Origin of the sequence: Pseudomonas sp. Root71 (genome assembly GCF_001429045.1) — a bacterium.
Lineage (GTDB): Bacteria > Pseudomonadota > Gammaproteobacteria > Pseudomonadales > Pseudomonadaceae > Aquipseudomonas > Aquipseudomonas monachiensis.
Genome location: NZ_LMHY01000001.1, coordinates 112,566 through 169,714 on the forward strand (window position 1 = coordinate 112,566; position 57,149 = coordinate 169,714).

52 protein-coding genes and 2 pseudogenes (2 of these 54 cut by a window edge) are annotated in these 57,149 nt (G+C 59.9%); 33 read left to right on the forward strand and 21 right to left on the reverse strand.

The window, feature by feature from the left end:
• From mnmG to glmS, 16 genes are all read left to right on the forward strand, one after another.
• Positions 1–529 carry the end of a tRNA uridine-5-carboxymethylaminomethyl(34) synthesis enzyme MnmG gene (gene mnmG / locus ASD95_RS00545; RefSeq protein ID WP_056726773.1) on the forward strand. It extends 1,370 nt beyond the left edge of the window, so only the last 529 of its 1,899 coding nucleotides appear in the window; the start codon falls outside the window, past its left edge; the stop codon is at positions 527–529.
• On the forward strand, positions 526–1,170 hold the full coding sequence (gene rsmG / locus ASD95_RS00550; protein WP_007969895.1) for a 16S rRNA (guanine(527)-N(7))-methyltransferase RsmG: 645 nt from the start codon (positions 526–528) through the stop codon (positions 1,168–1,170). The genes mnmG and rsmG overlap by 4 nt, the downstream gene beginning before the upstream one ends.
• A gap of 18 nt (positions 1,171–1,188) precedes the next feature.
• Entirely contained in the window at positions 1,189–1,986 is a 798-nt protein-coding gene (locus tag ASD95_RS00555) for a ParA family protein (protein ID WP_056726774.1), read from the forward strand.
• A gap of 9 nt (positions 1,987–1,995) precedes the next feature.
• Positions 1,996–2,868 (forward strand): ParB/RepB/Spo0J family partition protein, encoded by an 873-nt coding sequence (locus ASD95_RS00560; RefSeq protein WP_056726775.1) that lies wholly within the window; start codon positions 1,996–1,998, stop codon positions 2,866–2,868.
• 148 nt (positions 2,869–3,016) lie between these two features.
• Positions 3,017–3,424, forward strand: coding sequence for a F0F1 ATP synthase subunit I (locus ASD95_RS00565; protein WP_008045685.1), 408 nt, complete (start codon positions 3,017–3,019; stop codon positions 3,422–3,424).
• A 16-nt stretch (positions 3,425–3,440) separates the two neighbouring features.
• Entirely contained in the window at positions 3,441–4,310 is an 870-nt protein-coding gene (atpB, locus tag ASD95_RS00570) for a F0F1 ATP synthase subunit A (protein WP_056726776.1), read from the forward strand.
• A 133-nt stretch (positions 4,311–4,443) separates the two neighbouring features.
• Positions 4,444–4,701 (forward strand): F0F1 ATP synthase subunit C, encoded by a 258-nt coding sequence (gene atpE, locus ASD95_RS00575; RefSeq protein WP_003097235.1) that lies wholly within the window; start codon positions 4,444–4,446, stop codon positions 4,699–4,701.
• A 58-nt stretch (positions 4,702–4,759) separates the two neighbouring features.
• Positions 4,760–5,230 carry a F0F1 ATP synthase subunit B gene (locus tag ASD95_RS00580; RefSeq protein WP_008045681.1) on the forward strand — a complete coding sequence of 157 codons (471 nt, stop codon included), beginning with the start codon at positions 4,760–4,762 and terminating at the stop codon, positions 5,228–5,230.
• Positions 5,231–5,242: 12 nt separating this feature from the next.
• Positions 5,243–5,779 (forward strand): F0F1 ATP synthase subunit delta, encoded by a 537-nt coding sequence (locus ASD95_RS00585; RefSeq protein ID WP_008045680.1) that lies wholly within the window; start codon positions 5,243–5,245, stop codon positions 5,777–5,779.
• A 21-nt stretch (positions 5,780–5,800) separates the two neighbouring features.
• Positions 5,801–7,345, forward strand: a complete 1,545-nt coding sequence (gene atpA, locus ASD95_RS00590) for a F0F1 ATP synthase subunit alpha (RefSeq protein WP_030132553.1) — start codon at positions 5,801–5,803, stop codon at positions 7,343–7,345.
• Between the two features lie 50 nt (positions 7,346–7,395).
• Complete coding sequence (gene atpG / locus ASD95_RS00595; RefSeq protein ID WP_008045673.1) at positions 7,396–8,256, forward strand: F0F1 ATP synthase subunit gamma; 861 nt, start codon at positions 7,396–7,398, stop codon at positions 8,254–8,256.
• Between the two features lie 27 nt (positions 8,257–8,283).
• Positions 8,284–9,663: a F0F1 ATP synthase subunit beta gene (gene atpD, locus ASD95_RS00600; RefSeq protein WP_008045671.1), complete on the forward strand. Its 1,380-nt coding sequence runs from the start codon at positions 8,284–8,286 to the stop codon at positions 9,661–9,663.
• 45 nt (positions 9,664–9,708) lie between these two features.
• Positions 9,709–10,134, forward strand: a complete 426-nt coding sequence (locus ASD95_RS00605; protein WP_007969909.1) for a F0F1 ATP synthase subunit epsilon — start codon at positions 9,709–9,711, stop codon at positions 10,132–10,134.
• A 113-nt stretch (positions 10,135–10,247) separates the two neighbouring features.
• Positions 10,248–11,615, forward strand: coding sequence for a bifunctional UDP-N-acetylglucosamine diphosphorylase/glucosamine-1-phosphate N-acetyltransferase GlmU (gene glmU, locus ASD95_RS00610; RefSeq protein ID WP_056726777.1), 1,368 nt, complete (start codon positions 10,248–10,250; stop codon positions 11,613–11,615).
• Positions 11,616–11,817: 202 nt separating this feature from the next.
• The gene (locus ASD95_RS00615) at positions 11,818–12,594 is read left to right on the forward strand and encodes a DeoR family transcriptional regulator (RefSeq protein ID WP_008018362.1); all 777 of its coding nucleotides are present in this window, start codon (positions 11,818–11,820) and stop codon (positions 12,592–12,594) included.
• Position 12,595: 1 nt separating this feature from the next.
• Positions 12,596–14,428, forward strand: a complete 1,833-nt coding sequence (gene glmS, locus ASD95_RS00620) for a glutamine--fructose-6-phosphate transaminase (isomerizing) (protein WP_056726778.1) — start codon at positions 12,596–12,598, stop codon at positions 14,426–14,428.
• Positions 14,429–14,474: 46 nt separating this feature from the next.
• Here glmS and ASD95_RS00625 read toward each other — a convergent pair whose 3' ends face one another.
• Genes ASD95_RS00625 through ASD95_RS00640 form a run of 4 tightly spaced genes read right to left on the reverse strand, consistent with a single transcriptional unit; the run spans position 14,475 to position 19,284 of the window.
• Positions 14,475–15,500: a DUF2955 domain-containing protein gene (locus ASD95_RS00625; protein ID WP_056726779.1), complete on the reverse strand. Its 1,026-nt coding sequence runs from the start codon at positions 15,498–15,500 to the stop codon at positions 14,475–14,477.
• Positions 15,490–16,608: an HlyD family secretion protein gene (locus ASD95_RS00630; RefSeq protein ID WP_056726780.1), complete on the reverse strand. Its 1,119-nt coding sequence runs from the start codon at positions 16,606–16,608 to the stop codon at positions 15,490–15,492. The genes ASD95_RS00625 and ASD95_RS00630 overlap by 11 nt, the downstream gene beginning before the upstream one ends.
• Entirely contained in the window at positions 16,601–18,112 is a 1,512-nt protein-coding gene (locus ASD95_RS00635) for an efflux transporter outer membrane subunit (RefSeq protein ID WP_056726781.1), read from the reverse strand. Before ASD95_RS00635 ends, ASD95_RS00630 begins: the two co-directional genes overlap by 8 nt.
• A gap of 14 nt (positions 18,113–18,126) precedes the next feature.
• The gene (locus ASD95_RS00640; RefSeq protein WP_056726782.1) at positions 18,127–19,284 is read right to left on the reverse strand and encodes an AI-2E family transporter; all 1,158 of its coding nucleotides are present in this window, start codon (positions 19,282–19,284) and stop codon (positions 18,127–18,129) included.
• A gap of 563 nt (positions 19,285–19,847) precedes the next feature.
• Between ASD95_RS00640 and ASD95_RS00645 the strand changes: the two genes are divergently transcribed.
• The 5 genes from ASD95_RS00645 (at position 19,848) to ASD95_RS00665 (ending at position 26,998) form a co-directional block, all read left to right on the forward strand.
• Positions 19,848–20,750, forward strand: a complete 903-nt coding sequence (locus ASD95_RS00645; protein ID WP_056726783.1) for a LysR family transcriptional regulator — start codon at positions 19,848–19,850, stop codon at positions 20,748–20,750.
• 120 nt (positions 20,751–20,870) lie between these two features.
• Positions 20,871–21,497, forward strand: coding sequence for a glutathione S-transferase family protein (locus tag ASD95_RS00650; RefSeq protein WP_056726784.1), 627 nt, complete (start codon positions 20,871–20,873; stop codon positions 21,495–21,497).
• 63 nt (positions 21,498–21,560) lie between these two features.
• Complete coding sequence (locus ASD95_RS00655) at positions 21,561–23,591, forward strand: 2Fe-2S iron-sulfur cluster-binding protein (RefSeq protein WP_056726785.1); 2,031 nt, start codon at positions 21,561–21,563, stop codon at positions 23,589–23,591.
• Between the two features lie 109 nt (positions 23,592–23,700).
• Entirely contained in the window at positions 23,701–24,897 is a 1,197-nt protein-coding gene (locus ASD95_RS00660) for a DUF3142 domain-containing protein (RefSeq protein WP_056726786.1), read from the forward strand.
• Complete coding sequence (locus ASD95_RS00665; RefSeq protein ID WP_056726787.1) at positions 24,884–26,998, forward strand: hypothetical protein; 2,115 nt, start codon at positions 24,884–24,886, stop codon at positions 26,996–26,998. The genes ASD95_RS00660 and ASD95_RS00665 overlap by 14 nt, the downstream gene beginning before the upstream one ends.
• A gap of 3 nt (positions 26,999–27,001) precedes the next feature.
• On the opposite strand, the gene ASD95_RS00670 is transcribed toward ASD95_RS00665, so the two are convergent.
• Positions 27,002–27,631 carry a LysE family translocator gene (locus tag ASD95_RS00670; RefSeq protein ID WP_056726788.1) on the reverse strand — a complete coding sequence of 210 codons (630 nt, stop codon included), beginning with the start codon at positions 27,629–27,631 and terminating at the stop codon, positions 27,002–27,004.
• A gap of 145 nt (positions 27,632–27,776) precedes the next feature.
• Between ASD95_RS00670 and ASD95_RS00675 the strand changes: the two genes are divergently transcribed.
• Positions 27,777–28,250 (forward strand): Lrp/AsnC family transcriptional regulator, encoded by a 474-nt coding sequence (locus ASD95_RS00675; protein WP_008045644.1) that lies wholly within the window; start codon positions 27,777–27,779, stop codon positions 28,248–28,250.
• A gap of 99 nt (positions 28,251–28,349) precedes the next feature.
• On the opposite strand, the gene lpdA is transcribed toward ASD95_RS00675, so the two are convergent.
• Entirely contained in the window at positions 28,350–29,750 is a 1,401-nt protein-coding gene (gene lpdA / locus ASD95_RS00680; protein ID WP_056726789.1) for a dihydrolipoyl dehydrogenase, read from the reverse strand.
• A 209-nt stretch (positions 29,751–29,959) separates the two neighbouring features.
• Here lpdA and hflK (ASD95_RS00685) point away from each other — a divergent pair, with 209 nt between their 5' ends.
• From hflK (ASD95_RS00685) to cfaB, 5 genes are all read left to right on the forward strand, one after another.
• On the forward strand, positions 29,960–31,918 hold the full coding sequence (gene hflK, locus ASD95_RS00685) for a protease modulator HflK (protein WP_056726790.1): 1,959 nt from the start codon (positions 29,960–29,962) through the stop codon (positions 31,916–31,918).
• Positions 31,915–32,955, forward strand: coding sequence for a protease modulator HflC (hflC, locus tag ASD95_RS00690; protein WP_082563004.1), 1,041 nt, complete (start codon positions 31,915–31,917; stop codon positions 32,953–32,955). Before hflK (ASD95_RS00685) ends, hflC begins: the two co-directional genes overlap by 4 nt.
• Positions 32,952–34,010, forward strand: a complete 1,059-nt coding sequence (gene hflK, locus ASD95_RS00695; protein ID WP_056726792.1) for a protease modulator HflK — start codon at positions 32,952–32,954, stop codon at positions 34,008–34,010. The genes hflC and hflK (ASD95_RS00695) overlap by 4 nt, the downstream gene beginning before the upstream one ends.
• Positions 34,007–35,917: a cation-translocating P-type ATPase gene (locus ASD95_RS00700; protein WP_056726793.1), complete on the forward strand. Its 1,911-nt coding sequence runs from the start codon at positions 34,007–34,009 to the stop codon at positions 35,915–35,917. Before hflK (ASD95_RS00695) ends, ASD95_RS00700 begins: the two co-directional genes overlap by 4 nt.
• A gap of 218 nt (positions 35,918–36,135) precedes the next feature.
• The gene (gene cfaB, locus ASD95_RS00705) at positions 36,136–37,320 is read left to right on the forward strand and encodes a C17 cyclopropane fatty acid synthase CfaB (protein ID WP_056726794.1); all 1,185 of its coding nucleotides are present in this window, start codon (positions 36,136–36,138) and stop codon (positions 37,318–37,320) included.
• Here the strand turns inward: cfaB and cls are convergent.
• Positions 37,317–38,756, reverse strand: coding sequence for a cardiolipin synthase (cls, locus tag ASD95_RS00710; protein WP_056726795.1), 1,440 nt, complete (start codon positions 38,754–38,756; stop codon positions 37,317–37,319). The genes cfaB and cls overlap by 4 nt on opposite strands.
• A gap of 132 nt (positions 38,757–38,888) precedes the next feature.
• Here cls and ASD95_RS00715 point away from each other — a divergent pair, with 132 nt between their 5' ends.
• A complete protein-coding gene (locus ASD95_RS00715) occupies positions 38,889–39,410 on the forward strand; it encodes a DUF3617 domain-containing protein (protein ID WP_056726796.1) in 522 nt (173 codons plus the stop codon).
• Positions 39,411–39,535: 125 nt separating this feature from the next.
• Here the strand turns inward: ASD95_RS00715 and ASD95_RS00720 are convergent, their stop codons facing one another.
• From ASD95_RS00720 to ASD95_RS00750, 7 genes and pseudogenes are all read right to left on the reverse strand, one after another.
• Complete coding sequence (locus tag ASD95_RS00720) at positions 39,536–40,414, reverse strand: His/Gly/Thr/Pro-type tRNA ligase C-terminal domain-containing protein (protein WP_056726797.1); 879 nt, start codon at positions 40,412–40,414, stop codon at positions 39,536–39,538.
• Between the two features lie 120 nt (positions 40,415–40,534).
• Positions 40,535–41,095, reverse strand: a complete 561-nt coding sequence (locus ASD95_RS00725) for a gamma carbonic anhydrase family protein (RefSeq protein WP_056726798.1) — start codon at positions 41,093–41,095, stop codon at positions 40,535–40,537.
• Positions 41,092–41,967 (reverse strand): metal ABC transporter substrate-binding protein, encoded by an 876-nt coding sequence (locus tag ASD95_RS00730; RefSeq protein ID WP_056726799.1) that lies wholly within the window; start codon positions 41,965–41,967, stop codon positions 41,092–41,094. Before ASD95_RS00730 ends, ASD95_RS00725 begins: the two co-directional genes overlap by 4 nt.
• An 11-nt stretch (positions 41,968–41,978) precedes the next feature.
• Entirely contained in the window at positions 41,979–42,845 is an 867-nt protein-coding gene (locus ASD95_RS00735; protein WP_056726800.1) for a metal ABC transporter permease, read from the reverse strand.
• On the reverse strand, positions 42,845–43,513 hold the full coding sequence (locus tag ASD95_RS00740; protein WP_056726801.1) for a metal ABC transporter ATP-binding protein: 669 nt from the start codon (positions 43,511–43,513) through the stop codon (positions 42,845–42,847). Before ASD95_RS00740 ends, ASD95_RS00735 begins: the two co-directional genes overlap by 1 nt.
• Positions 43,510–44,406, reverse strand: coding sequence for a GTP cyclohydrolase FolE2 (gene folE2 / locus ASD95_RS00745; RefSeq protein WP_056727028.1), 897 nt, complete (start codon positions 44,404–44,406; stop codon positions 43,510–43,512). Before folE2 ends, ASD95_RS00740 begins: the two co-directional genes overlap by 4 nt.
• Before the next feature lie 145 nt (positions 44,407–44,551).
• Positions 44,552–44,929, reverse strand: a pseudogene (locus tag ASD95_RS00750) (glutamine synthetase).
• A 142-nt stretch (positions 44,930–45,071) separates the two neighbouring features.
• Here ASD95_RS00750 and zigA point away from each other — a divergent pair.
• Positions 45,072–46,277, forward strand: a complete 1,206-nt coding sequence (gene zigA, locus ASD95_RS00755; protein ID WP_056726802.1) for a zinc metallochaperone GTPase ZigA — start codon at positions 45,072–45,074, stop codon at positions 46,275–46,277.
• A 15-nt stretch (positions 46,278–46,292) separates the two neighbouring features.
• Here zigA and ASD95_RS00760 read toward each other — a convergent pair whose 3' ends face one another.
• Positions 46,293–46,649: a hypothetical protein gene (locus ASD95_RS00760; protein WP_056726803.1), complete on the reverse strand. Its 357-nt coding sequence runs from the start codon at positions 46,647–46,649 to the stop codon at positions 46,293–46,295.
• A 27-nt stretch (positions 46,650–46,676) separates the two neighbouring features.
• Between ASD95_RS00760 and ASD95_RS00765 the strand changes: the two genes are divergently transcribed.
• A complete protein-coding gene (locus tag ASD95_RS00765) occupies positions 46,677–47,648 on the forward strand; it encodes a CobW family GTP-binding protein (protein WP_056726804.1) in 972 nt (323 codons plus the stop codon).
• Positions 47,649–47,652: 4 nt separating this feature from the next.
• On the opposite strand, the gene ASD95_RS00770 is transcribed toward ASD95_RS00765, so the two are convergent.
• A complete protein-coding gene (locus ASD95_RS00770) occupies positions 47,653–48,066 on the reverse strand; it encodes a DUF3301 domain-containing protein (protein ID WP_056726805.1) in 414 nt (137 codons plus the stop codon).
• Between the two features lie 119 nt (positions 48,067–48,185).
• Here ASD95_RS00770 and pdxY point away from each other — a divergent pair, with 119 nt between their 5' ends.
• Entirely contained in the window at positions 48,186–49,058 is an 873-nt protein-coding gene (pdxY, locus tag ASD95_RS00775; protein WP_056726806.1) for a pyridoxal kinase PdxY, read from the forward strand.
• 93 nt (positions 49,059–49,151) lie between these two features.
• Here pdxY and ASD95_RS00780 read toward each other — a convergent pair whose 3' ends face one another.
• The gene (locus ASD95_RS00780) at positions 49,152–49,634 is read right to left on the reverse strand and encodes an acyl-CoA thioesterase (RefSeq protein WP_056726807.1); all 483 of its coding nucleotides are present in this window, start codon (positions 49,632–49,634) and stop codon (positions 49,152–49,154) included.
• 286 nt (positions 49,635–49,920) lie between these two features.
• On the opposite strand from ASD95_RS00780, the gene ASD95_RS00785 reads away from it, so the two are divergent.
• Positions 49,921–51,684, forward strand: coding sequence for a cation:proton antiporter (locus ASD95_RS00785; protein WP_056726808.1), 1,764 nt, complete (start codon positions 49,921–49,923; stop codon positions 51,682–51,684).
• 22 nt (positions 51,685–51,706) lie between these two features.
• Here ASD95_RS00785 and ASD95_RS00790 read toward each other — a convergent pair whose 3' ends face one another.
• The 4 genes and pseudogenes from ASD95_RS00790 to uvrD form a co-directional block, all read right to left on the reverse strand.
• A complete protein-coding gene (locus ASD95_RS00790) occupies positions 51,707–52,114 on the reverse strand; it encodes an SMI1/KNR4 family protein (RefSeq protein ID WP_019694340.1) in 408 nt (135 codons plus the stop codon).
• A gap of 138 nt (positions 52,115–52,252) precedes the next feature.
• Positions 52,253–53,131 (reverse strand): Tim44 domain-containing protein, encoded by an 879-nt coding sequence (locus ASD95_RS00795; RefSeq protein WP_056726809.1) that lies wholly within the window; start codon positions 53,129–53,131, stop codon positions 52,253–52,255.
• 209 nt (positions 53,132–53,340) lie between these two features.
• Positions 53,341–53,478: pseudogene (locus tag ASD95_RS29005) on the reverse strand (EamA family transporter); the annotation flags it as partial.
• A 21-nt stretch (positions 53,479–53,499) separates the two neighbouring features.
• Positions 53,500–55,683 carry a DNA helicase II gene (gene uvrD / locus ASD95_RS00800; protein WP_056726810.1) on the reverse strand — a complete coding sequence of 728 codons (2,184 nt, stop codon included), beginning with the start codon at positions 55,681–55,683 and terminating at the stop codon, positions 53,500–53,502.
• Positions 55,684–55,939: 256 nt separating this feature from the next.
• On the opposite strand from uvrD, the gene ASD95_RS00805 reads away from it, so the two are divergent.
• On the forward strand, positions 55,940–57,149 hold the 5' end (the start) of the coding sequence (locus ASD95_RS00805) for an EAL domain-containing protein (RefSeq protein ID WP_056726811.1). It continues 1,661 nt past the right edge of the window; the window shows 1,210 of its 2,871 coding nt (coding positions 1–1,210); the start codon lies at positions 55,940–55,942; the stop codon falls past the right edge of the window.

Here is a 57,149-nt window from a genome sequence, read left to right on the forward strand (position 1 = left end):
GGGTCTGGTGGATGACTTGCGCTGGGCAGCTTTCTGCAAAAAACGCGAAAGCATCGAACTGGAAGAGCAGCGCCTGAAAAGCACCTGGGTACGCCCCGGCACCGAACAGGGCGATGCCATTGCCGAAAAATTCGGCACGCCACTGACTCACGAATACAACCTGCTCAATCTCTTGAGTCGTCCGGAAATCGACTACGCTGGTCTGATCGCCGTGACCGGTGGCGGCGCAGAAGATCCACAGGTTGCCGAGCAGGTCGAAATCAAGACCAAGTACGCCGGCTACATCGATCGTCAACAGGACGAAATCGCCCGCTTGCGCGCCAGCGAAGACACCAAACTGCCTGTGGATATCGATTACACGAATATTTCCGGTCTCTCCAAGGAGATCCAGAGCAAGCTCGGCGCGACCCGTCCAGAAACCCTGGGCCAGGCCTCGCGTATCCCGGGCGTTACGCCGGCAGCCATTTCGCTGTTGATGATTCATTTGAAAAAACGCGGCGCGGGCCGTCAGTTGGAGCAAAGCGCTTGAGTTCGTTGGTCACTTCGCAACACGCAGAAGAGTTATCCACAGGTGCTCGCCAACTCGGTGTCACGCTGACAGAAACCCAGCACGCACAGTTGCTGGGTTACCTGGCCCTGTTGATCAAGTGGAACAAGGCTTACAACCTCACCGCCGTGCGTGATCCGGACGAAATGGTTTCCCGTCATTTGCTCGATAGCCTGAGCGTGATGTCGTTCATCGAAAACGGTCGCTGGCTCGACGTCGGCAGTGGCGGCGGCATGCCTGGCATTCCGCTGGCGATCCTGTTTCCCGAGTCCCAGGTGACCTGCCTGGACAGCAACGGCAAGAAAACCCGCTTCCTGACCCAGGTCAAACTCGAACTCAAACTGGATAACCTGCAAGTTATCCACAGTCGCGTCGAAGCATTCCAGCCTGCCCAACCGTTCAACGGGATCATTTCCCGGGCGTTCAGCAGCATGGAGAACTTCAGCAACTGGACTCGCCACCTCGGCGATAGCGAAACACGCTGGCTGGCAATGAAGGGCGTTCATCCGGCCGATGAGCTGGTAGCATTGCCGGCAGACTTCCACCTCGATAGCGAACACGCCCTGGCCGTACCTGGTTGCCAAGGCCAACGCCATCTGCTGATACTGCGCCGCACGGCATGATTGGGAACACAAGCAAGAATGGCTAAGGTATTCGCGATTGCGAACCAAAAGGGTGGCGTGGGCAAAACCACCACCTGCATCAACCTCGCAGCATCCCTGGTCGCGACCAAGCGCCGGGTGCTGTTGATCGATCTTGATCCACAGGGCAACGCCACCATGGGTAGCGGTGTGGATAAACATGGCCTGGAAAACTCGGTCTACGACCTGCTGATCGGAGAATGTGACCTGGCCCAGGCCATGCACTTCTCCGAGCATGGTGGTTACCAGCTGTTGCCGGCCAACCGCGACCTCACCGCGGCCGAAGTGGTTCTGCTGGAAATGCAGATGAAGGAAAGCCGTCTGCGCAGCGCGCTGGCGCCGATCCGGGAAAACTACGATTACATTCTGATCGACTGCCCGCCATCGCTGTCGATGCTGACCTTGAACGCACTGGTTGCCGCCGACGGGGTCATTATCCCCATGCAGTGCGAGTACTTCGCACTTGAAGGCTTGAGCGATCTTGTGGATAACATCAAGCGTATCTCTGAACTGCTGAACCCGAACCTCAAGGTCGAAGGCCTGCTGCGTACGATGTACGACCCGCGCCTGAGCCTGATGAACGATGTCTCGGCGCAGCTCAAGGAACACTTCGGCGAGCAGCTCTACGACACCGTCATTCCGCGCAACATCCGTCTGGCTGAAGCGCCAAGCTACGGCATGCCGGCGCTGGCGTACGACAAAACATCGCGAGGCGCCGTTGCCTACCTGGCATTGGCGGGCGAAATGGTTCGTCGTCAACGCAAAAACTCACGCATCGCCGCTGCTCAGGCAACTTAAGGAATCCCCATGGCCGTCAAGAAACGAGGTCTCGGACGTGGACTGGATGCTCTGTTGAGTGGTCCGACTGTCAGCTCGCTGGAAGAACAAGCGGCGCAAGCCGATCTGCGTGAGCTGCAGCACCTTCCCCTTGATCTGCTCCAGCGCGGCAAGTACCAGCCGCGTCGTGACATGGATCCGCAGGCGCTCGAAGAGCTGGCGCAGTCGATCAAGGCCCAGGGCGTCATGCAGCCTATCGTGGTTCGCCCGATCGGCGGCGGCCGCTTCGAGATCATCGCCGGCGAACGTCGCTGGCGCGCCAGCCAGCAGGCCGGGCAGGAAACGATCCCGGCGATGGTTCGCGATGTACCCGATGAAACCGCGATCGCCATCGCGCTGATCGAGAACATCCAGCGCGAAGACCTGAATCCGATTGAAGAAGCGGTGGCCCTGCAGCGTTTGCAGCAGGAGTTCCAGCTGACCCAGCAACAGGTGGCCGAGGCCGTGGGCAAGTCGCGGGTGACCGTGGCCAACCTGTTGCGCCTGATTTCCCTGCCGGAAGTCATCAAGACCATGTTGTCCCACGGCGACCTGGAAATGGGTCATGCCCGTGCTTTGCTCGGTTTACCGGAAATTCAACAGGTTGAAGGGGCGCGACATGTTGTCGCACGCGGGCTGACCGTGCGCCAGACAGAGGCACTGGTTCGCCAGTGGTTGAGTGGTAAACCGGAGCCTGTGGAAGCGGCAAAACCGGACCCGGATATTGCTCGTCTCGAACAGCGCCTGGCCGAGCGCCTAGGCTCTGCGGTGCAGATCCGCCACGGTAAGAAGGGTAAAGGGCAGTTGGTGATTGGCTACAACTCACTGGATGAGCTTCAAGGCGTACTTGCACATATCCGCTGAAACATTTCCTCATGTAGCGCGCAGTCGGAAATCACTACCTGACAGTTGAATAGGGGCAGAACCGCCCCTATACTCTGCGCGCATTTTGTCGGCACAAATTATGCCAAGTTATTGAATTTCGGCAGCCGACCATTGGAGAGTAAAAGTGATGGAAACCCGCACGCCAAACCGCCTGCCCTTCCATCGCCTGGCAGTTTTTCCGGTGTTAATGGCTCAATTTGTCGTATTGCTGATTGCCGCTTTGGCGCTTTGGTACCGATATGGAGTCGTTGCCGGGTACTCGGGACTCTGCGGAGGCCTGATAGCCTTGCTACCCAATGTTTATTTCGCTCACAGGGCATTTCGGTTTTCCGGCGCTCGAGCGGCCCAGTCCATCGTCCGGTCTTTTTATGCCGGCGAGGCAGGCAAACTGATTTTGACGGCAGTGCTGTTTGCACTGGTGTTTGCAGGTGTGAAGCCACTGGCGCCGATTGCAGTATTCGGTGCCTTCGTGCTGACTCAGTCAGTCAGCTGGTTCGCTCCCCTGCTGATGAGAACAAGACTTTCGAGACCTTAGGGCGTTTGAGGCAACCATGGCAGAAACAACCGCTTCGGGCTATATCCAGCACCACTTGCAGAACCTGACCTTCGGTCAGCTCCCAAACGGCGGCTGGGGCTTTGCCCACACCGCAGCAGAAGCCAAGGAAATGGGCTTCTGGGCTTTCCACGTCGATACTCTCGGCTGGTCGGTCGCATTGGGTCTGATCTTCGTTCTTCTTTTCCGCATGGCGGCAAAGAAAGCGACTTCCGGTCAGCCAGGTGCTTTGCAGAACTTCGTTGAAGTATTGGTCGAATTCGTCGATGGCAGCGTGAAAGACAGCTTCCATGGCCGTAGCCCGGTGATTGCACCGCTGGCACTGACCATCTTCGTCTGGGTGTTCCTGATGAACGCCGTCGACCTGGTACCGGTCGACTGGATTCCTCAGCTGGCCATCCTGATCTCCGGTGATGCGCACATCCCGTTCCGCGCCGTGTCGACCACCGACCCGAACGCGACCCTGGGCATGGCTATCTCGGTCTTCGCACTGATCATTTTCTACAGCATCAAGGTCAAGGGCATCGGCGGCTTCATCGGCGAACTGACCCTGCACCCGTTCGGCAGCAAGAACATTTTCGTTCAGGCCCTGCTGATCCCGGTGAACTTCCTGCTGGAATTCGTGACCCTGATCGCCAAGCCGATCTCCCTGGCTCTGCGTCTGTTCGGCAACATGTACGCCGGTGAGCTGGTCTTCATTCTGATTGCTGTGATGTTCGGCAGCGGTCTGCTCTGGCTTAGTGGCCTGGGCGTTGTTCTGCAGTGGGCGTGGGCTGTGTTCCACATCCTGATCATCACCCTGCAGGCGTTCATCTTCATGATGTTGACCATCGTTTACCTGTCGATGGCACACGAAGAAAACCATTAAGACCAGTCTCGACTAGTCTGATGTCCTTCCCGGTAAAACGGGAAGGTGCTCCTTACGGGGCATCTGAAACGATTTGTTTTACCGCTTTAATCTAAAAAACCTAAACCATACGACGTAAAAGTCGGGAGGAAAGATGGAAACTGTAGTTGGTCTAACCGCTATCGCTGTTGCACTGTTGATCGGCCTGGGCGCACTGGGTACCGCAATTGGTTTCGGCCTGCTGGGCGGCAAGTTCCTGGAAGGCGCAGCGCGTCAGCCAGAAATGGTTCCAATGCTGCAAGTTAAAATGTTCATCGTTGCCGGTCTGCTCGACGCCGTAACCATGATCGGTGTTGGTATCGCTCTGTTCTTCACCTTTGCGAACCCGTTCGTTGGTCAAATCGCTGGCTAATTACTCGGATCTTCCGGGTAATTTGGTGTGATGGACAACGTAACTGCGAGGTGTTGGCGTGAACATTAATGCGACCCTGATTGGCCAGTCCGTTGCGTTCCTGATTTTTGTACTGTTCTGCATGAAGTTCGTATGGCCTCCGGTCATTGCGGCTCTGCACGAACGTCAAAAGAAGATCGCTGATGGTCTGGACGCTGCCAGCCGTGCAGCTCGCGACCTGGAGTTGGCCCAAGAGAAAGCGGGTCACCAACTGCGCGAAGCGAAAGCTCAGGCAGCTGAAATCATCGAGCAAGCCAAGAAACGCGGTAACCAGATTGTCGAAGAGGCTGTTGAAAAAGCCCGTGTCGACGCTGACCGTGTGAAGGTTCAGGCTCAAGCCGAGATCGAACAGGAACTGAACAGTGTCAAAGACGCGCTGCGTGCCCAAGTGGGCTTGCTGGCAGTCGGCGGCGCCGAGAAGATCCTGGGTGCCACAATCGATCAAAACGCGCACGCAGAGCTGGTTAACCAACTGGCTGCTGAAATCTAAGCGAGGGCGATCATGGCAGAACTGACCACGTTGGCCCGACCTTACGCTAAGGCGGCCTTCGAGCACGCTCAGGCCCACCAGCAACTGGCCAATTGGTCAGCCATGCTCGGCCTGGCTGCAGCGGTGTCGGAAGACGACACCATGCAGCGCGTGCTCAAGGCCCCGCGACTGACGAGCGCAGAAAAGGCCGCCACGTTCATTGACGTGTGCGGCGACAAGTTTGATGCCAAGGCACAGAACTTCATCCACGTCGTTGCCGAAAACGACCGTCTCCCGCTGTTGCCGGAGATTGCCGCTCTATTCGACCTGTACAAGGCCGAGCAAGAGAAGTCGGTAGACGTTGAAGTGACCAGTGCTTTCGCATTGAACCAAGAACAGCAAGACAAACTCGCCAAGGTTCTCAGTGCACGACTCAACCGGGAAGTGCGCCTGCAAGTTGCGGAGGACGCTGCCCTTATTGGTGGTGTCGTCATCCGCGCCGGCGACCTGGTTATCGATGGCTCGATTCGCGGCAAAATCGCGAAACTTGCCGAAGCATTGAAATCTTGAGTTTGAAGGGGCAGCAGAGCAATGCAGCAACTCAATCCTTCCGAAATAAGTGAAATTATCAAGGGCCGCATCGACAAGCTCGATGTGACCTCCCAAGCCCGTAACGAAGGCACTGTCGTCAGCGTATCTGACGGTATCGTGCGGATTCACGGTCTGGCCGACGTAATGTACGGCGAGATGATCGAGTTTCCGGGCGGCGTCTTCGGTATGGCCCTCAACCTGGAGCAAGACTCCGTAGGTGCCGTTGTATTGGGCGCATACCAGTCTCTGGCTGAAGGCATGAGCGCCAAGTGCACTGGCCGCATCCTGGAAGTTCCGGTTGGTAAGGAACTGCTGGGTCGCGTAGTCGACGCACTGGGTAACCCTGTTGACGGCAAAGGTCCACTGGGCAACACCGAGACCGACGCGGTCGAGAAAGTTGCTCCAGGCGTGATCTGGCGTAAGTCGGTAGACCAGCCTGTACAGACTGGCTACAAGGCTGTCGATGCCATGATCCCTGTCGGCCGTGGCCAGCGTGAGCTGATCATCGGTGACCGTCAGATCGGTAAAACCGCTCTGGCGATCGACGCGATCATCAACCAGAAGAACAGCGGCATTTTCTGCGTCTACGTAGCAATCGGTCAGAAACAATCGACCATCGCCAACGTGGTTCGCAAGCTGGAAGAAAACGGCGCCCTGGCCAACACGATCATCGTGGCTGCCAGTGCTTCGGAATCTCCTGCGCTGCAATTCCTGGCACCGTACTCCGGTTGCACCATGGGTGAATTCTTCCGCGACCGCGGTGAAGACGCGCTGATCGTTTATGACGATCTGTCCAAGCAAGCAGTGGCTTACCGCCAGATTTCCCTGCTGCTGCGCCGTCCACCAGGCCGTGAAGCTTACCCAGGCGACGTGTTCTATCTCCACTCCCGTCTGCTGGAGCGCGCATCCCGCGTTTCGGAAGAATACGTAGAGAAGTTCACCAACGGCGCAGTGACCGGCAAAACCGGTTCCCTGACCGCACTGCCGATCATCGAAACCCAGGCTGGCGACGTTTCCGCGTTCGTTCCGACCAACGTGATTTCCATCACCGACGGTCAGATCTTCCTGGAATCGGCCATGTTCAACTCGGGCATCCGCCCTGCAGTGAACGCCGGTGTTTCGGTATCCCGTGTGGGTGGTGCCGCTCAGACCAAGATCATCAAGAAGCTGTCCGGTGGTATCCGTACCGCTCTGGCTCAGTACCGTGAACTGGCCGCATTCGCCCAGTTCGCTTCTGACCTGGACGAAGCGACCCGTAAGCAACTTGAGCATGGTCAGCGCGTTACCGAGCTGATGAAGCAGAAGCAATACGCACCAATGTCGATCGCTGACATGGCGCTGTCGCTGTATGCCGCTGAGCGTGGGTTCCTGACTGACGTTGAAATCGCCAAGATCGGCAGCTTCGAGCAAGCGCTGATTGCTTTCTTCAACCGCGATCACGCCGATTTGATGGCGAAGATCAACGTGAAAGGTGACTTCAATGACGAAATCGACGCTGGCATGAAAGCCGGTATCGAGAAGTTCAAGGCCACCCAAACCTGGTAAGCCGCAGCGGGAGCCGCAAGGCTCCCGCTTGCTAACCTGATAGGTGTTACATGGCAGGCGCAAAAGAGATTCGCAGTAAGATTGCGAGCATCAAAAGCACGCAAAAGATTACCAGCGCCATGGAAAAAGTGGCGGTCAGCAAAATGCGCAAGGCACAAATGCGCATGGCTGCTAGCCGTCCTTATGCGGAGCGTATCCGCCAGGTAATTGGGCATCTGGCCAACGCCAACCCGGAATACCGCCACCCGTTCATGATCGACCGCGAAATCAAGCGTGTGGGTTATGTCGTAGTGAGCAGTGACCGTGGTCTGTGCGGCGGCTTGAACACCAACCTGTTCAAGGCCCTGGTCAAGGACATGGCGGTAAACCGCGAAAACGGCGTCGAGATCGATCTGTGTGTCGTTGGTAGCAAGGGTGCGGCCTTTTTCCGCAACTTCGGCGGTAACGTCGTTGCAGCTATCAGCCACCTGGGTGAAGAGCCGTCGATCAATGATCTGATCGGCAGCGTCAAGGTGATGCTGGATGCCTACCTGGACGGCCGTATTGACCGCCTGTCCGTGGTGTCCAACAAGTTCATCAACACCATGACGCAACAGCCTACCGTGGAGCAGTTGATTCCACTGGTGGCAACCCCGGATCAAGACCTCAAGCACCACTGGGACTATCTCTACGAACCGGATGCCAAGGAGCTGCTGGACGGCTTGATGGTCCGTTACGTGGAGTCGCAGGTCTACCAGGCGGTGGTCGAGAACAACGCGGCTGAACAAGCTGCGCGGATGATCGCGATGAAGAACGCTACCGACAACGCCGGTGATTTGATCAGCGATTTGCAGCTGGTCTACAACAAGGCGCGTCAGGCTGCGATCACCCAAGAGATCTCGGAAATCGTCGGCGGCGCTGCCGCGGTTTAACGGTTCAAATATTCAGAGGATCCAGCTATGAGTAGCGGACGTATCGTTCAAATCATCGGCGCCGTTATCGACGTGGAATTTCCACGCGACAGCGTACCGAGCATCTACAACGCGCTGACTGTACAAAGCGCGGCCGGGACCACCCTGGAAGTTCAGCAGCAGCTGGGCGACGGCGTGGTTCGTACCATTGCGATGGGTTCCACCGAAGGCTTGAAGCGCGGTCTGGACGTTGTCGACTCTGGCGCAGCCATCTCCGTACCGGTCGGTAAAGCGACTCTGGGCCGGATCATGGACGTTCTGGGCAACCCGATCGACGAAGCTGGTCCAATCGCTACCGAAGAGCGTTGGGGCATTCACCGTCCAGCGCCTTCGTTCGCTGAACAGGCAGGCGGCAACGACCTGCTGGAAACCGGCATCAAGGTTATCGACCTGGTTTGCCCGTTCGCCAAAGGCGGTAAAGTCGGTCTGTTCGGTGGTGCCGGTGTAGGCAAGACCGTAAACATGATGGAACTGATCCGTAACATCGCCATCGAGCACAGCGGTTATTCCGTGTTCGCCGGTGTGGGTGAGCGTACTCGTGAGGGTAACGACTTCTACCACGAGATGAAGGACTCCAACGTTCTGGACAAAGTGGCACTGGTTTACGGTCAGATGAACGAGCCGCCGGGAAACCGTCTGCGCGTAGCACTGACCGGCCTGACCATGGCCGAGAAGTTCCGTGACGAAGGTAACGACGTTCTGCTGTTCGTCGACAACATCTATCGTTACACCCTGGCCGGTACTGAAGTATCCGCACTGCTGGGCCGTATGCCTTCGGCAGTAGGTTACCAGCCGACCCTGGCTGAAGAGATGGGCGTTCTGCAAGAACGTATCACTTCGACCAAGGAAGGTTCGATCACCTCGATCCAAGCGGTATACGTACCTGCGGATGACTTGACCGACCCGTCGCCAGCGACCACCTTCGCCCACTTGGACGCTACCGTCGTTCTGTCCCGTGACATCGCTTCCCTGGGTATCTACCCAGCGGTCGATCCACTCGACTCGACTTCGCGCCAACTGGACCCGAACGTAATCGGCCAGGACCACTACGACACCGCTCGCGGCGTTCAGTATGTTCTGCAGCGTTACAAAGAACTGAAGGACATCATTGCGATCCTGGGTATGGACGAGCTGTCGGAAGCCGACAAGCAGTTGGTAAACCGTGCTCGTAAGATCCAGCGCTTCTTGTCGCAGCCGTTCTTCGTGGCTGAAGTCTTCACCGGTGCATCGGGTAAATACGTTTCCCTGAAAGACACCATTGCTGGCTTCAAAGGCATCCTCAACGGTGACTACGACCACCTGCCAGAACAAGCGTTCTACATGGTTGGCGGCATCGAAGAAGCGATCGAGAAAGCCAAGAAACTGTAATCCCGGCGCCCGGCAACGGGCGCTAATTTAGGTTGAGGCAATCAGATGGCTATGACAGTCCATTGCGATATCGTCAGCGCGGAAGGAGAAATCTTTTCCGGTCTGGTCGAGATGGTGATTGCGCACGGTGCACTGGGTGATCTTGGTATCGCCCTGGGTCACGCGCCGCTGATCACTAATCTGAAGCCAGGTCCGATCCGCCTGGTCAAGCAGGGCGGGGAAGAGGAGGTGTATTACATCTCCGGTGGTTTCCTCGAGGTTCAGCCGAACATGGTCAAGGTTCTTGCCGACACCGTGCAACGTGCTGCCGACCTGGACGAAGCCTCCGCTCAGGAAGCCGTCAAGGCTGCCGAGAAGGCACTGCATGAGCGGGGCGCGGAATTCGATTACGGTTCTGCTGCCGCACGTCTGGCCGAGGCTGCAGCTCAGCTGCGCACCGTCCAGCAGATCCGCAAGAAGTTCGGCCACTAAGGCAGCACTTGTTGTGTGATTGATTAAAAAGGGTAGCCTCGGCTACCCTTTTTTCTTTTCCAACTTTTACAACCTGGTCGCAGCCGCTGACCACCCAGGATTGGTAGCCAGTCATGTCTCTTGAAATCGTTATTCTTGCTGCTGGCCAAGGCACGCGCATGCGTTCCGCTTTGCCGAAAGTCTTGCACCCGATTGCCGGCAACTCCATGCTTGGCCATGTTATCCACAGCGCCCGGCAACTTGATCCACAGCGCATCCACGTCGTGATCGGTCACGGTGCCGATGCCGTGCGCGAACGCCTGGCGGCGGATGACCTGAACTTCGTCCTGCAGGATAAACAACTGGGTACCGGTCACGCCGTTGCCCAAGCCGTGCCGTTCATTCAGGCCGACACCGTGCTGGTGCTCTACGGTGATGTGCCGTTGATCGAAGTCGATACCCTGCAGCGCTTGCTCAAGAAGGTGGGGCCGCAGCAGTTGGGCTTGCTGACCGTCGAACTGGATGACCCGACCGGTTACGGTCGGATTGTTCGTGATGCTGCCGGCAAGGTTGCGGCCATCGTCGAACAGAAAGATGCCAACGAAGCTGAACGCAAGATCACCGAAGGCAATACCGGCATTCTGGCGCTACCTTTTGCCCGTCTTGGCGACTGGATGAGCCGACTTTCCAATAACAACGCCCAGGGCGAGTACTACCTGACCGACATCATTGCGATGGCCGTGAGCGATGGTCTGGTGGTGGACACCGAGCAGCCGCACGATGCCATGGAAGTGCAGGGCGCCAATGACCGCAAGCAGCTTTCCGAACTGGAACGGCATTATCAATTGCGCGCCGGTCGTCGTTTGATGGCTCAAGGTGTAACGCTGCGCGACCCGGCACGATTCGACGTGCGTGGAGACGTGACAGTAGGCCGCGACGTGCTGATCGACATCAACGTGATCCTCGAAGGCAAGGTGGTCATCGAAGACGATGTGGTGATCGGCCCGAACTGTGTGATCAAGGATAGCACCCTGCGCAAAGGCGTGGTCATCAAGGCCAACAGCCATATCGAAGGTGCCATTCTGGGTGAAGGCAGCGATGCCGGCCCATTCGCGCGTCTGCGTCCAGGCACCGTGCTGGAAGCGCGAGCCCATGTGGGTAACTTCGTCGAGTTGAAAAATGCTCACCTGGGCGAAGGCGCCAAGGCCGGTCACCTGACCTATCTGGGCGATGCCGAAGTGGGCGCGCGCACCAACATCGGTGCTGGCACTATTACCTGCAACTACGACGGCGCGAACAAGTGGAAAACCGTGCTGGGTGAAGATGTGTTCATTGGCTCCAACAACTCGTTGGTGGCGCCTGTGGATATCCTGGATGGTGCTACCACGGCGGCCGGCTCGACCATTACCTCAACTGTGGATAAATCCCAGTTGGCCATCGGGCGTGGTCGTCAGAGGAACATCGATGGCTGGAAGCGGCCGGAGAAGATCAAGAAGAGCTGAGTTATCCACAGTTCGTTAGATCAAAAGATCGCAGCCTTTGGCAGCTCCTACAGGGTGACCAAAAATCCTGTGTAGGAGCTGCCGGAGGGCTGCGATCTTTTTTAGCTTATCCACAGCTCTTTTTATCGCATGGCGCTTGACGAAGTTTCGCTGATAGGTTTTGATTGCTTCCGTTATCTTTCGAAACGAAACTTACAAGCTCATGTCGAAGCGCAATACCCCTCAGCGTCGTCACAATATCCTCGCCTTGCTCAATGAGCAGGGCGAAGTCAGTGTGGATGAGTTGGCCAAGCGCTTCGAAACGTCGGAAGTTACGATTCGCAAGGATCTGGCGGCACTTGAAAGCAATGGCCTGTTGCTGCGTCGTTACGGCGGGGCGATCACCATGCCTCAGGAGTTGGTCGCGGACCTTGGTCAGCCGGTTTCCAAATACAAGCAAGCCATCGCCCGTGCCGCCGTCGCGCGGATACGCGAGCATGCGCGCATCATTATCGACAGTGGCAGTACCACCGCCTCCATGATCCCGGAACTCGGCCAGCAACCCGGCCTGGTGGTGATGACCAACTCGTTGCATGTCGCCAATGCCCTGAGCGAGCTTGAGCACGAACCGGTGCTATTGATGACCGGGGGTACCTGGGACCCGCATTCCGAGTCCTTTCAGGGGCAGGTTGCCGAGCAGGTACTACGATCCTACGATTTCGACCAGTTGTTTATCGGTGCCGATGGCATCGATCTGGTTCGCGGTACAACCACCTTCAACGAACTGCTCGGGCTGAGCCGAGTCATGGCCGAAGTCGCCCGCGAAGTGGTCGTGATGGTGGAGGCCGACAAGATCGGCCGCAAGATTCCCAACCTGGAACTGCCCTGGAGCAGTGTCCATACCCTTATTACCGATGAACGCCTGCCACTTGAGGCTCGCGATCAGATTCAGGCCCGCGGCATCACTTTGATATGCGCGGCTGTCAGTCAGGAGAAATAGCATGTGTGGAATTGTCGGCGCAGTCGCAGAACGTAACATCACCGCCATCCTCGTCGAAGGCCTGAAGCGCCTCGAATACCGTGGGTATGACAGCGCTGGCGTGGCGGTCTACACCAACGATGAAAAACTCGAGCGCCTGCGTCGTCCGGGCAAGGTCAGTGAACTGGAGCAGGCATTGACCAACGAGCCGCTGGTCGGTCGTCTGGGCATCGCCCACACCCGCTGGGCCACCCACGGTGCACCGTGCGAGCGCAATGCCCACCCGCATTTCTCCGGCGACCTGGCAGTAGTGCACAACGGCATCATCGAAAACCACGAAGCCCTGCGTGAACAACTCAAGGCCCTGGGTTATGTGTTCACCTCGGACACCGACACCGAAGTCATCGCTCACCTGCTGAATCACAAACTCAAGGATCTGAGCGACCTGACCGTGGCCCTCAAGGCAACGGTCAAGGAACTGCACGGCGCTTATGGCCTGGCAGTGATCAGCTCCAAGCAACCTGATCGTCTGGTCGCAGCCCGTAGCGGCAGCCCGCTGGTGATCGGCCTGGGCCTGGGGGAAAACTTCCTGGCGTCCGACCAGTTGGCCCTGCGTCAGGTCACCGACCGCTTCATGTACCTGGAAGAAGGCGATATCGCCGAAATCCGCCGCGACAGCGTGAAGATCTGGGACGTCAACGGCCAGGCTGTCGAGCGCGAAGCCGTGCAGTATCGCGACGGTGCCGAAGCCGCTGAAAAGGGCGAGTTCCGCCACTTCATGCTCAAGGAAATCCACGAGCAACCATCCGTGGTGCAGCGCACCCTGGAAGGTCGTCTGAGCCAGAATCAGGTACTGGTACAGGCATTCGGCCCACAGGCGGCCGAACTGTTCGCCAAAGTACGCAACGTACAGATCGTCGCGTGCGGCACCAGTTACCACGCCGGCATGGTCGCGCGTTACTGGCTCGAAGAACTGGCCGGCATTCCTTGCCAGGTCGAAGTCGCCAGCGAATTCCGCTACCGCAAGGTAGTGGTGCAGCCGGACACCTTGTTCGTGACCATTTCCCAGTCCGGTGAAACTGCCGACACCCTGGCCGCGCTACGCAACGCCAAGGAACTGGGCTACCTCGCCAGCCTGGCGATCTGCAACGTCGGTATCAGTTCGCTGGTGCGTGAATCCGATCTGACCCTGTTGACCCAGGCCGGTCGCGAAATCGGTGTGGCATCGACCAAAGCCTTCACCACGCAACTGGTTGGCCTGTTGTTGCTGACGCTTTCCCTGGGTCAGGTTCGTGGCACCTTGGCCAAAGGCGTCGAAGCGACGCTGGTCGAAGAACTGCGTCGTTTGCCGACCCGTCTGGGCGAAGCGCTGGCCATGGACAGCACCGTGGAAAAAATCTCCGAGCTGTTCGCCGAGAAACACCACACGCTGTTCCTCGGCCGTGGCGCGCAGTTCCCGGTAGCGATGGAAGGGGCACTCAAGCTCAAGGAAATCTCCTACATCCACGCCGAAGCCTATCCGGCCGGCGAGCTGAAACACGGCCCGTTGGCGCTTGTGGATAACGACATGCCAGTGGTGACCGTGGCGCCGAACAACGAACTGCTGGAGAAGCTGAAGTCCAACCTCCAGGAAGTCCGCGCCCGCGGTGGCCAGTTGATCGTCTTCGCAGACGAGAAGGCCGGCATGACCAACGGTGAAGGCACCCACGTGGTGCACATGCCGCACATCCACGACATCCTGTCGCCGATTCTCTACACCATCCCGCTGCAGCTGCTGTCGTACTACGTCGCCGTGCTCAAGGGCACCGATGTTGACCAGCCGCGCAATTTGGCGAAGTCGGTTACTGTGGAATAAGTTATCCACAGATGAAAAACCCCCTTTTCAGGGGGTTTTTCTGTTTCTAGGCGGTCGTAATTCGACGCTTACGCCGCGTGTCCAGCAGATAGACCATCACACAGGCATACAAGGTCACCAGGATGAACAGGCCCATACGAATGGCGAAGGCTGTGTAGACATCTTTGCCCGCGGCACTGTCCTGCACCGATTGGCCGAGCAGAATGATCAGGGTCGCCAGGCTGTTGAGCCAGAAGCTCGGTGGTTGTCGGGTCAGGGACAGGCCATAGAGCTTTCTGGCCGCCAGCAATCCGAACAGCAGCATCCACAGAAAGAACATCCACAGGTTGACGAACAGGCTCAGCGCGCACCAGAAAAGGATCGCCATCAGGCCACCGAGCAGGGTCGAGCCGAGCAATTCCTGGCCGGCGGTGCGAGCGCTGGTCGCGCAGCTTTGTTGGCCGAGGCTGACGGCTTTCATGATGATCGGGAGGTAGCTGGCCGGGTCGATCATGGCCAGCAGGAAAGTCGGCAGCACCACCAGCGTGGCCCGTAGCGCCAGCCAACCGCTTTCGGTTGGCGTAAGGCTCGGGCCGGGTTTGGCCGCGGGGGCACTGGCGGGGTCGGGAAACAGCCAATGGCTGATGGTCAGCGTGGTGACGGCCAGGAACAGGCCCTTGACCAAGGCCACGATCACTTCAAGCGCCAAGGCGAATTCAGCGGTTCCGGCCGAACTGATCAAGGTCAGGCCCACCACCAGGAAGGTTGCCACCAGCGGGTTGCCGCCGCGCAGGCCATAACCGAAGGCCATGAACAGGCACAGTCCGACCAGCAGCACGCCACTGAACGGGTAGTAACGCAGCAGGGGAATGAGCAGCAGGCCGGTCCCGGTGGTCAGCATAAGGATCAGGATCAGGCCCAGGCTGGCCTTGAATGGCAACGGTCGGTTCATCGCTGCCAGCATCATCAGCGCCAGCATCGGCGAGAGGAACGGGATGGGCAGGGCCAGACCAAAGCTCGTCGCCAGGCACAGCGCCGTACCGAAGCTCAGGCGCAGGGCGCGCTGAACCCGGGCCGGACGCTCAATACGCATAGGACATCCAGCTCATCACGCGCAGGAACAGGCGACCCAGGATATTCAGCGGGTTACTTTCACTCGGGAATGCCATGACTTCGGCCTGTCCGCCGGACCGGATACCTTGCGGGCCGGTCAACTCACCGGGCTCGAACTCGATGATGACCGGAAAGCGCTGGGCAGGGCGTAGCCAATCGCGACTGTTCTCTACTGTCGGCAGGCTGCCCGGCTGGGTGGTCTGGCCGATATCGACGCCATAGCCGACGCTGCGCACATGGCCTTTGAAAATTCTGCCCGGGTGGGCGTCGAGGATGATGGACACCGGCGTCCCGGGCTGCACGCTTCCCAGATTGTTTTCGGTCATGTCGGCGCTGATCCACACATCGTGGATAGCGATCAGGGTCATCACCGGAGCACCGGCGGCGGCGAACTGGCCGACATCGGTGCGCAAATCGGTGATCAGGCCGGCCGAGCGTGCGTGGATCTTCGTGTTGCTCAAGTCCAGCTCGGCTTTTTCAAGGTTGCTGGCGGCGCTGAGCAGTTGGGCGTTTTCGTCTTCGTTACCGCCCTGTTGTTCCCGTGCACGTTGCACTTCGGCCTTGGCCGCGGCGACCTGGCTGATGGATTCTGACAGGGTGGCGCGGGATATCTCCAGGCGGCGCAGCGAGATGGTGCCCGGGTCTTCGCTGTACAGGCGTTCAAGCCGCTGGATGTCCTGGCGTGCCTTGAGCTCGTTGGCCTGGGATGCACGCAGGGACGCTTGCTTGGAGTCGACGCCGGCGGTGTTGGCGCCTACCTGGCGACGGGTCGATTCAAGGTCGGCGCGGGCGCGATCGACGGCGATCTGGTACTGCTCCGGATTGACTTCAAACAGCAATTCGCCGGCCTTGACGTCCTGGTTGTTGCGTACATGCACCTTGGTCACCCGACCGGATACCTCGGCGGCCACCGGTACAATGAAGGCCTGCACCCGTGCCTGTTGCGTGTAGGGGGTGTAGCGGTCGGCCATCAGGTACCAGACCAGGCTCAGGATGACCAGCAGCACCACCCAGTTGATCGCTTTTTTCGCAGGGTCGGCGGCGGGTGCCGGGGCTTTCTCGGCGGCCGGTTGTTGGCTGTCAGTCATGGGCACTTTCCTTCGGTTCGTCGAGCAGATCGCCCCAATCGGTCCGTTCTTGCATTTGTTTGCGGGTGGCCGGGTCGACTATCGGCTGGTCGCTGTACCAGCCTCCGCCCAAGGCCTTGTACAGGGCGATCAGGCTGTTGACCGCGGTGCCACGGTTGACCAGATAGGTATCCTGTTGGGCAAACAGGGCTCGCTGGGCATCCAGCACGCGCTGGAAATCCGAATAGCCTTCGCGGTATTGGGCGTTGGCCAGGGTCACCGAACGTTGGGCGGCCACCGATGCGTCACTGAGAATTTGGTCGCGCTCCAGTGCCTTGATCAAGCCGGTCGCGGCATCGTCGGCCTCACGTGCCGCCTGGCGCACGCTGTCCTGGTAGATAACGATCAATTGCTGCAAGCGCGCGTCCTGCACGCGAACGTTGTTGGTGATCCGGCCGTGGTCGAAGATGTCCCAGCGCAGGCTGGGGCCGGCCACCATGTCGAGGGTGTTGGACGCACCATTGAGCGAGCTGGCGGACCAGACGATGCTGCCCAGCAGGCTGATGGAGGGGTACAGGTCGGTCTCGGCCACACCGATCAATGCCGACTGCGCTGCTACTTGCAGCTCGGCAGCGCGTACATCGGGGCGTCGCACCAGGAGGTTGGCCGGCACATCTTGCAAGACCGCGGTATCGAGCAGCGGCACTAAGCCGGTGTTGCGATTGAGGTCAGGGATCGAGCCGGGCGGCTGGCCGATCAGGGTGGACAACGCATTGCGCAGGCTCGCCACCTGGCTCTCGAAGTCCGGGATGGTGCTCAGGGTGCCCAGGTACTGGGTCTTGGCTTGTTGCAGATCGAGTTCGGCTTCGGCCCCGCTGTTGAACAGGCGCTCGGTGATCTCGTAGCTGCGTTTTTGCAGTTTGGCGTTGCTGCGGGCGATGGCCAGGCGCGCCTCGGCGGTGCGCAAGGCGTAGTAGTTTTGTGCCAGCTGCGCGTGCAACAGCACCAGGGCATTTTCGTAGTTGGCCTGGGCGGCAAACCAGGACGCATCGGCCGACTCGATGGCACGGCTGAAACGCCCCCAGAAATCCAGCTCCCAGCCGATATCGAAGCCGACGCTGTGTTGCCAGAAATTCGTGTCCTGGGGGTTGGCGCCGCCCGACTGTCGACGGTTCAGGTACAGGCTGTCGGCGCTGGCCTGCTGCAATTGCGGGTAGCGTCCACTCAGGGCGATACCCAATTGCGCCCGGGACTCCATGACCCGCAGGCCAGCGACGTGCAGGTCGGGGTTGTGGGCATCGGCTTCGGCCATCAAATGGTCCAGCACCGGGTCGTTGAACACGCGCCACCATTGACGGCTGTCAGGTTGCGCGTGTTGTTGGCCGGCGATCTCCAGGGCCGGGCTGTTCCAGTGGTCGACCCAGGGCTGGGCCGGCGACTGGAAATCCGGGCCCAGTTGTACGCAGCCCCCCAGGACGACGGTGCCACAGAGCAGAAGCCGGCTGATGCGAGCAGGGCGTGGCATCAAGCGCAAACTCCTCAGACAGGACGCTGATCGTTCGTTGCCTCTATCGTCGGTGTCTCGTTCAACGCCTCGATCTCGGGTGTCTCGTTCAGGACCTCGACAGTCGGTTGGTCCTGGACCCATTGCCAGAACAGTTGGTAGCCCACCGCCAGCGCAACCGGCCCGATGAACAAACCGATGAAGCCGCCGCTCACCATGCCGCCCAAGGCGCCAATCAGAATCACCGGCATCGGGACATCGACGCCACGACCCAGCATCAATGGCTTGAGGACGTTGTCGGCCATCCCGGCGATCAGGCTGTAGATGCCAAACACGACGGTGGCCAGGCTGGTCCCTTCGGTGGCGAAGACATAAGCGATCACCGGGATGGTCACCAGCAGCACCGGCAATTGCATGATTCCCATCAACAGCGCCACCATGGCCAGCAGCCCGGCACCGGGGACACCCATGAGCACGAAGCCCACGCCAACCAGCAACATCTGGATAAACGCGATGCCCACTACGCCCTGGGCGACCGCGCGGATGGTCGCAGTGCACAGCACAGTAATGCGAGGGCCACGTTCTGGTCCGGAAAGGCGCGAGGTGATGGCAAGGGCGCTTCTTTCGCCATTTTCGCCGTAGGCCATGAACACGCCGGCAATGATCAGGGCACCGATGAACAATAGAAAGCCCACGCCAACGTCGGCCATTTTGCCCAACAAGGTCAGGCCGACGGACTTGATATAGGGCAGTACCTTCATCACCACGCTACTCATGTCAGTGGCGGCCTGCATCCAGTAGCCATAGAGCGGCTCGCCAATGAGTGGCAAGGAGGCGATTTTTTCGCTGGGAAGCGGAATCTGCAACGTATCGGACTTGAGGATCGCCAGGGTGGCCTGGACCGACTCACTGATCGAGGTGCCCAGCAAGTAGATCGGCACCATCAGCAAAGCCAGGGCTACCACCACGATCAGGGTGGCGGCACGACCGTCCTTGTTGACCAGCTTGCGCTTGATGAGCCCATGCAGTGGATACAGGGTGATGGCCAGAATCATTGCCCAGAGCATCAGGTTGAGAAAGGGGTGGAAGATCTGGAAGCAAAACAGTACCAGCACCGTAATCAGCCCGGCGCGAATCAGTACGTCGAGCAAACCACCGGACAGTGCTCTAGCGGAAATGTTAGTGCGCAACATTGTCGAACTCCTTGCGGTGTCACACAGGTTAGCCAGGCCGTTGAAGTTCAACTCTTCCCTACTAAGGGAATCCAAAAAAGCAGGATCGACGGACAGCCGTCCAAGCGTTAAAAAACCCATAACGCCTTACTTTAAGTAGAGAAAACATCAACGAGGTACCTACCAAAAACCCAATAGGTAACGGGGTGGTTTGTAGTATAGGAGCAGTCGTATATTCCGCCCGTTTATACAGGCTGGAATTCTGCTGTAGTTGATGGAGTCCGCTGCGAGCCCCTGCCTGAAGCGGTCTGGAAGCTGAACCAATGGCTCTTTTTCTCTACCGGGCATTAACCGTTGCAGCGGGCTGCTCAGGATAATTGCCAACAGTCGCACCCCTCGCAAGAAAATAATCCTCATTAATTATCAATAATCAAGGTTTGTGACACGCTTGGTTTTTACGGTGCCGGCGCTAGAGTGCAGTAGCCCATTGCTCTACCTGATGGTCGCGGGCCCAACTATGTAGTTGAACGATTAAAATTCCGGTCTTCGGTTGCGATTTATCTATCTGAAATGAGGACAGTCCCATGGACCGCTTCCAGGAAATGCAGGTCTTCGCTGCTGTCGCCAAGGAGCAGGGTTTTTCGGCGGCGGCGCGGGGTTTGGGCCTGTCGGCGGCCAGTGTCACCCGAGCGGTAGCGGCGCTGGAGAAGCGGATTGGCACACAACTGCTCACGCGTACCACGCGCAGTGTGTATTTGAGCGAGGCCGGCCAGCGATACCTGGAGGACTGTCGGAGAATTCTCGCCGAGGTACAGGAAGCCGAGGACTCGGCAGCAGGCAGCCATATCCATCCCCGTGGGCAACTGACCATCACCGCACCGGTCTTGTTTGGCGAGCTGTTTGTCACGCCGTTGATGGTGAATTATCTGACGCAATTCCCCGAGGTCTGCATCAACGCGCTGCTGGTGGACCGGGTGGTGAGCGTGGTCGAGGAGGGCGTCGACGTGGCCATTCGTATCGGCGAGCTACCCGACAGCAACCAGCATGCGATTCGGGTCGGCGAGGTGCGTCGGGTGATCTGCGCCTCACCACAATTTCTGGCCAGCCATGGTCGGCCCAGGCATCCCCGGGAGCTGGCCCAGGCGCCGATTATCGCGACCTCGGCAATTGGCCAACTCAGGAGTTGGCCATTCATTGAAGACGGCGAAACCTTGAGTGTCCGGGCTGAACCACGGCTGGTGGTGACGGCGAATCAGGCGGCCATCACGGCAGCCTGCCTGGGGTTGGGATTCACCCGGGTACTGTCTTATCAAGTGGCGAGCAAGGTGGCTGCCGGCGAGCTGGAAATCATCCTGGCCGAATTCGAACTGCCACCATTGCCCATCCATGTGGTCTATCAGGGCGGGCGTAAAGCGCCGGCCCGGGTGCGCAGTTTTGTCGATTTCGCGGTGAAGACCCTGCGCGAGCATCCGGCGCTCAAGCGTTGAATTATTTCACCCGCTGAAATAATGGATTGCGTTGGCTGGTGATTCTGTTGGTTTAGATGTGAGTAGAAGATATGACCCATCTCACTCCTGAACAGCAGCACTCACCCCGAGGTGTCGACCATGCAAGCGATCAAACTCTACAACTTCCCACGTTCCGGCCACGCTCATCGTGTCGAGTTGATGCTGTCCCTGCTGAAATTGCCGACGGAATTGATCTTCGTTGACCTCGCCAAGGGCGAACACAAGCAACCGGCGTTTCTGGCGCTCAATGCATTCGGTCAGGTGCCGGTGATTGATGACCAAGGCGTGGTGTTGGCCGATTCCAACGCAATTCTGGTTTACCTGGCGCAAAAGTACGGCAACGGTCGCTGGCTGCCGGCTGATCCCGTAGGGGCCGCCAAGGTACAGCGCTGGTTGTCGGCGGCTGCCGGTCCGATTGCCTTCGGCCCTGCCCGGGCAAGATTGATCACTGTGTTTGGCGCGCCTTACAACGCAGCAGAAGTGATTGCCTACGCCCATACCGTGCTCAAAGTGATCGATCACGAGCTGGCCAGTACGCCGTACCTGGCCGGCACTGAACCGACGATTGCCGACGTCGCCGTCTACAGCTACGTCGCCCACGCGCCTGAGGGCAATGTGTCGCTGGACGAGTACGCCAACATTCGCGCCTGGCTGGCCCGCATCGAAGCCTTGCCGGGGTTTGTCGGCATGCCACGCACCGTCGCCGGCCTGCAAAAAACCGCCTGATGCTGGTGGCCCGGTGTTGCCGGGCCGCCCCGTTCTGCGCCACAGGCGCAAGGGAGCAGCCGTATGGACCGTTCACCCTGGCATGCCGGCGAGAAACAATTGCAGGCGCATGTGGGCGTTGCCGAACGAATGGAGGCGTTCGGTCGTAAGGTAATTCGTAGCGAGATGCCGGACCAGCACCGAACCTTCTATCAGCAATTGCCGTTCATGCTGTACGCAGCGGTGGATGCTGAGGGTCATCCCTGGGCCAGCATCCTGGAAGGTCAGCCCGGTTTTGCGCACTCGCCGGAACCTGGCTTGCTGCAGTTTCGCAGCCTGCCGGCCTTTGATGATCCCGCGCAGTTGAGCGACGGCTCGGCCATCGGCCTGTTGGGCATCGAGTTGCACACTCGCCGCCGTAATCGCATCAATGGGCATGTCCGCGCCATGTCCAAGGACGGTTTCGCGGTGACGGTGGATCAGTCCTTCGGCAATTGCCCGCAGTACATTCAGCTGCGCCAGTTTCGCTCGGTGCCGCTGGCCGATCCCTCGACGCGTGTTGCCCAGCACTTCAGCGAACTGGATGATGCGGCCAAAGCCATGATCGCCGAGGCGGACACCTTCTTCGTTGCCAGTTATGTGGACGTCGACGGTGAACGCTCGGTGGATGTTTCTCACCGCGGCGGTCAGGCCTGTTTCGTACAGGTGGAAGGCAATCGCCTGACCATCCCGGACTTCGCCGGCAACCTGCATTTCAACACCTTGGGCAACCTGCTGCTCAATCCCCGGGCCGGGTTGTTGTTCATCGATTTCAATACCGGTGATTTGCTGCAGCTCAGCGGGCGCACAGAAATCATCCTGGACGGCCCTCAGGTCGAGGCGTTCCAGGGCGCCGAGCGCCTGTGGACAATCGATGTCGAGCAGGTGGTACGTCGCCCCGCCGCCCTGGCGTTGCGCTGGCGTTTCGACGGTGTTTCACCCACCAGTTTGCTCACTGGCACCTGGGAGCAGGCCAAGGCGCGTTTGCAGGCCAAGGCCCTGGGCGATCAATGGCGGCCGTTGCGGGTGGCGCGGATTGAAGCGCAAAGCCACAGCATTCGCTCGATTTACCTGGAGTCCGCCGATGGGGCCGGGTTGCCACTGTTCCAGGCCGGGCAGCATTTGCCCCTGCGCTTCAACATTGACGGCGATGTGCAAATCCGCACGTACAGTTTATCGAGCGCGCCGTCCGATGATTTTTTCCGCATCAGCGTGAAGCGTGACGGGCGGGTGTCTACGCATTTGCATGAGCAGATTCGTGTTGGTGACCTGTTGGAAGCACGGGCGCCACAAGGGCATTTCACCGTGGCGCCCCATGAGCGTCGGCCTTTGGTGTTGCTGGCGGCCGGGGTCGGCATCACGCCGCTGTTGTCGATGCTGCGGGAGGTGGTTTACCAAGGATTGCGTACCCGTCGTATACGGCCGACCTGGTTAATCCAGAGTTCGCGCACGCTGGCCGACCAGCCGTTTCGCCGGGAGCTGGATCGCTTGCTCGAGGATGCCGGAGACGCGGTGCGGGTGGTGCGCTTGCTTAGCCAACCGGAAGCCGAAGCGATGCAAGGAGATGATTTCGACCTCGGTGGACGGATCGACGTCGCGCTGCTCAAGGATCTGCTGACAGTCGAGGACTACGATCAGCCGGATTTTGTCGTCTGTGGTCCCGGGAGTTTTACCCAGGCGCTGTACGACGGCTTGCGCGAGTTGGACATTCGCGATTCGCGGATTCACGCCGAAACCTTCGGCCCGTCCACCTTGCGGCGGCGACCGGACCCCGATGCGGTGGTCATCGAGCAACCGCCCGCCGCCACCACATCCGTGCCCGTGATGTTCCAGCGTTCGGCCAAGGAGGCGCGTTGGCAGCCAGACGGCGGCAGCTTGCTGGAGCTGGCGGAAAGCCGTGGCCTGCGTCCGGAGTTCAGCTGTCGCGGCGGCTCCTGCGGCACCTGCAAGACACGCCTGATCAGCGGCCAGGTGCATTACCCACTGCCGCCAGCGGAGGTGCCGGATGACGGACAGGTGCTGATTTGCTGTGCGATTCCGGCGCAGGGGGCGCAGCCGTTGGTACTCGATATCTGAAGATCATTGCAGGCGAACATTGCCCGCCGGTCGATGGCTGGGTAGGGTAGTGAGCAGAACTAAAAAGGGCCGCAGAGGCCCTTTCTGCATTTCAGGAACAGGCGTTTCAATGGTTTTTTTCACTCGTTCGATGGTCTTTCTGATGGCGCTGGTGCTCACCACCGGTTGCGAAAGACAGGATGCACCGCCGCTGGATCAACAGCTTTACGTCTGGCAGCGGCAGTGGACACCGGCCCACGACGCCGCCCTTCGGGACAGCCGCGCCGATTTTTCGACCCTGCGGGTGCTGGCCTTGCAGGCTTTCCCCAACGCCGGCTGGAGTCAGGCCCGGATTGATCCGGCACTGCTCAAGCGTGATGGTCGGCCGGTGATTGCGGTGATTCGCCTGGATGGGCAGCTCAAGGCGCTGGATCAGGATGAGATCACCGCGCAAATCCGGCAGGTGATCAGCGATTGGCAGGGGCAGGAGGTGAACCTCGCCGGCGTGGAAATCGACCACGATGCCGGTAACGCTCGGCTGCCGGCCTACCGCCAGTTTCTCGCGCAGTTGCGCGCAGCGCTGCCGACGTCGCTGCCCCTGAGCATCACCGCGTTGCCGTCCTGGCTCGACAGTCGCGAACTGCCGGCGTTGTTATCCACAGTCGACAGCAGCGTGTTGCAGGTGCACGCGGTGAGCGATCCGCGTCGTGGTTTGTTTGATGCCGATCAGGCCCGGCAATGGGTGAAGGCCTGGAGCCGAATCACGACAAAACCTTTCTATCTGGCGCTGCCAGCCTATGGCGTGGGGTTGCTGCCATCGGCGGGTGGCGCACCCGTTGTGGAAAGCGAAGTCACGGTGGAGCGCGGAGGCCTGCGCCGGGAGTTGCTCGCCGATCCGCAGTCATTGCACACCCTCGGTACCGAGCTGCGGTCCGATCCACCGAAACATCTGGCGGGCCTGATCTGGTTTCGCCTGCCATTGGCCAACGACCGTCGGGCCTGGAGCCTGAGCACCTTGCGCGCCGTGGCGCGTGGAGATGTGCTCGACAGTCAATTGAACCTGAAACTCTCGGCCGACAATGGCCTCTATGACATCGGCATCAGCAACCAGGGCAACCTCGACCGCGCCTGGCCCGAACGCCTGACACTGGCGGTCAGCGGTTGTGAGGGAGCCGATGCCTTGGCCGGTTACGCGTTGCAACAGCGTCCGGATCTGCTTACCTTCACCCGCCTGCGCGATGGCCGAATACCGGCCGGCGGACAGCGTGCCATTGGTTGGGCTCGCTGCGCACACATTGATCAAGGAGGTTCGAATGTTCACCCGTAACTGGCCGCGTCATTTGCTTTGCCTGAGCCTAAGCCTGCCGCTGGGTTCGGCGCTGGCCTGCGGCCCGGACTTCCCCATGCGCCTGCTGGATAACCGTGGCCAGTCGTTGGCGGAACTGCCGGAAGGCAACTTCAGCTTCGAAATCAGCCGCCTCGGCCACGCCATCAACGGATTGAAGAGCGTCACCGCCAACGTCGACTACTCGGATGAACCTGATGCTGTAGCGCTGCGGGATCAAGCCGAGCAGGCGGGACTTTCCGCTGAGCAACAGGTGTTGGTGAAACACCTGCGCAGCCTGACGGATGCCCATCAGGTTGAAACCGAAGGGGCGCAACTGCCGCCTGAGCTCAGATTGTATCTGGCCGGCGCTGTGGCATTTGGCGCGGGTGATTCCGCCTTGGCCGCCGGGTATTTCAAGAAAGTGCTGGCCTTGCCCGCCGAGCAACGGGCTTCGCGCAGCACCTGGGCGGCTTACTCGTTGGGGCGTGCGTTGTTTGCCATGAGCGTCGAAGCCAATGCGGCTCCGGGTCTGCTCGAACAATCCGCCAAGGCCTTCGAGCAAACCCGGCAACTGAGCATCGACGGTTTCAGCGACCCACTGGAACTGGGTGTCGCCAGCCTCGGTGAAGAAGCCCGGGTGGTACGCACCGCCGGCGACTGGAACCGCGCCATCGAGCTCTACGCCACGCAGAATCTGCACGGATCCGCAGTAGGTTACACCTCACTGAAACTGTTGATGGCGGACCTGATGACGCTGCCGGAGGATCAAGTAGCCGAGTTGCTCAAGGGCCAACCCGTGCAGCAATTGGTGACCGCGTCGCTGATCAGCCGGTTGGGTTGGTCGTTCGGCGATCAACCGCCCAACGAACAGAAAATGATCAAGCTGCTGCAAAACAGCACTCGTGGCAGTCTCGAAAACGCCGACCGCCTGGCAGCGATGAATTATCAACAGGGTGATTACGCCAGCGCCAAGGCTTTCCTCGAACATGCCGGCGATGGCGGATTGGCCTGGTGGTTGCGGGCCAAGCTGGCGGTGCGCGAGGGTGATAAGAGTGCGGCCGCCGCAGCCTATGCCAAAGCAGCCCAGGCCTTCCCGCAGAATGAATCCTGGGGCGAGCGCCGCACACCGGACTACGATTACGAAACGCTTCAGCCCAAATGCCGGGTCGAGGGTGAAAGTGCGATCCTGGCGCTGCAACGCGGGGATTACCTGCAGGCCTTCGATCAGCTGTATCGCAGCCAAAGCATTTACTGGTTCGACGCTGCCACCGTTGCCGAGCGCGTGTTGACCCTCGAAGAACTCAAGCACTACGTCGACACGCAGGTGCCGGCACCGCCGCCGCTCAGCCAGCAGGACCGCGACAATTATGTGCCCTTGCCGGTGGCGGCGAGCCTGCGCAATCTGCTGGGGCGACGTTTGTTGCGCGAGGGGCATTACGAGGAGGCGCCGGCGTACTTCGATAACGTCGATTTGCAGAACAAGGCCAAGTCATACGCAATATTACGCAAAGAGGCGGATTCTGCCAGGTGGCCCACGACTCGCGCTGCTGCGCTGTTTAACTCGGCCGGGGTCGCGCGCACGTGGGGAATGGAAATCCTCGGTTATGAAATGGCCCCGGATTACGCCACATTCGGCGGCAACTACAGTCTGGAAAGTACCGAACTCAAGGTCGGGCCGTTAGTAACCGTGGGCGAAGTGAAGCGCCAGCAGGCCAGCGTTGCTCAGCCCGATGAGCGTTATCACTATCGTTTTGTGGCCACGGCATTGGCCAGCCGTGCGGCCGACAATTTGCCTCACACCAGCCAGGCCTTTGCGGCAGTGCTGTGCGCGGCTGCAGGCTGGAACAGCAGTCTTGAAGAAGAAAACGCTTTCTACCAGCGCTATGTCAAAGAGGGGCCGTACGTGGATTGGGCGTTCAATTTCGGTCATCAATGCCCGTATCCCGACTTCCAGAACGCCGACAAGCGCTACGTGACCCAGGTTACCGATTCCGTGCGTTCAGCGCTGCGGCCGTACAAGAAGCCGTTGCAGTATGGCGGCGTGATTGTGGTCACGGCGGCGGCATTACTCCTGATCAATCGCCGCCGCAAGGCGCAGTGAGGTTCAAGCCTGTTGCACAAAGGTCAACCGTACGGCGAAACCGATCAACAGGCTACCGAACAACCATTGTTGCAGGCGCTGGGCTGAGGGGCTGCGTTGCAGCCAACGGCCGAGTGCCGCGCCGACCAGGGCGTATGCGCTGTCGAACAGCAAACCGACGCCGACCAGCACCACGCCCAAGGTCGCAAATTGCCCGAGCACCGGCCCGGCCTGTGGGTTGATGAATTGCGGCAGCAGCACCGAGCAGAACAAAAGTGCCTTGGGGTTGAGCAGGTTGGTCAGCAGTCCGCGTCGGATGGCCGTGCCCCAACGTGGTTTTTCGCCGGTGGTGTCGGCGCTGGTGAGGCTCGGCAGCATCGTGGTTCGCAGGCACTGAATGCCGATCCACAGCAGATACGCGGCGCCGGCCAGGCGCACCAGGTCGAAGGTCCATGGCGCGGCCTTGAACAGTGCCGCCAGCCCCAGCGCCGCCAATGCCACATGGCAACCCCGGGCGATGCCCAGTCCCACGGCCGTAGATAGCGCGGCGCCTTTGCCCTGACGGGCACCGGTCTGCAACAGCAGGATCATGTCGGGCCCCGGCAACAGATAGACCACTGCCAGCGCCATGAAAAACAGCCAGAGACCTTGCATGTTGCACCCCGTTCGTTGTCGATTTGGTCGTGCCAGTCTAGGGCTGGAGGGCGGGGCAGGTGCTTGCGTTGTCAGCTTCTATCCGCTCGTGTATTGGCATAATCTGCCACTTAATCAAGCTTGAATCATCAGGATCTGCCAAACCATGAAACTGGACGCTTACGACCGCAAGATTCTCGCCGCGCTGCAACGGGACGGCCGCCTGAGCAATGTGCAACTGGCAGACGAGATCGGCCTGTCGGCATCGCCTTGCTTGCGCCGGGTGCGAATGCTTGAAGAGGCGGGGGTGATTCGCGGCTACCAGGCCAATCTGGATCGCGATGAAGTGGGGTTGGGGCTGACGGTGTTTGTCGGGGTCAAGGTCGAGCGTCACAACGATGAACAAGCCGAAGCCTTTCGCCTGGCGGTGACGGCATTGCCCGAGGTGATTTCGGCGTTTCTGGTGTCGGGGGAGTCGGATTTTCTGCTGCAGGTGGTGGTGCCGGACTTGCGTGCCTATGACCGCTTTCTCACCGGGCGTTTGCTGAAGCTGCCGGGGGTGAGCGACATTCGCAGCAACTTTGCGATTCATACGGTGAAGGCCCCGGGGTCGTTGCCGCTGGAGCATTTGCCGCTCTGAACCGAGTCGTCTGCGTTCGTCGGAACGCCGCCCGGAGCGGGCTTGCTCCGGGCGGCGTTCCGACGAAGGCGGTGGCCCCGTCACCGCCAGTCCTTTGGATTACATCTGCGTCGCCATCCCTTCCACATTCATCGCCGCCTGACGCAAGGCCTCGGAGCGGGTCGGGTGTGGGTGGCAGGTCAGCGCGATGTCTTCGGCCGAGGCGCTGAACTCCATGGCCACGCAATATTCGCCAATCATTTCACTGACGCTCGGGCCAACCAGATGCACGCCCAGGACTTCGTCCGTGTGCTCATCGGCCAGCACTTTGGCGAAGCCTTCGGTTTCATGGTTGATCTTCGCCCGGCTGTTGGCGGTGAAGGGAAACTTGCCGACCTTGTACGCCCGGCCTTCAGCCTTGAGCTGCTCTTCGGTCTTGCCGACACTGGCCAGTTCCGGTTTGGTGTAGACCACACTGGGGATCAGGTTGTAATTGACCTCGCCCGCCTTGCCGACAATCTGCTCGACGCAGGCCATGGCTTCGTCCTCGGCCTTGTGGGCGAGCATGGGACCCGAGGTCACGTCGCCAATCACCCAGACCCCGGCGGCATCTGTGCGATGCCCTTTGTTGGCGAGCATGCCGCGCTTGTCCGTGGCGAGGCCGACGTTCTCCAGGCCCAGGCCCTGTGTATAAGGTCGGCGCCCGATGGCTACCAATACGTAATCCGCTTCCAGCAACTCGGCGGCACCGCCAGCGGCAGGCTCGATGCTGAGCTGAACGCCATTGGCGGAACTGGTGGCGCTGGTCACTTTTGAACTCAATTTGAAACTCAAGCCTTGCTTGCTCAGGGAGCGCTGCAGGGTTTTGCCGGCTTCGATGTCCACGCCGGGGCAGATCCGGTCGAGAAACTCGACCACCGTCACCTGCGCCCCAAGGCGGCGCCAGACCGAACCCAGTTCCAGGCCGATCACACCGGCGCCGATCACCACCAGGTGCTTGGGCACCTCGCTCAGTGCCAGGGCGCCTGTGGAATCGAGGATGCGTTTGTTATCGATGTCTACACCGGGCAGGGGCGTGGGCTCCGAACCGGTAGCGATGATGATGTCCTTGGCGCTCAGTACTGTCTTGCCGCCGGCGCTATCGGTCACCGTGACTTTGCCCGGCCCATCGATGTGGCCCCAGCCTCTGATCCAGTCGACCTTGTTCTTGCGAAAAAGAAATTCGATGCCCTTGGTCAGCCCGGTAACGCTTTCATTTTTTTGTTTCATCATCTGGGCGAGGTTGAGGCTGGGTTTGACGTCGATCCCCAGGTTGGCGAATTCCGCACCCATGGCCGCGTCGTACAGTTCGGAGGCATGCAGCAACGCCTTGGATGGCATGCAACCAACGTTCAGGCAGGTGCCGCCGAGCGTGGCGCGTCCTTCCACGCAGGCGGCCTTCAGACCCAGTTGTCCGGCGCGGATCGCCGCGTTGTAACCGCCGGGGCCACCGCCAAGTATCACGACGTCATAAGTGCTCATGGATGTACTCCTGGATCGAAAGGGGATGGGTAAAAGTAGTTCCTTGATAAAATTACGATCGTAATATGTGCGTTCGGCTGCATTTCGGTCAAGGCTTCAGCCAAGCGACAGGTTGGGCATCTTTAGATAGCGCGCTTGAATACGGAAATTTCACCATTTCCGTTATATCGTAACGAATGGCCCTGTAAGCGAAGACACTCTGGAGTGGTATGCAAGTCGATCTCGATGTTGATCAAGCGCCGTTAGCCGGGTTGCCGCGCTTTCAGCAGGCGTTCATTCAAGGGCGGCGTTTGCGCCAGTTCGCCATCGGTGCGGGCGTACTCGCGTCGGTGGGTGTGTTGCTGGCGCTGTTTGCCGGGCTGTTTTCGTCGCAAACACTGTGGCCGGCGTTGCTGCTGAACCTGAGCGCGGCGTCTGTGGTGCTGATGGCCGGTTTGCAATCGGCCTGGTGGGTAACCCAGTGGCGTGCGCTGGCGATGAATCCCGAAGTGCCGGTGGTCGTTGTCGACGAGTCTGTCGCGCCTTCGGGGTGGTATGAGCGTTTGCTGGACCGGATCAGCCAGCAATCGCAGCACCTGCTGGGGCAAATCGGCGCGCCGACGCTGTGGCTTGGCGGCTGGGCATTGTTGGCGCTATTGGGCGTGGAACAGGCCTGGAACCTCGCGTTGCCTCCGGCAGCGCTGGGCCTGTCGGCCACTGTCGGGGCAGCGTGCTCCTTACTGTTGGCATTCGGCCTGTTGGTGATGGAGCGCCATCTGGCTCAGGAAAACACCGCGCAATGGCCTGAAGCCGCTGCGTTGGCGCAATTGGCTCGTGTGGCGATCATCAGCCTGATGCTCGGTGCTTTTTGTCTGTTGTTTGCCGATGAAACCTCGGTATGGCCTGTACGCCTGGCGGTGTTGATCGGACTGCTGCCGGGGCTGGTGGCGGCAGAACTGTTGCTGCGCGCGGTGTTGTCACTGTTCAGCCCGCGCCGGGACCGCCTTGAGCCGGAGCTGTTGGCGCGCAGTTTTGTCGCCGACATGCTGCGCTGGCCACCACAGCCATTGCTGGCGTTGCAGCACGAATTGCATAACCGCTTCGGCATCGACCTGCGACAGATCTGGGCCTTCACTTACATGCGTCGGGCGTTCCTGCCGGTGTTGGCGGTGGTGTCGCTGGTTGGCTGGTCGCTGACCGGCATTCACGAGATTGCCCTGCAAGGGCGTGGCATCTACGAGCGATTCGGCAAGCCAGTGGAGGTGTTTGGCCCAGGTTTGCACATGGGTCTACCTTGGCCATTGGGCCGGGTGTTGAACGTCGAGAATGGCGTGGTTCACGAGTTGGCTACCAGTGTTGGAGAAACCACGGCCCCTGCTCAGGCAGACCCTGCGGAAGGCCCGGCCCCGACAATCGCCAATCGCCTCTGGGACGCCAGCCATGTGAACGATAAATCCCAGGTGATCGCCAGCAGCCGAGCCGACAAGCAGAGCTTTCAGATCGTCAACATGGACGTGAGATTCGTCTATCGCATCGGGCTGAGCGATCAGGCGGCATTGGCCGCAACCTATAACAGTGCCGATGTGCCGATGTTGATTCGCAGCACCGCCAGCCGAATCCTGGTTCACGACTTCGCCTCGCGCACACTCGACGGTTTGCTTGGCGAGGACAGGGTAGGGCTGGCCGAAGAAATTGGCCGCGCCGTCCAGGCTGACTTGCAAAAACTCGACAGCGGCGTGGAAATTCTCGCCACGGTGGTCGAGGCGATTCATCCTCCGGCCGGTGCAGCCAATGCCTATCACGGCGTGCAAGCGGCGCAGATTGGCGCGCAAGCCTTGATCGCCCGAGAACACGGCGCCGCTGCCGAGGCCATCAATCAGGCTCAGTTGCAGGCCAGTATTGCCCACGATCAGGCGACGGCCAGCGCCCGAGAAATCAATGCTGGTGCCGAGGCCGCGAACCTGAAATTCAACGCTGAGCAAAAGGCCTATGCCAGCGCTGGCCAGGCCTTCTTGCTGGAGCAGTATTTCAGTCAGTTGTCCCAGGGTTTGGCCAACGCCAAGTTGCTGGTGCTCGATCATCGTCTAGGCGGCAGCAGCAACGCGCCGACCATCGACCTCCGTACTTTCACGCTGCCGGTTGACCCTGCGCCGTCGCGTAAAACCGCTCAGCCAGGAGCTGCCAATTGAGCCAGTCCCATACGCACGATCACGATGACCACGCCGGACACGATCACGGTCATGGCGGGCATCACCACCACGGCCATCACCATCACCACGGCGATCCTCAGGAGGCTGGTCCATTCCCATGGCGTCGGATGGGGTGGGCGGCATTGCTGGTGGCGTTTGCGGTCGCCGCTGCAAGCGTGGTTCAGGTGCGTTCGGGGGAAGCCACAGTGATCACGCGCTTCGGCAATCCATCGCGAGTCTTTCTGGAGCCCGGCCTGGGTTGGCGCTGGCCGGCACCGTTCGAGGCGGCAATCCCGGTGGATCTACGGCTGCGCACCACGTCCAGCGGTTTGCAGGATGTCGGCACCCGGGACGGTTTGCGCATCATTGTTCAGGCCTACGTGGCTTGGCAGGTGCAGGGCGATCCGGACAATGTGCAACGTTTCATGCGCGCGGTGCAGAACCAGCCTGATGAAGCCGCGCGGCAGATTCGTACCTTTGTCGGCTCCGCACTGGAAACCACTGCCAGCAGTTTTGATTTGGCGAGCCTGGTCAATACCGATGCCAGCCAAGTGCGTATCGCCGATTTCGAAACACAACTGCGCAAGCAAATCGATCAGCAGCTGCTCACCACGTATGGCGTGCGCGTGTTGCAGGTCGGCATCGAACGATTGACGCTGCCTTCGGTGACGCTCACTGCGACGGTCGACCGGATGCGCGCCGAGCGTGAAACCATCGCCACTGAGCGCACGGCCATCGGCAAGCGCGAGGCCGCGCAAATTCGTTCCGCCGCCGAGCGCGATGCGCGAATTGTGCAGGCTGATGCCACCGTGAAAGCGGCAGATATCGAAGCGCAATCGCGGGTGGAAGCGGCGCAGATTTACGGTCGCGCCTACGCGGGGTCGCCGCAGCTCTACAACCTGCTGCGCTCGCTCGACACTTTGGGCACGGTGGTGACGCCTGGGACCAAGCTGATTTTGCGCACCGATGCCGCACCGTTCCGGGTGTTGGTTGACGGTCCGCCAAGCCTCGACAACAAATCCGGATCGCAGCCATGAGTTTGGTTCCACGTGGAACAAATGAGTTGAGCAGCCCTTGGATTCAGGCTGGGCGCTTGGCGTTTCTGGCCTTGTATGCGGTAACGGTGTTGGCGGCATTGGCGTGGGCGTTTTCCAATGTGCGGCAGATCGACCCGCAGAATCGCGCAGTGGTTTTGCATTTCGGCGCGCTGGATCGCATTCAGAATGCCGGGCTGTTGTTGGCCTGGCCGCAACCGTTCGAGCAGGTGATTTTGTTGCCAGCGGCGGATCGGGTGATCGAGCGTCGGGTGGAAGGTTTGTTGCGCAGTGGTGCCGCGATGCAGGCAGATCGCGTGGCCAGTTTTGCCACGCCCATCAGCGATGCCCTTGCAGGCTCCGGCTATCTGCTAACGGGTGATGCCGGTGTCGTGCAACTCGATGTGCGGGTTTTCTACAAAGTCACCGAACCCTACGCCTTTGTGCTTCAAGGCGAACATGTGTTGCCCGCATTGGATCGCTTGGTCACCCGTAGCGCTGTGGCACTCAGCGCCGCACGGGATCTGGACACTATCCTGGTCGCTCGCCCGGAATTGATCGGCGCTGACAGTCAGGCGGCGGAGCGACGCGAGCGCTTACGAGGCGATCTGGTACAGGGCATCAATCAACGGCTGGCCGAACTCACCGCGACGGGGCAGGGACTGGGGATCGAAGTGGCGCGGGTCGATGTGCAATCGAGTCTGCCAAGCCCGGCGGTCAATGCCTTCAATGCGGTACTCACAGCGAGTCAGCAGGCCGACAAAGCCGTGGCTAATGCGCGTACCGAAGCCGAAAAGCTGACGCAAACTGCCAACGAGCAAGCCGACAGAACACTGCAAGTCGCCCATGCCCAGGCCAGTGAACGACTGGCCAAAGCATCCACCGACACGGCCACGGTGTTGAGCCTGGCCAAGGCGCAACAACAGGGCACTGACCCGCAAATGCTGCTGCGCATCTATCGCGAGCGGATGCCGAAAATTCTTGGCCAGGCCGGTTCGGTCACGACGGTCGATCCCAAAGACGATTCCCGCCTGATCATTCAGGGAGCTGCACAATGACTGCTCAAATCGCCGCTGCACCGAGCCTGTTGTCTTCGGCCGAACAGCGCCGCGCCGCGCGCCAGTTGACCCTGGCCATGCTTGCATTGGGCCTGCTCGCGCTGGGCTTGATCTGGCGCTGGCTGGCGCCGGAACAGACCGGCGTCAGCCAACTGCTGCTGGGGTTTGCCTCGTTGTTGGTCGCCGTGCCGGTCATGCGCTCGGCCTGGTACAGCCTGCGCTATCCAAGCTTGCATGGCATCACCGATCAATTGATCGCCCTGGCCATGCTGGGTGCCTGGGCCACCGGGGATCTGCTGACGGCGGCTCTGTTGCCGATCATCATGATCTTCGGTCACGTGCTGGAGGAGCGCAGCGTGATCGGTTCCCAGGAGGCGATTCACGCCCTCGGCAAACTGACCCGCAGTCACGCGCGCAAAGTTCAGGCGGACGGCTCCGTCATCGAAGTCGACAATGGCACGCTCAAGGCCGGCGACCTGATTGAGGTCCGCGCGGGGGACCGGGTGCCGGCGGATGGTCGGGTATTGTCCGGTCAGGCCAGTCTGGACACCGCCTCCATTACTGGCGAATCGGTACCGATGGAGGCGGGCGTCGGCATGTCGGTGTTCGGTGGCGCGATCAACCTCGACGGTTTGCTGCGGATTGAGGTGACCCGCACCGGCCAGGAGTCGACCCTCGGCAAAGTCATCGCCCTGATGCAAAACGCCGAGCGCTCGAAACCGCCGATCACTCGTCTGCTGGAGCGTTACGCCGGCAGCTATATGGTGCTGGTGTTGCTGCTGGCGGCGGTGACCTGGTTTATCACCAACAACGCTCAAGCGATGCTCGCCGTGTTGGTGGCGGCCTGTCCTTGTGCGCTGGTGTTATCGGCACCGGCGACGGCGATTGCCGGGGTGGCGGTAGCGGCACGCCACGGGATTCTGATCCGCAGTTCTGCGTTCCTCGAAGAGTTGGCGGACCTGACTTCGCTGGTGGTCGACAAGACCGGGACGCTGACCTTCGGCACCTTGCGCCTGCAATCCATCGACAGCCCGCTGGAGGATCGCAGCCCTGTCCTCACGCTCGCTGCCAGCCTCGGTTCGGCCAGCAGTCACCCGGTCAGTCGTGCGCTCGCGGGGTTGGTGACCCAGGAGCATTTCCTGCTGCTTTCCGACATTCATGAGCGCCAGGGCCTGGGCGTGGTGGCGATGACCGGGCAGGGCAAAGCGGCGCTCGGTCGGCCGGAGTTGTTTGCGCAACTGGGCATCAGCACAACGGCGGTTCCCGATCATGACGGTCCGATTGCCGGGTTGGCGCTCAATGGTGAATTCCTCGCCTGGCTGTTGTTGGCCGACAGCGTCAAACCCGAGGCGCAGTTTGCCTTGGGTGAGTTGCGTGAATTGGGCTTGGGTCGCCAGTTGTTGCTCACCGGTGACCGCCACAGCGTCGCGCAAACGCTCGCTCGGGATGTCGGGATCAGTGACGTCGAAGCGCAAGCCCTGCCCGAAGACAAACTCAACCGCGTGCTGAAAGAAATCGACAGCGGTTTCCGGCCGATGGTGGTCGGAGATGGCATCAACGACTCCCTGGCCCTCAAGGCTGGCGTGGTGGGTGTGGCCATGGGCGCGGGCGGTGCGGACATCGCCCTGGCATCGGCGGACATCGTGCTGATCGGCAGTGACCTGCGCCGCCTCGGCACCTGCGTGCGCCTGAGTCGTCAGTGCCGCCAGACATTACAGGTGAATGTGGTCATCGGTCTGGGCTGGACCCTGGCTATCGTGGCCTTCGCCGCGTTTGGCTGGCTCGGCGCTGCCGGGGCGATGATTGCGGCGCTGCTGCATAACCTCAGCACCTTGCTGGTGTTGGGTAACGCCGGTCGTTTGCTGCGGTTTCAGGAGCCGTTGCTCAAGCTCAAGGACGAAGCCTGAATGCGAATGCTCTAAACCGGGTGATCACGGTGCTTAATCTTTTTTAGAACTGTGCGCCCGGTTCGTAGTCATTGGAAATGAGGGCACATCTTTTTGTGCGTTCGCGGCGGCAGGTGTGGGCTTCGCGAATCATTGAAAACGGCTGTTAATTCGATAGCCAGCTATTTTTCAAAGATGGTCTACCCTCTGATCAGACGTCTGAAACAAGGGGAATTTCCATGCTCGCGCAACTTCCACCGGCCTTACAGAATCTGCAATTACCGCTTCGCCTGAGACTCTGGGATGGCCATGAACTCAATCTGGGACCGGCGCCCAGCGTCACGATTGTGGTCAAGGATCCACAAATGGTCACTCAGTTTACCCATCCAAGCCTGGACGCCCTCGGTGCTGCGTTTGTCGAAGGCAAACTGGAACTCGAAGGCTCCATCAGCGAAGTGATCCGCGTCTGCGATGAATGGAGCCAGGCGTTGCTGGACGAAGACGACGACAACCAGCCTGTCCGTAGTGCCCATGACAAAGAGACTGACGCCAAGGCGATTTCCTACCACTACGACCTTTCCAACGCGTTCTATCAACTGTGGCTCGACAGCGATATGGCGTATTCCTGCGCTTACTTCGAGACCGGCAGCGAAAGCCTCGAGCAGGCCCAGCAAGCCAAGTTCCGTCATTTGTGCCGCAAGCTGCGCCTGCAGCCCGGCGAATATCTGCTGGATGTGGGTTGCGGGTGGGGCGGATTGGCGCGTTATGCGGCGCGGGAGTTTGGCGCGAAAGTGTTCGGTATCACCCTCAGCAAGGAGCAGTTGGCCCTGGCCCGGGAACGCGTAAAAGCGGAGGGCCTGGAGGATCTGGTCGAACTGCAACTGCTCGACTATCGCGATCTGCCGCAGGATGGCCGTTTCGACAAGGTTGTCAGCGTCGGCATGTTCGAACACGTCGGCCACGCCAATTTGGCGGAGTACTGCAAGACCCTGTTCGGTGCGGTGAAAGAGGGCGGCCTGGTGATGAATCACGGGATCACCGCCAAATACACCGATGGCCGTCCGGTGGGACGCGGTGCCGGCGAATTCATCGAGAAATACGTGTTCCCCAACGGCGAACTGCCGCACCTTTCAATGATCTCTGCCGAGATCAGTGAGGCCGGGCTGGAGATCGTCGACGTCGAAAGCTTGCGCCTGCACTACGCACGCACGCTCGATCACTGGAGCGAGCGCCTGGAGGACAACCTCGAAGCGGCGTCCAAACTCGTACCGGAACAAGCCCTGCGTATCTGGCGGCTGTACCTGGCCGGTTGCGCTTACGCGTTTGCCCGGGGCTGGATCAACCTGCACCAGATTCTCGCGGTGAAGGCCCACGCCGATGGCAGTCATGAACTGCCATGGACCCGTGACGATATCTACCTCTAGAGAACCGGCGAAATAAGCCGGGCGACCCGCATGCCGACCTGCTGCAGGCGGTGGGTCTCCCGGCCTTCTCCTTTGGCGATTTCGTGGGCGTTGGCGAAATCATCGTTGAGCATCTGTTCCACCTCGGCGGCAAAGGCGCGGTCGACGGTCAGCAGCATCACTTCAAAATTCAGCCGGAACGACCGGTTGTCCAGGTTGGCGCTGCCGATGGCGCTGATTTCGCTGTCGATCAACACCACTTTCTGGTGCAGGAATCCGGGCTCGTAACGGAACACCCGCACACCGGCGCGCACTGCTTCGAAGGCGTAGAGGCTGGAGGCGGCGTAGACGATTCGGTGGTCGGGTCGAGACGGCAACAGCAGCCGTACATCCACACCCCGCAGCACCGCCAGGCGCAACGCTGCGAACACGGCTTCATCGGGGATGAAGTACGGGCTGGTGATCCAGACCCGTTCCGTCGCCGCATGGATCGCTTCGACAAAGAACAGAGAGCAGGTTTCGTAGGCGTCTGCCGGGCCGCTGGCGAGCAACTGGCACAGCACGCCGTCTTCCGGGTAAACCTCGGGCAGGATCAGTGGCGGCAGGGCATGAGCCACCCAGAACCAGTCTTCAGCGAAAGACTCCTGCATGCACGCCACCACTGGCCCGCGCACTTGCACGTGGGTATCGCGCCAGGGGGCCAGGGGCGGTTTTTCGCCCATGTATTCATCACCGACGTTGTGCCCGCCGACGAAGCCGAGAATGCCGTCTACGACCACTATCTTGCGATGGTTGCGGAAGTTCACCTGAAAGCGATTGAACCAGCCACTACGGGGGCCAAAAGCCTTGACCTCGACTCCGCCATCACGCAAAGCCTGCACGTACCCGTTGGGCAGGGAGTGACTGCCGATTCGGTCATACAACAGGTAGATCGCCACGCCTTCGGCGGCTTTCTTCAACAGCAAAGTCTGCAGGAGTTGGCCTAGGCGGTCGTCGTGGACGATGAAAAACTGGATCAGCACGGCTTCTTTGGCCTGGCTGATGGCATCAAAAATGGCGTCGAATGTCGCCTGGCCGTTGATCAACAGCCGCGTCTGGTTATTGGCCAGGCAGGGCATGTGTCCGAGCTTGGGCATCGCTCTGAGTGAGGCGTAGGCAGAAGACGCGCGGGCGGTGAGCGCTTCCTCTACCCAAGGTCGCCAGTTGAGTTCGGAAACGGCCTTGCGCATCTCCTCGTTGGCCTGCCGCCGCGCCTTGATATAGCCATCAAAGGTGCTGCGGCCGAACATCAGGTACGGGATCAGCGTGAGGTAAGGGATGAAAAACAGCGACAGGGCCCAGGCGATCGAGCCTTGGGCGGTACGGACGGTCAACACGGCATGTATGGCCGCGATCATGCCCAGCGAGTGCAACAGGGCGATGGTATAACCGAAAATATGCGGTCCGAAATAATCCATGGGGGCTGCCTTGCTCCTGAAGATTCAGTGCTTAACAGACCATGTTCCGTGCAGAATGTCGCTAATTAATTCGCCCATGAACCGAAGCTTGCGGCTGACGTCTAACGGCCACTACTGATCAGGAGTTACTCGATGAACGTTCGTCTGCTGGGTTTGGCCATGGCACTGGGTTTGGCACTTCCTGTGGCGGCTCACGCGCAAATGCTGCAACCAGGATTGTGGGAGATGACCACGAGCAACATGAAGGTCGACGAGCAGAATATGCCGGACCTGCAATTGATCCTCGGCCAGATCCAGAGCCAGATGACCCCTGAGCAGCGCGCCCAACTGGAAAAGCAGGGCATCACCATGGGCGGAAAAGGGATCCGGGCGTGCCTGACCCCTGAGCAGGTCAAGACCGACAACATCCCGCTGACCGATCCGCAGTCTGGCTGCAAACAGGAAATCACCGACCGCTCCGGCAATCAGTGGAAATTCCGTTTCAGTTGCCCGAGAGCCCAGGGTGCCGGCGTGGCGACGTTCCTCAGTGATCGCGAATTCACCACCAAGGTCAACGGGACGTTCAACGCCACCGGCATTCAGCAGAAGGGCAGCCTCGAATCCCGCGCCGTCTGGTTGGGGCAGGATTGCGGCACGGTGAAGCCAAGAGCTTAAAAGCTTCGTCGGATCGCCTTCGCGAGCAAGCCCGCTCCCACACTGGATCTGTGGTGTTCACAAAACCAATGTGGGAGCAGGCTTGGTCCGGGCGGCGTTCCGACGAAGGCGTCCACCCAGCCTCCCTAGATCCCCGGCCGACTCAACCACTCACACGCCGCCTCGACAGCCATCCGGCCAAAATCCTCCCCCGTGCGGCTGCGCACACTGACAAACCCCCCAGCCTGTTCCTTTTCACCAACCACGACCAGGTACGGCACGGTCTGGCTGTGCTGGCGAATCTTGTAGCGGACTTTTTCGTTTCGCAGATCGGCCTTGGCGCGCAAGCCTTTTTGGCGCAAGGATTCGGTCACCGCTTGGGCATAAGTTGCCTGGCGGTCATCCATGCTCACGACGACCACATGGGGTGGAACGCGCCAGTGTTGCAGTTCCTGATGGCTGGACCAGCAGGTGCCGTAGATCCGTTGCTGTAACGTGCCGCTGATGTGATCGAGGGCAAAGGCCTGCAAGACTTTGGTGGTGGGGACGTGCGGTCCGTGACTTTGGTACTCGGTGTCCCCCAGACGGTACAGCGGCACTGCTTCGCGCGCCGGCCGTCGACGGATCGAGTGATTGGTCGCTGCCAGTGACTGCATGCGCGCTTCGATGAGGGGCAGGTCTGCCGGGGTCAGCGGTTGCTCGACTGTGAACTCGTAAAAGAAACCGTCACCCAATTCCTTTCCCGCACGCATTTGCGCATGAGGGTGCAGTTGCTTGACCGCCATGGCCAGCATCAACGCGCAGGAGCGGCGCAGGATCTCCAAGCCATCCGGCTCCCGGGGGGTGACAATGCTGACGCGGGCATCCGCCTCGATCAGGTATTCGCAGTCCACCAATACACCATTGACTCGACCTGCTACGGCTGCGCTGGCCAGTTCGAGACCGATGCTGGCGGCCATCTCGTGCACGGACAGTGGCTGGTCGTATTCACGCAATGAACCATCGGGCAGGGTGATCTGGATCATGGTCGGCGTACTCACGTGCTTCTAACGAGCGTTATCGCATAAACCGTAGGGGTAAACATTAAGACGTTTGTCGTGCCAGGCAATTTGTCCTGACACGATGGCTGTTTTTGGCCACCCGCGTCAGAACTCGTTTTGCAGGGCTTTGTAGCCGCGCACCAGATCGACGTTGGTGCGCGCCACGTCTTCGGAAAACTCCGAGGCACTGACACTTACCGGCGGGTATTGCGAGAGGTCGGTGTTGGGGCCAATCCGCGTGGTGGAGGGCACGTAGAAGGCTTCAGGCAGGTCACGACCGTCCACCACCGAGTTGTGCCGCACCACGCAACCGTCACCGACCACACAGTTGAACAGTACGCTGTTGAAGCCGATGAACACTCGATTGCCCACGATGCAGGGACCATGCACGATCGAGCGGTGGGCGATGGAACTGAACTCGCCAATGGTCACCGCCGCACCGGATTTGGAATGGATCACCACGCCGTCCTGGATGTTCGAGTTGGCACCGATGGTGATCGGCTGCATGTCGCCTGAGTCATCGACTTCGTCTGCGCGGATCACCGCGTAGGGCCCGACGAACACGTTCTCGCCGATCACCACTTTGCCGCAGATGATCGCCGTCTTGTCGACGTAGGCCGACTCGGCAATCAGCGGTAAATCTCCGGAAGGGTTCTTGCGGATCATGGCTTGCTCAACGCGTTGTACAGGGTGTTGAGGTTGTACTCGAACAACCCGGTGAAGGTGCTGGCCGGACCGCTCGCCGCCAGGGCATCGGAGTACAGCGTGCCGCCGATCTGCGCGCCGCTTTCATCCGCGATCTGCTTGAGCAGGCGTGCGTCCTTGATGTTTTCCATGAACACCGCCTTGACCTTGGCTTGACGAATCTGGGTGATCAGTGCGGCCACTTCGGCGGCTGAAGGTTCGCGCTCGGTGGACAGGCCTTGAGGCGCCATGAACTCGATGCCGTAGGCTTGGCCGAGATAACCGAAGGCATCATGGGACGTGACGATCTTGCGGTTGCCCGGTGGCAGTGAACCGAGCTTGGCCTTGGCTTCGGCGAGCAGGGCATAGACCTGTTTCAGGTACTCCTGGCTGTTGCGCTCATAGTCGGCGGCGTTCGCCGGGTCGGCGGCAATCAGCGCCTTGGTAATGTTGGCGATGTACAGTTCGGTGTTCGCCAGATTATGCCAGGCGTGCGGATCAGGAACGGTTTCGCCGTCTTCATCCAGGCTACGCGGGATGACGCCGTGGCTTGCGCTGATGACTGGCGCCCGGGTCTCTGTGCTCGTTACCAGGCGATCCAGCCAGGGCTCGAAACCCAGGCCGTTCTTGATGATGAGCCTGGCCTTGAGCAGCGCTTTGGCGTCGTCCGGTGTCGGCTCGTAGGTATGGGCATCCGCGTCCGGGCCGACCATGTTGGTGATCTGGATATGATCTTTGCCGACCTGGCGGGTCATGTCGGCAAGGATGCTGAAGCTGGTGACCACCTGAAGTTTTTCGGCGGCAGACAGCGACATCGACACCATCAAGCTGAACAGCACGAGTAAAGCGCGCATCGGGTAACACCTCATTGGGATGTGAGCAAAGGCGGGTGGCGCAGCAAGCCGTGCACCGGCCCGAACACCACGGACAACAGATACCCACCGCCGGCCACCAGCACGATTGCCGGGCCACTGGGCAGCGAGTAATAGAACGAGATCAATAAACCGAGCCACACCGAGAGGCTGCCGAGCAAGGCGGCGACGACGATCAGCACCGGCAGACGACGACTCCAGAAGCGCGCCGCGGCGGCAGGCAGCATCATCAGGCCGACCACCATCAACGCGCCGATCGCCTGGAAACCGATGACCAGATTCAACACCACCAGCGTCAGGAATACGCCGTGGGCCAAGGGGCCGAGTCGGCTGACCGTTTGCAGAAAAAGCGGGTCGAGGGTGTCGAGCAGTAGTGGTTTGTAGATCAATGCCATGGCCATCAGGCTCAGGCCCGAGACCCAAAGCATGCCGGTCAAGGTCGGGCCGTCGACCGCCAGCGCCGAGCCAAATAACAGGTGCAACAGGTCCAGGCGTTTGCCGGCGATGCCGAGAATCAGTACGCCACCGGCCAGGGAAATCGGGTAGATCGCCGCGAGGCTGGCGTCCTCTCGCAGGCCGGTTCGCCGCGTAATCCAGGCTGCAAGGCCGGCCATGCTCAGGCCAGCGCCGAGACCGCCGATGGTCAACGCCGGGAGGCTCAAGCCGGCAAACCAGAATCCCAGGGCCGCACCGGGAAGGATGCCGTGGGCGACCGCATCGCCGATCAGGCTCATGCGCCTGAGGATCAGAAACACTCCAAGAGGCGCCGTACTGCACGCCAGGAGCAAACCGCCCAGCAGCGCCCGACGCATGAACACGAACTCGTGGAACGGTTGCCAAAGATGCGCGGCAGCGATCATCAGGCCACCTGCGTTTGTGGTGGTTGGCTGATCAGTTCGGTGCTCGGACCGTATACGCAACCGCTGCCTTTGATCTGCAACGTGTGTGGGATGTGCTCGCGGACAGCGGCGAGGTCATGGCACACGACCACCTGTGTCCGGCCTTCAAGGTGCCATTGGTGTATGTGCTTCCAAAGCAATGCCTGGCCGACTTCATCGAGGGCCGCGTGGGGTTCATCCAGCAACAGCAAGGGTGCATCGGTCAGGCTCAATCGGGCGAGCAGGGCGCGTTGCAATTCGCCGCCGGAGAGGGCCATCAACGGTCGATCTTCCAGGCCGTTCAAGCACCAGTTTTCAAGGACGGTTTTCAGTCGTTGGCTACGGATCTCCGGTGACTGTTTGCTGCCCCAGAAACCGGCGGCAATCAATGCCTGAAGGCTGATCGGAAATTGCCTGTCCAGGTGTTGTTGCTGGGGCAGGAACGACAGACTGCGCTTGAGTGGAACACTCAGTCGAACCTTTCCGGCCAACGGTTTTTGCAGGCCAGCGATGACCTTCAACAGGCTGCTTTTCCCGGAGCCGTTCGCACCGATGATGGCGGTCAGGCTGCCCTGCGACAGTTCGAGGTCCAGCGCTGGCGTGAGTGGCTGCCCAGGTGCGCCCCAACGTAAAGCGTGGCAAGCAATCATGCGAGCTCCCAGTTGAAACGGCTTTCGGCTACAGCGTCATGGGCGTGCAGGCTTTCGGCGTGGGTCACACGAATATGGAAGGCATTGATACCTGTGGAGCGCTTCAGGGCCAGATTCAAACGGCGTGCGGCGTCCTCGCAGAACATCAGGTTCTGACCATTGGCGAGGGCGAAGGCCTGTTCGTCGGCGCGCTTTACCGCTGTTTGAACGGCGGTGCCGAGTGCGGCTTCGGCGTCGTTGATGATGGCGATCAGAGGCAACTCGTCCAAAAAATCGGCCAACCGTACGCGCAACTTTGCGCTGCTGCGTTGGCTGTGGGGGGTAGCGATGATGCCGTTCGGGGAGCCGAGCCAGGCTAAAACGTCGGCGTGTTGCGGTGGCTTGTTGGCGAAATCATCGATGAACTGCTGCTGAATCAACTGTCGAGAAAGGGCTGCGGAACACGGGCAGGTTGAGGAATAAGGCACGTCGATTTTTAGTTCCACGTGGAACATTGCGTTTTTCAAGCGCGCTTCGATGGTCACTGGATAGCTTTTCCAGCCGGCCAATGGACTGATCAGCGCCGGCCTTTTCAGCAACAAATCGGCGTGAATGCTTAGGTGTGCGCTACTCGACAGCCCTTCATGACTATCAAGAAAGCGCTGCAAAACCCGCCGCAATAAAACCGGTGAAAGGTTTTCCTGCTCCAGCAATTCAAGCGCCAGATAGAGCCGTGACATATGAATGCCGCGCGCGTTGCCATCGTCGAGGCTAACGCCGGCATCGGCTTTTGCGTTCAATCGTTGGCCATCAAAAAAAACGGGAAGAGCAATGCCGCACATGCCCACCCACTCCAGTGGAAGGGCTTGGCGTGAGGCCTGCGCGGCGATATCCGGCAGAGTCAGCGCATTCATGAGCAGGTCCATCGTGGGAGTTGATTTGTCATGTTATAGTATAACAATAAAATCGGCGATGCCTTTTTCATGAACGGACTTTCATCACGCGCAACCACCACATGCTCAGCCTGATTTCACGCCATCAACAGAAAAACAAAGAGGCCTAACAGCCAGCGATCCGGCTGCAAGTGAACCTGGCGCTGCTGCCGCCGGAGCTGGAAAACCGGTTGATCGTGGTCCAGCCGACGCGCCGGTTGTAGCCAACCCAGGCCTAGCCATCGGAAGCGATACCGGTGAAAAACGTCAGCTGGCCGTAGCGGCTGTTGGTCTGCGCCCAATAGCGTTTTCCGGCCGTTTCGAAGCCCCGCAGATAAAGGGTGTTGCCGACGGTGTTGACGCTGTAGGCGTTGCCCTGCGCATCCTCGCAGGCCAGCAGATTGGCGCTGCGGGTGCATTTGGCCAGGGTCGGGACCTGTGCCATCGCGTCGGCAGCCACCAACAGGGAAAGCATGATCAATGCAGATTTAAGGGCGTTGCGCATGGGCTTTCTCGCGAGGGGAGCGGCGTTCAGCATCCTGTCCTTTGCACTGTCGGGCAAGATGGGATGGTTTATTTGCATTGTTACAGTATAACATTGTGTAGGCCCGACACAGCGACCGGGCATCCCTGTGAGGAATATGCAGATGTCCAATCGACTTCCCGTGACCGTTCTCTCCGGCTTTTTAGGCGCCGGAAAAAGTACACTTCTTAATTACATACTACGTAATCGCGATGGGTTGCGAGTTGCAGTCATCGTCAACGATATGAGCGAAATCAACGTCGATGGCACCGAAGTCCAGCGCGATGTCAGCCTGAATCGCGCTGAAGAACGGTTGGTCGAGATGAGCAACGGGTGTATTTGCTGTACGTTACGTGAAGACTTGCTTGAGGAGGTGAGTCAACTCGCCAGGGAGGGTCGCTTCGACTATCTGCTGATCGAGTCCACCGGTATTTCCGAACCGCTGCCAGTAGCGGAAACCTTCACCTTTCGCAATGAAAGCGGCCAAAGCCTCAACGACATCGCTCGTCTCGACACTATGGTCACGGTGGTCGATGGCATGAACTTCCTGATCGATTACCAGGCTGCCGAAAGCCTGGCTTCCCGAGGAGAAACCCTTGGGGAAGAAGACGAACGTTCGATTACCGATCTGTTGATCGAGCAGGTCGAATTCGCCGATGTGATTTTGCTCAGCAAGATCGACTTGATCAGCAGCCACCAACGCGAGGAGCTGATCGCCATACTTGAGCGGCTCAACGCCCGGGCGGAAATCATTCCGATGGCGATGGGTGAAATCCCCTTGAACAAGATTCTCAACACCGGTCGTTTTGACTTCGAAAAGGCTGCCCAGGCACCGGGATGGCTGCAGGAACTGCGCGGCGAACACGTGCCGGAAACCGAGGAGTACGGTATTGCTTCCAGTGCTTACCGGGCGCGCCGGCCGTTCCATCCGCAGCGTTTCTTCAACTTCATCGACGGTCCTTGGGATAACGGCAAGCTGCTGCGCTCCAAGGGCTTTTTCTGGCTGGCGAGCAAGCACATGGACGCCGGCAGCTGGTCTCAGGCCGGTGGTTTGATGCGCTATGGTTTTGCCGGGCGCTGGTGGCGCTTTGTACCGAAAAACCAATGGCCGCAGGACGAAGAAAGTACCGCCGGGATCATGAAAAACTGGACCGCCGACAGCGGAGACTGCCGCCAGGAACTGGTGTTCATCGGCCAGGACATCGACTTCACGCAACTCACGGCTGAGCTGGACGCATGCCTGCTGACCGATGAGGAAATGGCGCTGGGCGTAGAGGGTTGGCGTTTGCTGCCTGATCCATTCGGCCCTTGGTACGAAGAAGCCGCCTGATCCACTACTGGCGCTTCAAGGCTTGAGCCAGATGCCCTGGCTCCGGGCCTCGCAGTATGGCTGCAGATACGCCGCGTCGGTGGCAACGCCGTAATAGTGAATATCCTGTCGGTAGGGCATATTGGCGACTTGGGCGTTGCTGCAGATACCAAATGCGCCGCCGGGGCATTGATCGACGTACTGCACATCGACTTTCTGTCCCGCCAGGTTTGGTTGGCAGAAACCATCGGCGAAGAGTTTTGGCGGGATGTTGCGGTTCTGCTGGCAAACCTGGACGTCAAGCCGCTCGCCCTGGCTGTGAACCACACAAGCCTGGGCCAGCGCCTCGCCTGAAACGAGTGCCAGGAGCAACGACAAGCCGATCAACCGCATCCACCACCTCCTCAGAAATCATCAACCATGCTGCAGAATATCCCCACTCATGTCATTGCCGGCCCGTTGGGCGCCGGCAAGACCAGCCTGATCAAGCACCTGCTGGCCCAGCGCCCGGCTGGCGAGCGGTGGGCAGTATTGATCAACGAGTTTGGCCAGATCGGTCTCGACGCTGCGCTACTGACCCAGGACGCCGATGGTATCGCACTGGGGGAAGTGGCCGGGGGTTGCTTGTGTTGCGTCAACGGTGCACCGTTTCAGATTGGTCTTGGGCGCTTGTTGCGCAAGGCACAACCGGATCGGCTGTTCATAGAGCCCTCGGGACTGGGGCATCCGGCGCAGTTGCTCAGGCAATTGAACGAAGCGCCGTGGCAAGGCGTGTTGGCCGTCCAGCCTTGTGTGCTGGTGGTGGATGCCCAGGCGCTCGCCGCAGGCAAACCGCTGCCGGATGTTCAGCAGCAAGCGCTGGGCCATGCGGGACTGCTGCTGTTGAACAAGTCTGAAGGTCTCGAAGAAGACATCCGCCAGCGAATCGCCGGGCAATTGCCGCCGCTCCCCCTGTGCTGGACGCAACAGGCGGCTTTACCCTTGAGCGAGTTGCCGGGGTTGAATGCCAAAGCGCGGGCAGGTGTGGATAACTTCGTCGTGCCCAAGGGATTGGCGCAGCTGCCGGCAGTCTGGAGCGATCCCGCGTTGCCCATTTGCCTGCGTCAGGAACAGGACGGAGGCTGGAGCATCGGATGGCGTTGGCACCCAAGCCAGGTGTTTGATGCCGCTCTGGTTGGCCGGTGGCTTGAAAGCCTTGGCTGGAGGCGGGCGAAGCTGGTTATCCACAGTGCCAGCGGCTGGATCTCGGCGAACGCGGTGGATAACTCGGCGCTGGACTGGCAACCCAGTGAATGGCGGCAGGATTCGCGTATCGAGCTGATTTTCAGTGAAGCGCAGAATGCAGAACAGTTGCAGCGTGAGCTGGCTGCGTGCCGATCCGGATCGGGTTAACGGCTCAAGGCCGCCACTTGGTATGGTCCTGACGCCACTGACTCAGCTCGATCACTTCCGCGCGAGGTTTCGCCACGTCGACCACTGGTTCGGTTTCGTCGAACGGGACCGGGTAGGGCGCCAGTTCAATCTGTGCGCTGTGAGCGCCGAACTGGGTGATGGTGCCGTTGTGGCGGCTTTCGCCGGTTACGGTGAATTCGAAGTTATACACACGGGCCAGGCGTCGCCGACCACTGGCATCCTTGATGAAGGCGATTCTTTTCAAGGCCACGTTGCCGTCTAGCAATTCAATCCCGAGCTTGCCGCAATGCTGCTTGACCCGTTCCAGCGCGCGCTCGCGCAAGCCGTGGTTGTGCCATAGCCATGCGCCGGCAGTGGCGAACAGCATCAGCACGAATATATTTCCAAGGGTCAGCATCAACAGGGTGCTCCAACAAGATAGTGTCAGCTTAACTGTGTCGCTGGTCTGTCGTACAGGCTGCGTTTAGTCGCATACTGCGCGGCTAGAATTTCAATCGTTTTACGGAAATCCACCGCATGAAACGTACACCGCATTTGCTCGCTATCCAGTCCCACGTGGTATTCGGTCACGCCGGCAACAGTGCCGCGGTTTTCCCGATGCAACGGGTCGGGGTGAATGTCTGGCCGCTCAACACCGTGCAGTTCTCCAATCACACCCAGTACGGTCAGTGGGCCGGTGAAGTGCTGGCGCCACACCAGATTCCTGACCTGGTCGAAGGCATCGCGGCGATTGGCGAGCTGGGCAACTGCGATGCGGTGCTCTCCGGTTACCTCGGCAGTGCGGCCCAGGGCCGGGCGATCCTGACGGGGGTGGAGCGGATCAAGTCGATGAACCCCAAGGCGCTGTACCTGTGTGACCCGGTCATGGGGCATCCGGAGAAGGGCTGCAGTGTTCCGGCGGAAGTCAGTGATTTCCTGCTGGAAGAGGCCGCCGCCGTGGCGGACTTCATGTGCCCGAACCAATTGGAGCTAGACAGCTTCTCCGGGCGCAAGCCGCAATCGCTGTTCGATTGCCTGGCAATGGCGCGTGCATTGCTGGTGCGCGGTCCGAAAGCGGTGCTGGTCAAGCATCTGGACTACCCCGGTAAACCGGCGGAGGTCTTCGAGATGCTGCTGGTGACGGCCGAAGGCGGCTGGCATTTGCAGCGCCCGTTGCTGGCGTTCCCGCGTCAGCCGGTGGGCGTGGGCGATTTGACGTCCGGCCTGTTCCTGGCCCGTGTGCTGTTGGGCGACAGCCTGGTGGCCGCGTTCGAGTTCGCGGCGTCGGCGGTGCATGAAGTGCTGCTGGAAACCCAGGCCTGTGCCAGCTACGAGTTGGAACTGGTTCGGGCTCAGGATCGGATTGCGCATCCGCGGGTGCGGTTTGAGGCGACCTCGATCAGTTTTTAATCAGATTTGGGCAGAAAGATCGCAGCCTGCGGCAGCTCCTACAAGGGAATGTGACCTACTTGTAGGAGCTGCCGCAGGCTGCGATCTTTAGCTTTAAGCGTCGCCCTTGATCTCCTGATAACGCTTTTCCAGCTCTTGACGAATCTGGCGACGCTGCTGAGCCTGGATGAAGCGGCGCTTGCTCTCGCTGTTGTCCGGTTGCAGCGGCGGTACCGATGCAGGTTTACGCTGGTCATCCACCGCGACCATGGTGAAGAAGCAACTGTTGGTGTGGCGCACCGAGCGTTCGCGGATGTTCTCGGTCACCACTTTGATGCCCACCTCCATGGAGGTGTTGCCGGTGTAGTTGACCGAGGCGAGAAAGGTCACCAGTTCGCCGACATGGATCGGCTCGCGGAAAATGACCTGATCCACCGACAGGGTCACCACATAGCGGCCGGCATAACGGCTGGCGCAGGCGTAGGCCACTTCGTCGAGGTATTTGAGCAGGGTGCCGCCGTGGACATTGCCAGAGAAGTTGGCCATGTCGGGGGTCATCAATACCGTCATCGACAGCTGGGCGTTTCCGGGTTCCATAGCATTCTCACGGGTCAAGGCCAGGTTTGAGGGATGCACCTCTGCGGGTGCCTCAGTGGTTTTTTCAAACCAACAGTTATCGGGACGCCGGGTGCAGGGTCGCCGTCACGCCGGATCGATCTGTTTCCATATATTGCACCGCCTTTCTGCCAGAAGTCGCGGTGTTACCCTGCAAAAAGCCCTGTCTCAAGGGCATTTCCTACGTGCAATTCCGATTTTTGTTCTGCTCGATCAGATATTTCCTGCGTCCGGGGATCGAGCAATGCCACCCAGGGAGTCTCACGCCATGCATGCCATCAGTTTCATTCAGGATCTGGCAGTGATCATGTTGATCGCAGGTGTGGTCACCGTGGTCTTCCATCGCCTGAAACAACCGGTGGTGCTGGGATACATCGTTGCCGGGTTCATCATTGGCCCGCATACCCCGCCGTTCGGCCTGATCCATGACGAAGAAACCATCAAGACCCTTGCCGAACTCGGGGTGATATTCCTGATGTTCTGTCTGGGCCTGGAGTTCAGCCTGCGCAAGTTGTTCAAGGTCGGTGCCACGGCATTCATCGCGGCATTCCTGGAAATCGTGCTGATGATCTGGATCGGCTACGAGATCGGTCGCTGGTTCGACTGGAACACCATGGACTCACTGTTCCTCGGCGCGATCCTGGCGATTTCCTCGACCACCATCATCGTCAAGGCGCTCAATGATCTGAAGCTGAAGAACGAGCGGTTTGCCCAGTTGATATTCGGAGTGCTGATCGTCGAAGACATCCTGGGCATCGGCATCATCGCGCTGCTGTCCAGCATCGCGGTCAGCGGCACGGTCAGCTCCGGTGAAGTGTTTTCCACGGTCGGCAAGCTGTCGCTGTTCATGATCGTCGCGTTGGTCATCGGCATCCTGATGGTGCCGCGGTTGCTGGCCTACGTCGCCAGATTCGACAGCAACGAAATGCTGCTGATCACGGTACTGGGCCTGTGTTTTGGCTTCTGCCTGCTGGTAGTCAAGCTTGAATACAGCATGGTCCTCGGGGCATTCCTGATCGGCGCGATCATGGCGGAATCCCGGCAACTGCTGAAAATTGAACGACTGATTGAACCGGTCCGCGATCTTTTCAGTGCGATTTTCTTCGTGGCCATCGGGCTGATGCTCGATCCGGCGATCCTGCTTCAGTACGCCTGGCCAATCGCCGTAATCACCATAGCCGTGGTGCTTGGCAAGATGCTGTCCTGCGGCCTCGGTGCATTTATCGCCGGTAATGACGGACGCACTTCGCTGCGGGTCGGGATGGGTCTTTCTCAGATTGGCGAATTCTCTTTCATCATCGCGGCACTGGGCATGACGTTGCAGGTCACCAGTAACTTTCTGTACCCCGTGGCTGTGGCAGTTTCGGTGATCACGACCCTGCTGACGCCCTATCTGATCCGCGCGGCGGATCCATTGTCGATCAAGCTTGCCAGCGTCATGCCAGAGCGCCTGGGACGGGTGTTGGGGATGTATGGCGAATGGCTGCGCAGCATCCAGCCTCAGGGTGAGGGCGCGTTACTGGCATCCATGATTCGCAGGATTTTGCTGCAGGTGGGAGTCAATCTGGCGCTCGTGATCGCAATCTTCTTTTCGGGCGCGTACTTCGCCGAACGCATGTCGGCTTACCTGCAAGGCTGGATCAGTGATCCGAGCTGGCAAAAGGCGTTGATCTGGGGTGGGGCGCTGCTGTTATCGCTGCCTTTTTTGATTGCGGCGTACCGCAAGCTAAAGGCACTGTCGATGTTGCTGGCGGAAATGGGCGTGAAGCCGGAGATGGCCGGGCGCCATACGCAGCGAGTGCGCCGGGTATTCGCCGAAGTGATCCCGATCCTGTCGCTGCTGGTGATCTTTTTGCTGTTGGCAGCCTTGTCGGCCAGTATTCTGCCGACCAACAAGTTGCTGGTACTGATCGCCGTAGTCGCGGCCGCCGTGGCGGCGCTACTGTGGCGCTGGTTCATTCGTGTGCATACGCGGATGCAGGTGGCGTTGCTGGAAACCCTCGACAATCACAAGGAGTCGTCCGGGCATTGACCACCCAGCGGCGTTGACTGGATCAGCTTTCCAGCCAGACGTCCCGCGCCCAGTGCCATACCGATTCCCAGGTTTCTTCGGCGAGCAGCTCTTCTTCGGCCAACCACAGCACCACGGTGCCGTCTTCTTCGACCAGGTAGTAATTGTCACCGTCCTGGCAGATCGGAATCATGCTGCGATCGACCCCGGCGTCCCAGGCGTTGGCGGCAACGTCGGGCAGGTAAGTGTGGGATTGCGGGTCAGTCACGGTGACCGGTTCCAGGCTGCCGTATACCACGTCGCTGACGGTCAGCAGAAACTCTCTGAAGACGAACGGAATGTCGATGAACAGTTGTTCTTCGATTTCGACCAGCAGGTCTTCGTCGGGCAATTCCAAGGGGACCGGTACCGGTTCGTTGGCTTCACGCAGTTGTTCGATGATTTCTTCCACGTCCGGGATCCTCTTGCTTGTATGGCGCGGTTTATATGGGGCGGTTTATACAGTAGCTTGCTATAGATGCAACCGCGAAATAGAAAACCCCGGCCGAGGCCGGGGTTTTGTTTACTGCAAGTGAAGCGCTGGAGGGAGTCAGCCGTTCTGGCGGATACCAGCTACCAGCCAAGGCTGGTTTTCGCCTTGTGCACGTTCCATGTTCCAGCTTTCGCTGAAGACTTCGCCCTGGTCGAAACGCGAGGTTTTCGACACGCCAGTGAAAGTCAGGGTGGCAATGGTCTTGTCGGCGCGATCGTCCACGCCGTCCAGTTGTACATTGAGGTTATCGATGTAGGTGGACTGGAAACCGTCGCCCAGGTCAGCACGCTCACGCTTGAGGAACTCCAGCATTTGCGGGGTCACGAACTCGGCGATCTTGTCCATTTCGTTGGCGTCCCAGTGCTGTTGCAGGGACTGGAAGTGATTGCGCGCCGCTTCGACGAAGTTTGTTTCGTTGAACCAGGCTGGCGCGTTGATCACCGGGCGAGCGGCAACAGGTGCTGCCGAGCCACCGAAGATCGAACCACCGGCAGGCTTTTGTTCGAACGCCTCACGTTGCATCGGCGCGTGGCCGGCCGGGGCGTACTGCTCCTGCTGCTTGCGACGACGGGCGGCGATAAAGCGGAAGACCAGGAACGCAATGACGGCCATGATCAGGATGTCGAAGATCTGCATGCCCTGGAAGCCGTCACCCATGAACATGGATGCCAGCAGGCCACCGGCCGCGATACCGGCGAGCGGGCCGAGCCAGCGCGAAGCGCCACCAGCCTTGGCGGCAGCGCCAGCGGCACCGGCAGCACCAGCGGTCGCCGCAGCGCCGCCCATGCCTGGAGAAGAAGGAGCCATCTGGCTGGTCTGGTGAGTCGGCGCAGCGCCTGCGCTTTTGCCACCACCGAAGCGCTTGGCGGCATTGACGTCGAGACTCATCGTCAGGCCGATGCACAACGCCATGGCGATGCTAAGAAAACGTTTCATAAAGGGAATTCCCATTTGTGGAAGGCACGCGCGCCATGTTGCACAGGTGAAGTGTTACTGGCTAGCGGCAGAGTGTTTCGGGCTTTTGCCTGACAGGTCGTGTTCAGCTCCAGTCAGTGCAATAAGGCCTTTTGACTTTGATCTGTCAGATGAGTGGACAGGGCTTGTAGGACGCTTGCCTGGCGTCGCAGGGAAACCAGTGACACCGATGCGGGGAAATAGCAGATCCACGATGCACCGGTGGCAAGGCCCGACAACAGCAGGAACAGATAGCTCTGCGTAGAGATCGATCCCAATGATTGATATTGGCCCGTGGCGTACAAAATCAAGGCCAGGCTCGCTTCCACAGATAAACTGTCAGTGTGACCTTAAATAGCTTCCAGCTTGGCGTAACCCAGCATCAGCCACTTGCTGCCTTCGCTGAAGTTCACCTGCACCCGGGCCTGGGCCCCGGCGCCTTCGAAGTTGAGGATCACGCCATCGCCAAACACCGAGTGGCGTACGGTCTGGCCCAGGCTGAAGCCGGTCTGCGGAATCTCGCTGCCGCTGAACAGGTTGCTGCCACTCATCGACTGGTTGCCACCAAACGGGCGGCTGACGCTGTTGGACAGCCGCACCTCCTGAATCAGGCCTTTCGGAACTTCGCGTACGAAACGCGACACCTTGTTGTAGGTCTCGCTGCCATAGAGGCGTCGGGTCTCGGCATAGGTCATCACCAGGTTCTGCATGGCCCGGGTGATGCCTACGTAGGCCAGACGACGTTCTTCCTCAAGGCGGCCGGGTTCTTCCAGGCTCATCTTGTGCGGGAACAGGCCTTCTTCCATGCCCACCAGGAACACGTAAGGGAATTCCAGGCCTTTGGCGCTGTGCAGAGTCATCAACTGGATGCTGTCTTCGTGCTCGTCGGCCTGGGTGTCGCCGGCCTCCAGCGATGCGTGACCGAGGAACGCTGCCAATGGCGTCAGCTCTTCGTCTTCCTCGCTGTTTTCGAAATTGCGTGCGGCGCTGACCAGTTCCTCAAGGTTTTCTACCCGGGCCTGGCCTTTCTCGCCTTTTTCCGCTTCGTGATAGGCGATCAGCCCCGACTGCTCGATGACGGTCTGGGTCATCAGGTGCAGTGGCATTTCCATGCACTTGGCGGCGAGGTTCTCGATCAGCTCGATAAACGCGCCAAGGGCGCCGGCCGCACGACCGGTCAGGCCTTTGTTGGCCACCAGTTGGCGCATCGCTTCCCACATCGACACATCGCTGTGGCGCGCATGGTCGCGGATCGCTTCGACGGTTTTTTCTCCGATGCCACGGGCCGGCACGTTGATCACCCGTTCCAGCGCGGCGTCGTTGCCACGACCTTCAAGCAAGCGCAGGTAGGCCATGGCGTTCTTGATTTCGGCGCGTTCGAAGAAGCGCTGGCCGCCATAGATACGGTAGGGAATGCGCTCGCGCAGCAAGGCTTCTTCCAGAACCCGCGATTGGGCGTTGGAGCGGTACAAAATCGCGATATCGCTACGAGACAAGCCGGTTTTCAGCGCGCTTTCTATAGTTTCGACAACGTAGCGTGCTTCGTCGTGTTCGTTGAAGGCTGCGTACAGGTTGATCGCTTCGCCTTCGCCGCCGTCTGTCCACAGCTCTTTGCCCAGGCGTCCGGTGTTATTGGCGATCAAGGCGTTGGCAGCTTTCAGGATGCCGGCGGTGGAGCGATAGTTTTGCTCCAGGCGAATGGTTTCGGCGTCCGGGAAGTCTTCGGAATACTGGTAGATGTTCTCGATTTTCGCGCCGCGCCAGCCGTAGATCGACTGGTCATCGTCGCCTACGACCATCAGGCTGTCGCCACCCTTGGCCAGCAGGCGCAACCAGGCGTATTGCACGGCGTTGGTGTCCTGGAACTCGTCCACCAGGATGTGCCGGAAGCGCTTTTGATAGTGAGCGAGCAGGCCTGGGTGATCACGCCACAGATCGAGGGCGCGCAGCAGCAATTCGGAGAAGTCGATGACACCCGCACGCAGGCAGGCGGCCTCGTAGGCTTCATAGATGCCGCGCATGGTCGCCAGGAACAGGTCACCGCTGGCCTGGATGTGTTGAGGGCGCAGGCCTTCGTCTTTCTGACCGTTGATGAACCATTGGGCCTGACGGGCCGGCCAGCGCTGTTCGTCCAGGCCGAGTTCGCGGATCACCCGCTTGACCAGTCGTTGCTGATCATCGCTGTCGAGAATCTGGAAGGTCTGGCTCAAGCCCGCTTCCTGCCAGTGCGCCCGCAGAAGGCGGTGCGCCAGGCCGTGGAAGGTGCCGACCCACATACCGGCCGGGTTAATACCCATCAGTTGCTCGATGCGCTGGCGCATCTCGGCAGCGGCCTTGTTGGTGAAGGTCACCGACAGGATGGAGTGGGGCGAGGCGTTTTCGACCTGGATCAACCAGGCGATACGGTGCACCAGCACTCGGGTTTTACCGGAACCAGCACCGGCCAGGACCAACTGACGACCCACGGGGGCCGCTACGGCCTGACGTTGGGCATCGTTGAGGGAGTTCAGCAGAAGGGAGAGATCATCGCGCATCGGGGCATTCTAGGGGGCCGCGACACACCGGGCAAACCCAGCTTTGCTTTAACCGATGAAAGTTATGCGAAGGACGACTGGTCAGTCATCGGCTGCAGGCGTTGGCGGGGCGTGCCTTGAGCATTTTCAGCGGCATCGGCAGCCGAAAAATTTGGCGATTTATTGATCAGCAGCAGTTTGGTCCGGGCAATTGCTTGTGTATGCTCCGAGCAGTTTCGGGCACATGCTCATCATTATAAGAACAAGAACATCGCCTATGACCCTCAGCTTCGACCTGTCGGGCCCCACTGTGGAGCCTCGGGTGATCCGTAAACAGTACGCCATGGAAATGGCGGTCGAACGCACGCGCCTGTTGTATCAAGGTTCGCTGCTGCCCACGTTGTTCATGCTGATCAATGGCCTGGTCTGCGCCGGTTTGCTCTGGAGCCCGCAGCGCTATTTTCTGGTCAGTGTCTGGCTGGTGTGGTTGTTGTCGTTGGTGGCATTGCGGGTGATTCAGGTCGCAGCCTTCGACTCGGCCATTCCCAACCGTCAGGCCCATCCCATTTGGCGACGGATGTTTTTGCTGGGCTCCGGTCTCACCGGTCTGACGCTGGCAGGTGCCGGCATTGCCCTGGTTCCTGCCGATAACTTCATTCAGCAAGCCTGGGTCTTCGGCCTCATCGGTGCCGCGGCGCTCTCGGCCAGCGTGGCTTATGCGGTCAGCTTGCCGGCCTTTCTGTCATTCACCTTGCCCTGCCTGTTGCCGGCCATCGCCTATATGTTTTGGGGCGCTGACGAACAGCAGCAAGGTTGGGGCTGGTTCGGGCTGATCCTGCTCGGTGCGTTGAGCGTGGTTGCCTGGCAGGTGAATCGATTGATCGATCGGGGCTTGATGCGACGCTTTCAGAATCAGGCACTGATCGAGCATCTGCAGCAGGCGCAAAGCTGCAGTGATCAGCTCAATCAGAAGCTGGCCACTCAGATAGAGCAGCGCCGACGTGCCGAGGACGAGTTGCGAGAGATCCAGGTCGACCTGGAAAACCGAGTCGCTCAACGCAGCCTGGAACTGGACGCCGCCAACCAGGCGCTGAGCAAGAGTGAGGCGCGTCTGGCGCTGGCGTTGAAAGCCAGCGAATTGGGGTTGTGGGACTGGAATCTGCAAACCGACGAAGTCCATCACACACAGATTCAGGAATTGTTCGGCCTGGAGCCGGAACAGGTCACGGCGATACTGCGTCACCTCAAGCCGCGCCTTCACCCTGAGGATCTTCCTGGGCTGAAAAGGGCGCTGGTCGAGCATTTGAAGGGCCGCACCGAGGACTATCAAATCGAGTATCGCGTGCGGCATGGCGATGGCCACTGGGTCTGGATCGAGGACCGCGGGCGGGCAGTCGAGCGTGCCGACAACGGCCGGGTGATTCGCATGGTCGGCACTCGTCGCGATATCAGCGCCAGCAAAGGCCTGGAAGAGCAGCGGCAACTGG

Coding starts and splice junctions, on each gene's coding strand:
- ASD95_RS00555 (WP_056726774.1), top strand. CDS start 1,189: ATGGCTAAGGTATTCGCGATTGCGAACCAAAAGGGTGGCGTGGGCAAA.
- ASD95_RS00560 (WP_056726775.1), top strand. CDS start 1,996: ATGGCCGTCAAGAAACGAGGTCTCGGACGTGGACTGGATGCTCTGTTG.
- ASD95_RS00565 (WP_008045685.1), top strand. CDS start 3,017: ATGGAAACCCGCACGCCAAACCGCCTGCCCTTCCATCGCCTGGCAGTT.
- atpB (WP_056726776.1), top strand. CDS start 3,441: ATGGCAGAAACAACCGCTTCGGGCTATATCCAGCACCACTTGCAGAAC.
- atpE (WP_003097235.1), top strand. CDS start 4,444: ATGGAAACTGTAGTTGGTCTAACCGCTATCGCTGTTGCACTGTTGATC.
- ASD95_RS00585 (WP_008045680.1), top strand. CDS start 5,243: ATGGCAGAACTGACCACGTTGGCCCGACCTTACGCTAAGGCGGCCTTC.
- atpA (WP_030132553.1), top strand. CDS start 5,801: ATGCAGCAACTCAATCCTTCCGAAATAAGTGAAATTATCAAGGGCCGC.
- atpG (WP_008045673.1), top strand. CDS start 7,396: ATGGCAGGCGCAAAAGAGATTCGCAGTAAGATTGCGAGCATCAAAAGC.
- atpD (WP_008045671.1), top strand. CDS start 8,284: ATGAGTAGCGGACGTATCGTTCAAATCATCGGCGCCGTTATCGACGTG.
- ASD95_RS00605 (WP_007969909.1), top strand. CDS start 9,709: ATGGCTATGACAGTCCATTGCGATATCGTCAGCGCGGAAGGAGAAATC.
- glmU (WP_056726777.1), top strand. CDS start 10,248: ATGTCTCTTGAAATCGTTATTCTTGCTGCTGGCCAAGGCACGCGCATG.
- ASD95_RS00615 (WP_008018362.1), top strand. CDS start 11,818: ATGTCGAAGCGCAATACCCCTCAGCGTCGTCACAATATCCTCGCCTTG.
- glmS (WP_056726778.1), top strand. CDS start 12,596: ATGTGTGGAATTGTCGGCGCAGTCGCAGAACGTAACATCACCGCCATC.
- ASD95_RS00625 (WP_056726779.1), bottom strand. CDS start 15,500: ATGCGTATTGAGCGTCCGGCCCGGGTTCAGCGCGCCCTGCGCCTGAGC.
- ASD95_RS00630 (WP_056726780.1), bottom strand. CDS start 16,608: ATGACTGACAGCCAACAACCGGCCGCCGAGAAAGCCCCGGCACCCGCC.
- ASD95_RS00635 (WP_056726781.1), bottom strand. CDS start 18,112: ATGCCACGCCCTGCTCGCATCAGCCGGCTTCTGCTCTGTGGCACCGTC.
- ASD95_RS00640 (WP_056726782.1), bottom strand. CDS start 19,284: ATGTTGCGCACTAACATTTCCGCTAGAGCACTGTCCGGTGGTTTGCTC.
- ASD95_RS00645 (WP_056726783.1), top strand. CDS start 19,848: ATGGACCGCTTCCAGGAAATGCAGGTCTTCGCTGCTGTCGCCAAGGAG.
- ASD95_RS00650 (WP_056726784.1), top strand. CDS start 20,871: ATGCAAGCGATCAAACTCTACAACTTCCCACGTTCCGGCCACGCTCAT.
- ASD95_RS00655 (WP_056726785.1), top strand. CDS start 21,561: ATGGACCGTTCACCCTGGCATGCCGGCGAGAAACAATTGCAGGCGCAT.
- ASD95_RS00660 (WP_056726786.1), top strand. CDS start 23,701: ATGGTTTTTTTCACTCGTTCGATGGTCTTTCTGATGGCGCTGGTGCTC.
- ASD95_RS00665 (WP_056726787.1), top strand. CDS start 24,884: ATGTTCACCCGTAACTGGCCGCGTCATTTGCTTTGCCTGAGCCTAAGC.
- ASD95_RS00670 (WP_056726788.1), bottom strand. CDS start 27,631: ATGCAAGGTCTCTGGCTGTTTTTCATGGCGCTGGCAGTGGTCTATCTG.
- ASD95_RS00675 (WP_008045644.1), top strand. CDS start 27,777: ATGAAACTGGACGCTTACGACCGCAAGATTCTCGCCGCGCTGCAACGG.
- lpdA (WP_056726789.1), bottom strand. CDS start 29,750: ATGAGCACTTATGACGTCGTGATACTTGGCGGTGGCCCCGGCGGTTAC.
- hflK (WP_056726790.1), top strand. CDS start 29,960: ATGCAAGTCGATCTCGATGTTGATCAAGCGCCGTTAGCCGGGTTGCCG.
- hflK (WP_056726792.1), top strand. CDS start 32,952: ATGAGTTTGGTTCCACGTGGAACAAATGAGTTGAGCAGCCCTTGGATT.
- ASD95_RS00700 (WP_056726793.1), top strand. CDS start 34,007: ATGACTGCTCAAATCGCCGCTGCACCGAGCCTGTTGTCTTCGGCCGAA.
- cfaB (WP_056726794.1), top strand. CDS start 36,136: ATGCTCGCGCAACTTCCACCGGCCTTACAGAATCTGCAATTACCGCTT.
- cls (WP_056726795.1), bottom strand. CDS start 38,756: ATGGATTATTTCGGACCGCATATTTTCGGTTATACCATCGCCCTGTTG.
- ASD95_RS00715 (WP_056726796.1), top strand. CDS start 38,889: ATGAACGTTCGTCTGCTGGGTTTGGCCATGGCACTGGGTTTGGCACTT.
- ASD95_RS00720 (WP_056726797.1), bottom strand. CDS start 40,414: ATGATCCAGATCACCCTGCCCGATGGTTCATTGCGTGAATACGACCAG.
- ASD95_RS00725 (WP_056726798.1), bottom strand. CDS start 41,095: ATGATCCGCAAGAACCCTTCCGGAGATTTACCGCTGATTGCCGAGTCG.
- ASD95_RS00730 (WP_056726799.1), bottom strand. CDS start 41,967: ATGCGCGCTTTACTCGTGCTGTTCAGCTTGATGGTGTCGATGTCGCTG.
- ASD95_RS00735 (WP_056726800.1), bottom strand. CDS start 42,845: ATGATCGCTGCCGCGCATCTTTGGCAACCGTTCCACGAGTTCGTGTTC.
- ASD95_RS00740 (WP_056726801.1), bottom strand. CDS start 43,513: ATGATTGCTTGCCACGCTTTACGTTGGGGCGCACCTGGGCAGCCACTC.
- folE2 (WP_056727028.1), bottom strand. CDS start 44,406: ATGAATGCGCTGACTCTGCCGGATATCGCCGCGCAGGCCTCACGCCAA.
- zigA (WP_056726802.1), top strand. CDS start 45,072: ATGTCCAATCGACTTCCCGTGACCGTTCTCTCCGGCTTTTTAGGCGCC.
- ASD95_RS00760 (WP_056726803.1), bottom strand. CDS start 46,649: ATGCGGTTGATCGGCTTGTCGTTGCTCCTGGCACTCGTTTCAGGCGAG.
- ASD95_RS00765 (WP_056726804.1), top strand. CDS start 46,677: ATGCTGCAGAATATCCCCACTCATGTCATTGCCGGCCCGTTGGGCGCC.
- ASD95_RS00770 (WP_056726805.1), bottom strand. CDS start 48,066: ATGCTGACCCTTGGAAATATATTCGTGCTGATGCTGTTCGCCACTGCC.
- pdxY (WP_056726806.1), top strand. CDS start 48,186: ATGAAACGTACACCGCATTTGCTCGCTATCCAGTCCCACGTGGTATTC.
- ASD95_RS00780 (WP_056726807.1), bottom strand. CDS start 49,634: ATGGAACCCGGAAACGCCCAGCTGTCGATGACGGTATTGATGACCCCC.
- ASD95_RS00785 (WP_056726808.1), top strand. CDS start 49,921: ATGCATGCCATCAGTTTCATTCAGGATCTGGCAGTGATCATGTTGATC.
- ASD95_RS00795 (WP_056726809.1), bottom strand. CDS start 53,131: ATGAAACGTTTTCTTAGCATCGCCATGGCGTTGTGCATCGGCCTGACG.
- uvrD (WP_056726810.1), bottom strand. CDS start 55,683: ATGCGCGATGATCTCTCCCTTCTGCTGAACTCCCTCAACGATGCCCAA.